We start from the raw sequence: 56,263 nt of genomic DNA, 5'->3' as shown, positions 1-56,263 counted from the left end.
TCCACAGAGGCGCGGGACAGTTGGCCGGGCGTGGCTTCAAGCTTGGCTTCCAGCCGTTCCAGCAGTGTGAAGGCATCGGCAGTCGATCCCGCAAAACCAGCAACCACCTCAAACCCACCAGGCGACAGACGGCGCACCTTGCGGGCGGTGCCTTTGATCACGGTCTGGCCCAGGCTGACCTGCCCGTCCCCGGCGATGACAACCTGCCCACCTTTTTTGACGCCGATAATGGTCGTTCCGTGCCAACCGGGGAAATCGCTGTCTGCCATGAAAGCCTCCGTTCTTGTCGGCGTTATATATGGGCTGGCCGCGGGATCGGCGCAACCCGTTCTAATTCTGCGTAAAAGATATGCAATAGATGCAGATCGGGACTGTCAAACCAGCAATTGTGAGTCCGCATCGCGCATCCTACATGGGGCTTACAACCGACAACGGGTCGGCTGTTTCAAATCCAAGGACTGCGCACATGGCAACTACTGCAAATATTCATGCGCCGCTCGGAGCAGCTACCATTCTGCACGTAGTGGACGCGTTCTCAAACGCTCTTGAAACCGTTGTTGAATGGAACGAGGGCCGTAAAACCCGCAAGCTACTGTCTCAGCTGACCGATGCTCAGCTGGATGACATCGGTCTGGTTCGCGCGGATATCGCAAAGCTCTGATCCTTCGACCGGATCGCCAAATCGGAACAGCCGCCCGGACCCCCGAGCGGCTTTTTCTTTGTCAGCTCTGGACGTATTTCCCAACTTGAGAGGGCACAAAGGCCTCGATCGCGGCGGTGGCAACCACATGTCGCGTACCAGCGACCTTATCCTCTACATCCTGTCCGCCCAGAACCGCGCGCACTTCGGCCCGCCCGCGCGGCAGGTCGGCGGCAACCAGATCGCAATCGACCTGATCGGGGTTCTGTACACCGATGGTCACCTGCACTCGCATCTCAGCGTGGTCGATCCCGAGGGTCGAAAACAACGTGATCGAGGAATGATGCAATGCGTCCTGCACCGCCCGCCGCGCAGCTTTCGTGTAATCTTGACCGTAGAGGTCATTCCCCATTCCTATTTCAAGAATGATACGTTGCTCAGTCATTGCGCGACCTCCATATCAAACGAAACGGCCAATGCGGCATTGGCGATCACTGTTCGGCCCTGCCCGTCGGGCTTTTCGATATCAAGCCCACCCTTGGCGACTGAGACGCTGGGGGTGCCATAGGGGAACACAGCCAACAGCTGGTCGGTATCCACCAGTTCGGGCTGCTGAACTCCGATTTCGACATCGATGATCATCGCCTCTTTGGGAAAGCCAAACAGCTCGGCCATGTTGATCGAGTTGTGCCACAGCGCGTCCTTGATCGCCCGTCGCGCGGCTTCGGTGTAATCCTCCCGGCGCAGGGACGTTCCCATTCCGAATTCCACCAATACCCGTGTTTTGGCCATCTGCCCCCTCCGATCTTTCAACAAAAAAGGCGCCCAGGTACAGGCGCCTTTGGTCTTTCTCTGATCTCAATCGGATCAGATGGATTCGTCGATCCAGCTTTGCAGAGCGGCCTTCGGCGCCGCGCCTGCCCGGTTCGAGACGACCTGGCCGTCCTTGAAGATGAACAGCGCCGGGATGCCACGCACGCCCATGGCGGCGGCGGCGTTCGGGTTGCTATCCACATCGACCTTGGCGATTTTCACCTTGTCGCCATACTCGGCGGCCAGTTCTTCCAGCGCGGGGCCGATCTGTTTACAGGGGCCGCACCATTCGGCCCAAAAGTCCACAACTACGGGAACGGTCGAATTCTTGACTTCGGCGTCAAAGGTGTCGTCGGTAACGGCAACGGTCGACATATTCTGTCTCCTGAATGGGGTAAACTTGGGATCAGAACGTAGGTGCCGCCGTAGGGAAGGTCAAGATATCTGGGTGCGGGCCAGTGCGTCCGTCACAAGATCGTGTGGCAGCCACATCAGTTCTGCGCTGCGCGTCCAAAGGATCGCAGCGCGAATGGTCTTATCAGGATAGATCTGTGTCAGCGCCTGCGCATAAGCCCCCATCTGACGCAGCAGGCCTTCGGGGCAGGCTTCGGCGTTTGTGGGAACCGTAGCATTTGATTTGAAATCAATCACATGCACTTCGGTGTCGGTCACGATCAACCGGTCGATAACCCCATGCATGCGCTGCCCGTTTAGGTTGGCAGACACGGGAACCTCGGCCAGAGCATCGGGGGCGAATATTGGTTCCAGATGTGTGGCCGTCAGAACTGCTGTGGCTTCGGCCAGAAACTCATTTCGTTCCCCGTCCTGCATATCGGGCAGAACGCGGGCGCAAAGCTTGGGCCAGCTATCCTGCGCCATGCCGGGCAAATGCTCCAGCAGCAAGTGCAGCCGGGTGCCGCGCAGCTTTGCGACCTCTTCATCCTGACACGCGTCGCCAGGAAGCGCCTTGGTCCCGCCCAGATCGGATGGGCTGAGGGTTTCAAGGGTCTTAGGCGCATCTTGCGCGGGTGATTTGTAAAACTCGGGCAGATTGACGATTGCTTCCGACGGCTCTGAATGCGCGATAAGGGGCAAGGCATCCCAATCGCCATGCGCCAATCGCTGCGTATTTGATCCGTCCAGTTGTGTTGCCCCTGCCCGCGCCATCGCCGCCTCAACCATCTGATACCAGCTGGATCCATCCTTGCCGACATCGCCCGCAGCCGCCACAATCAACCACTTTTCAGCCCGTGTTAGAGCCACATAGAGCAGCCGCAACCGTTCATTTTCTTCCCGGCTGCGCGCCTCGTCCCGCGCCCGAGAAATCAGTTTGGGTGAGGCATCCGCTGGAACTTTCCAAAGCGGCACCCCATCTGCGACCATGATCTCGGCATCGCGCGGGGCCTGGCGTTTTCCTGTGTCGGGCAGGATCACAATGGGCGCCTCCAACCCTTTTGAGCCATGCACCGTCATGACGCGGATCATGTTGCCCACACCGCTCATCTGCCGTTTGATTTCCAGATCATCGGTCTGCATCCAGACCAGAAAGCCGGTCAGGCTGGGAATATCGGTGCGTTCGTAGGCCAAGGCCTGCGATAGCAGGGCATTGATCCCGTCCTCGGCTTCTGCCCCAAGCCGCCCGAGCAGTTTTCGCCGCCCGTCGTGGCGGGTCAGAATGCGCTCGATCAGGTCGTAAGGGCGCAGAAAGTCGATTTGGCTGCGCAGATCGTTGAGCATGGCGAGCGTTTCGGGGAATTCTTCCGCCCGGTTACGCAGCGCGGCCCAAAGATAGGTTTCCTGCCGTCGATGGGCCAGATCAAACAACGCCTGTTCGGTCCAGCCGAACAACGGGGATTTTAAAACGGTGGCCAGCGCCAGGCTATCCTCAGGCGTGGCGAGAAAGCTCAGCAATGCCGCAAGGTCTTTGACCGCCAGTTCTGCGCCTACTTTCAATCGATCCGCCCCTGCGATGGGCAACCTTTTGGCCTTACACGCGCGTATGATCTCGGCAAACAGGTCTGAGCGGCGCTGAACAAGAATAAGAAAATCACCCGGCTGTATTTTGCGGCGCACGAAAGTGCCGGGCTCCTGACCGTCCTCGGGGATCGTTACATCGCCATCGATCATTTCCTGGATCGATGATGCAATCTGGTCGGCGAGAAGAACGGTGTGATGGCGCGATCCGGGCCGATCTACCGGGTCGGTCCAGTCGCCGTCTTCATCATCCTCAACCCTCTCAATTGCTGGCCAAAGATCGACACGCCCTGGCAGGCTTTCTTTGAAAGCAATGTGAAGCGCCTCGTCCTGAAAACCCGCTTCAGCGTGCTCTTCAAACAGAATATTAACTAAAGAAAGGATCGCGCTTGAGGAACGAAAGGAATAAGCAAGCTTAGATTTCTCCAACTTAGAGCCTGATTCTGCCAATTTCCGTCCAAACTCTGCCCGCATCCGATCGAAGGCTTGCGGGTCAGCGCCCTGGAACGAATAGATCGACTGTTTTTTGTCCCCGACCACGAAAATCGTGCGCTCGACCCCCGACCGGGCCCCTTCCCCGCTGGTGAATTCCTGTGCCAGTTTTTCGATCACATCCCATTGATCCGGGCTGGTGTCCTGCGCCTCGTCGACCAGAATGTGGTCGATGCCACCATCCAGTCGATACAGCACCCATTCCGCCACGGCCGGGTCGTTCAACACTTGTCGCGCGCGCAGGATCAGGTCGTCGAAATCCAGCCAACCGCGCAGCTGTTTGCGGCGTTCGTATTCCGGCAGGAAGGCGGCGGCAAAGCGATGCAGAACCGCTGTTTTCTGCGCGGCAACCAGCGCCAGGCGTTGTTCCCGTGCGGCTTCGACCCGCAACATCAGCGCCTCAAGCTGGGGCATTTGGTCGGCTAGAGCGCCTTCGCGTAGCGCTTTCGTCGGGAAAGCGCCGATCTTGGCAGAAAACGGGTCTTTTGCAGCCCTACCCGTCAGCAAAGCCCCTTCGAGCACCGGAAGTTGCGTCAGCCGCGCCTCGGTGAATCCGGCCAGTTTTTCCGCCGCCTTGGCATTGTTGCCGCCGCTTTCCGTAAGTGCAGGCACGAGGGATTGAATCAGCTCAACTTCATCGCCCATAAACACTTGGGACAGCAGGTTATTTTCATCAAACCCATTCGGCAGACCAAAGCGATCCAAAAGGTCAGGCCATTGCAAAGGCTGATCAAACAAGCTCCGCCTTTGGGTCACTGCCGCTGTCAGCCTGTCAAATCCGGTATCGGTGATGAACCGCGCGACGTCTTCGATCAGAGACGCCTGAGGGCTCCCGGCGAAATCTTCGATGATTTCCTCACGCAACAAGGCTGCGGCGCGGTCTTCCATTTCCGCAAATTGGGGGCTGACGCCCGCTTCCAACGGAAAACGACGTAAAAGTGAGGCGCAAAATGAATGGATCGTCTGAATTTTCAGCCCACCCGGCGTTTCGATCGCACGGGCAAACAGGGTCCGCGCCTGCGCCAGCCGATCCGGATCAATCGCCCCTGTTACTCCCAAATCGACCAGTTCGCCTTCAAGGCTGCGGTTGTCCAGCATTGCCCATTCGCCGAGGCGTTTGAACAACCGGTTTTGCATCTCGCTGGCCGCAGCCTTGGTGTAGGTCAGGCATAGAATATGCTGCGGCTGCACTCCATCCAGCAAAAGCCGTGCCACGCGGTCGGTCAGAACCCGTGTCTTGCCCGAGCCCGCATTGGCGGCCAACCAGGTCGAGGCGTCGGGGCGCGCGGCCTGTACTTGCCGCTCGGTCGCATCGTTGCGCGCGGTCATGTCAGGTCCTCTGGCCGGGTTTCGGCAGAACGGTCCCATTCACCGAACCGCGCCAGATGATCATAGTCGCCAATATCGGTGTCCTTGTGCAGCATCCGGCGAGATGAAAACCCTTGATCAGGCTCTAAATAGGCGGAAATGAGCTGTTTTAGCTCGGTGAGGACCTTCTCGGTCGGTTCTTTGACTAGGGGGGCTGCGACCTCTTTGTAGCTGCCACCCATGCCGATAAAGTTCGCCTGGGCCACGTCTGTTGGGTCGATCCCTTCAATGGCACCTTGTTCGGCCATCGCCGCTTCGATCAGCAATTGCTTGTCGAATTTGGCCTGTTGGCTTTCGCTCGGCGGCACACCGGTTTTGTAGTCGATGATCCGCAACGCACCCCGGCTGTTGCGGTCAATCCGATCGGCGCGTCCGGCAATGGTGAAATCTAGTGGAGTCAGCGCCAGTTTCATTGCCGCTTCAAATGCCACCGGTCCACCATCACCGCGTCGGGCAGTCTCGGCACGCAGAAAATCGTCGGCAATTCGGTCCAACCGCGCTAGCCAAAGCTTGCGGGCGGTGGGCCATGCGACGTGCTTTTCCAGCAAATCATGGGCGCGTTTCAGGAAATTCTCGCGTGTCAGCAAGGCGGTGTCCAACACGCTTTCCTTGACAAAATGCTCAAGGATTTCATGCACAACGATCCCCCGCAGCAGGGCATCTGGCGCTTGCACCAAAGGGTCAAGCGGCCTTAGGCGCAGCACATGTTTGGCGTAGATCGCGTAAGGGTCGCGGATCAGACATTTGATCTCGGTCACCGACAAACGGCGCGGTCGCGCAGCAACCGGAGGGCGCGGCGATGGCCGGTGTGCAGGGTCGATCCTGGGCGCGTGTTCCAATGTCTTGGCCCAACTCAGGTAGGTTTTCCCCCGCCCCTTCATGCCAGACAGTGCCGCTTGTCCTCCCTGATCTGGCAGGCCATTCAGTAGATTGGTCAGGCGGTTCAACCAGCGGGACGGAACGGTTTCCGCATCATCCGAGCGGGTTGCGCGGGTCAGCCAAACTTCGGGCGCGCCGATGGCCTGTTGAAAATCATGTGCCGAAAGACCGATCCGGCGTTCTGGCAGCAACAGGCCTGCCTTATCGCGCATCTGACGGTTCAGCCAGGGGTCCGGCGACGGAGCCTCGGGCCAGTTGCCTTCGTTCAGGCCGCCCAGAATCAGCAGATCAGCCCCTTGCACCCGCGCCTCAAGCGTGCCCCAGATCATGATATGGGGATGCGGTGCGTCGCGGTCGCGCACCTCTTCTCCGGCCAGCAATGCCCCCAAAAGGTCGGCGAAATCATGTGCGGTCATTGGGCCGCCATGTTGGGCCTCATCTTGCAGGGTGTTCAGGACGCCCAGCGCCTTTTGGCCTGCGTTTTTGTCCCAGAGCGTACCTTGTTCTCCGGCAGAACCAGCCGAGATCGCTTGGGCCAGATCTCGTAGCCGTTTAACCCAATCGGAAAGCGGATGCGTGCCCGAAACCTGCTGATCGCAGAAATACTGACCAACCCAGCCAATCCAGTCTGCGGATGCTTCGGTTCGGATGGACGAAGCCGTTAGGCTGACACGATCCGGAAACGGGGTCCCATGGCGCCGCAGGTCTAGTTCCAGATCGCGGGTCTGTAGCAGATGGGCGCCACGCTCTCCACCATCATGGCAGAGGGGGTGTTTCAGAAGGGTCAACAGCGCCTCACCGTCCAGTCGCCGGGCAAACAGGCCCGCAACATGACGCAGGAACCGGCCCGGAGGTGACAGATGCAAGGGCAGACCCGCGCTGTCATCGGGCAAAATGTTCCACCGGTCCAACGCTGCACTGACTTGCCGGGTCAGCATCCTGTCGGGGGTGATCAGCGCTGCTGTCTGGCCAGTTTCGGCGGCCTCACGCAGGCGCAACGCGATGGCCAGTGCTTCGGATCGGGGTGAATCCGCCTCGACCAATGTCAGGTCTTTGGTTGCCTGATCCAGATCTGTCAGTTGCGGCCCTTCGGACATCCACGCATCAGTGATGGGTGCCGGGCGTAACGCCAATGATACCAATCTGTTACGCGCGGGTGAGGGGGGTTCGCATCCTGTCCAAGACTGGACTTGATCTGGGGTCAAGCCCAGCTCTCGCATCAACTTTCGGAACCGGAACTGCGGATGGTCTTCCGAAATCAGCGCCTCATCCAACCGATCCCAGACCGCTCGCGGCTGGTCGAAATCAAACCCCGGCAGAATCAAGGCGCCTTGCGGCAATCGGGCGATGGCCTGCATTAGCATCAAAGTGGTGCCACGCGACCCGGTTGAGCCCGCCAGAATGACCGGGTGCTGAGGAGGGGCCTCTGCCCACCGCGCGATCAGCGCCTCAACCACCCGGCGTTGCCGGGCTTGCGCGTCCATCGCCCGATCGCCCGCATCAACAAAGTGATCCGCGATCCCGATAAAGGCCTGTGCGCGCGCCCAATGCCCGGACAAATCACTGACATCCAGCTGACGGATCGCATCGGGATGCACACCTTCGCCCTGCATCTCATCAATCAATGCGGCCAGGCTGTCGGACAGATCGAACAGCGAAGCCCGCGCTGCCAAATCCGGTTGTTGATCCAGCAGTTTGGCGACCAGCTGTGTCAGTTCCAGCCGCCGTCGCAGCGGCGGGATGGCGGCTGGAATTTGTGCCAGATCAGCGCTTTCGCCCAGGTCTGTGACCAAAGACAGCCGGGGCAGCAGGCAAGGCGGCCCCTGATCGAACAGGTCCCGCACGCGGCGTGCCATCCGGCGGGTATTGACCACCAGTTGCAACCGGGCCAGCGCCTCGGGCGGGCCAGCGCTGCGTTGGCGTAGCCCGTCAACCAGCGCTTTGGGAAAATCCGCGCCGGGTGGAACGCCAAAGACACGGGGCAGGGGGCTGGCGTCAAACATCGGCCAGCAGCCCCTCGGCCAGCGCGATCCCTTCGGGTCGCCCAACGTCGCACCAGCGGCCGGGATACTCGACCGCAAACAGGCGGCCTTGCGCGTGCATCCGGTTCCAAAGCAGGTTCAGCGAAAAGGCAGGTTCAGCGAAATCCTGCAACCCATCGGTCTTGATGATCTGCGCCCCGCCATAGACCAGCCCTGGCCCGCGGGTGATCCGACCGTCTGCATCGGCGGTGAAATCCCCGTCACCGCCGTGACCAATCGTGCGTCCAATCGGGATACACATCAGCAGCGCATCCATGCGCTCGGGATCCCACGCTTGTTGCAGCAATGTCAAAGGGTTCGGACCGGCCCAGATGGCATCTGTGTTCATCGTGAAAACCGGGTTCGAGCGCAGCAGGGGCAAGGCGGCACGTAACCCGCCGCCGGTCTCCAATATCTCGGGCTCTTCCCGCGACAGGAGCACACCCTTGGGTGTCAGGTGCGCGTCCAGTTGATCGGCGCGGTAGTGCAGATTGGTCACAATCCGCTTCGGGCCCAGCGCTTCAACATGATCCAGCGCGTGATCGATCAAGGCGCGGCCAGCCACTTCGATCAGCGGTTTGGGGCGGTCCTTCGTCAGCGCGCCCATCCGGGTGCCAAACCCGGCAGCAAACATCATGACAGCGGTTGGAGTGTCGGTCATGCGGCCCTCAGCTTGGCCAGATTGTCGGGCGTGGGTTCGGGCAAAGCGTCTCGCAGCAATTGGGCCACCGGGATCAGGGCAGGGTGTTCCAGATCGCGCATCAGATGAGACCAGGTGGCCGGGATCAGGTCGATGTATTTCGGCTTGCCGTAATCCACGGCCAGACGAGAGAAACCGCCCAAAATGCGCAGATTTCGCTGTGCTCCAAGCACCGCATAGGCAGTTCTAAAGTCGTGATCGTTTGCACCAGAGGCGGCGATGTAGCGATTGATCATCTGCATTTCGGTTCCTGCGGAAACCGAGCGGCGCACATCCTGCAACAGCGACACCAGATCATAGGCCGGGTGCCCCAGCATCGCGAGTTGAAAGTCCAGCAATCCGACACGTTGCACGCCGTCCCGGTCCGGCAACCAGACCAGATTCTCGGCATGATAATCCCGCTGGATGACAACTTTCTGACCGGAAGTTTCCTGATGCAGCAGGTCCGAAAACCTGGTTTGAAACCGGTCCATCGCTGCGTGATCATAACCGCCCTGAATGCCTTGAGCGTATTTGGTGAACGACAGGGCCGAAAGGTCAGTCATCAGGGCAGGGTCGTATGACGGCAGTGACAGCAGTGGCGCCTGATGCAGGTGCACCAGAACATCGGTTGCGGCCTCATAAAGCTGTCGCTCTTTACCCGGATCATGATCCAGAACACGCGCAAACAGATCGTCGCCAAAATCCTCTAGCAGCAGAAAGCCGAACTCGGAATCTTCCGCGTAGATTTCTGGTGCATTCAACCCGGCCGAGCGCAGATAGTTGGCGACACGCACAAAAGCGTCGACATCCTCACCTTTCTCAGGTGGTGCATCCATCAGAACGGCAGTCCGACCGGTCGCCGGGTCGGTCAGCCGTTCATATTGTCGGTTCGAGGCATCCCCTGCCAGGTGCGCGCGTTGGGCACCAGCCCATGGCGTCTGCGCGATCAGGGCCTCGGCCAATATGGCACGGTTTGTCATGTGATCGCCTCTAGCTTATGCGTCCATTTCGGGTCAGACCACGTAAGTGTCAGATGCCGTGTTTCGGTTTCATTCGGATCTGTCTCAAAGGTCATGGTCAGCGCGGATTGTGGAGTTAAAGGACCTAGCTTATCGGGCCATTCGACAAGGCAGATTGCCCCATCAAAGGCTTCGATCAGGCCCAGTTCTTCAACCTCATCGACCGAGCTGATCCGGTAGAGATCGCAGTGCCAGATTTCGCCTGCTGCAGTGTCATAGGCCTGCACCAGCGTGAATGTAGGTGAAGGCACGTCCTCGGGCACCTGCATCAGAGATTGGATCAGGCTGCGTGCGAAATGGGTCTTGCCGCTGCCAATCGGACCTTCCAGTAGTAGAACATCGCCAGCGGCCAGTTCCGTCCCCAATCGGGCCGCCAAAGCGAGGGTGTCTTCGGGTGAAACCAGGATCATGGAATGGGACGGTGTCGTCATGCCGCCACAATGGCCCCACGCCCGGACGGCTGCAACCCGGTTCAGGCGCTGATTTGTTCGATTGTAGGCTGCCTGCTGATCAGAGCCTCATGGCCAAATCGGACAATGGTCGCACCGTTCTGCATTGGGGTGACGGTACAGTCCAATTTCGTGCCGTCGCGCAAGCCAATCTCGGCCGTCCACTCGGTCCGGTTATCGCGCATTTCGATGAAATCGCGAATCTCACCCAAAACAGGTGTTGCGACACAGTGCTCCTGCCACTTCCGGGTGACATCCATGGCTGTTTCCGCCCGAAACCCCGCATCCGCCGGATCGCCCCATAGCTGTTGATAAGCGTAGTTTGTGAAGGCCAGCGTGCCGTCATCGGCAAACACCGCGATCGCATCCGCCAGCTTGTCAAAGATGGATTGCATCAGGTCCATTTCTGACCGGAAACGGCGGGTCAAGGTGATCTCGGCGGTGATGTCTTCGAACAAAAAGGCCACCGCGCCATCGGGATGTGGCCGTCCGCTGACCGAATAGACCGACCCTGAGGGCAAAGACCAGGTTTCCTGATAGTTTCCGTCCTCTGCCGCTTCGAGCAGATCGTTCATCTGATTGCGCCACGAGCGGTAGTTCTTTGGCTCTGGCATCATGTGTTGTTCGCGCAGCATATCAAAAAAGCTGGAGAGGCTGGGGCGACAGCTGAGAAAGTCAGGCGGTAACGTCGTCAGATCGATCAGTGCCGGGTTGAAAAGGGCCAGTTGGCGGTTGCGGTCGAAGATGGCCAGACCAATTGACAGCTGCGCAAAGGTTTTTGTCATCGTTTGAACGAATTTGCGCTGGGCGGTTTCAGCCTCGACAATGGCGTTGATGTCGACCGCGTAGCACAGGCAGCCTTGTTCGTCCTCAACCTGAGTCAAATCGAACCAAAGCTGACTGTCGCAATCATCAACCTTGACCGCGACACGGGCTTTGCCACTGGGCCCCGGTTTGTCGTCCGCGTTGGAAAACAGGGGCGCGGTCAGGTCCACGTCTGGGCCACGTGCCTTGCGCGCGACAGCAATATAGGCGGTGTTGCACCATCTGACCTGTCCGTTGTGATCCAGCAGCCAAACCGGATAGGGGGCCTGATCCATCGCATGACGGGTCGGGTCGTTGGGGTTGCGCATATGTGTTTCGGTTGGTCGGGTGGGTTCGTGCAGTTGCACCCGGACAATTCCGTCGATCCATTCGCACAAAACCTCACGCTCGACCGTGCAATCAATGGCCGAAACAACCAGATTTCCATGATCGCGCACCAAGTCAGGCGTTTCAGGGAAGGTGGGAAAATCCCGTTGCAACAGGCGGCGCAGACCGCTCCAGTTTTTGACATCGTCAAATCCGGCCAGGGCGATATCCGAATGGCTGATCAACCGAGTCCCGTCGAACAGGAAGACGGCGTCAAACAAGGACGCGTTTGAAAACAGTCCATAGCTTTCATCCCGCCGCGGGCGCCGCGGCAATAGCCATTGAACGGCCAGACAACATGAAACCAAACTGATTGAGGCCAGGATGATCCAGTCAGCCATAGGAAACCCCATGCCAGATTACGTGCTGGGATCAGACTATTGCTCCGATTGGTTAACGCACTATTAACTTACGCCCGAATGCGCTGGTTGCTGCCGGATGGCACTGGCGTGTCACCTTTTTGCGCGTCAATCATTTTGCGCGGCCATGAAACGCGCACGATGGCCCCCCGATGTGCCGGATTGTCCGACAAATGCTGATAGGGGTCTGAGCCATTGGCAAACTCAAGCTCGGCGCCACTGCGTTCTAGAAGGGTTTTGGCGATAAACAGCCCCAACCCCATCCCTTCGTATTCGGGGCGCGCGCGTTGGTCTGTCTCGGCCCGCCTGCGGCGCATGAACGGATCGCCGATCCGGCCAATCAGGTGTGAGGGATATCCACGCCCATCATCCATAATGCTGACGGTGATCTGATCCGTGGTCCAATGCGCCTCGACCCAGACATTGGCGCGCGAAAAATCCACCGCGTTCTGGATCAGGTTGCGCAGCCCGTGAATGATTTCGGGCTTTCGCAGGATCGAGGGCTGTTGCACATCCCCATCCAGCGCCGGGCCTTCGATGAAATGCACCAGCTTGCCGCGTTCGATATGCGGTTCCGCGGCCTCGTGGATAACGGTCGAGATCGGGGCCTGGCGCAAATGCAAATCGTCCTTACCTGCTCGTCCCATATCACGCAGGATATCGCGGCAGCGATCCGCTTGCTCGCGGATCAGGGCGGCGTCATCTTTCAGATCGGGGCGATCTTCAAGTTCTTCGATCAGTTCCGAACTTGTCAGCTTGATCGTGGCCAGCGGTGTCCCCAGCTCATGCGCTGCAGCAGCGACAACACCGCCCAGATCGGTCAACTTTTGCTCACGCGCCAGCGCCATATGTGCGGCTGACAGCGCTTCGGACATGGATTGCACTTCGGAACTGACACGATGCGAATAGGCCCCGATGAAGACGATCGCAATGATGATAGCCGCCCAGTTGCCGAACAGAAGAATATCGGGGATGCGCAGAATGAACCCGATATCGGTGCGCAGGGGCAGATGAAATTCAGCCAGTAAGGTGGCAAGGATGATGGCCACACCGCCAACGATCAGGGTAGAGCGCGTGCTCATAACATTGGCCGATATCGTGACGGGCCCCAACAGCAGCAGGGCGAACGGGTTGTTCAAACCACCGGTCAGATACAGCAGAAACGCCAGTTGCAGCAGGTCAAACAGCACCATCAGGAAGTTTTCGAACTCGGACAGGCGTTTGTTCTGCGGAAACAGGAAGATCGCCGTCAGGTTGCCGAGGACCGAGACTCCAACGGCCAGATAGCACAGCCCGAGCTCAAGCTGCACATGATAGGTTTGCTGGGCTACCGTAATGGCAGTGATCTGACCCACGATGGCCACCCAGCGCAACAGGATCAGTGTGCGTAGCCGGATCCAACTGCTGCGCTCCTGGCCGCGCCAAAACGTCTGATTGGAATCTGCCATGGGTCGATTATGTCCTGTTGCATCAGCTGTTCATCTTGATAGGTGTCCCGGCCGAAACGATCAACAATCCCTTGCGTATGGATATTCGTCATGACCCGCCTCTATGCAATTCTCGCAACTGTTGTCCTGGCTGTTGGCCTTGGGGCGATGTGGCTTTTGACACAAGGATCGGGGTTGGATGACAAATACGCCCAATGCCGGTCCAGCCAGATCGCAGGCGGGACCGCTGCGATTGGTGGACCGTTCGAACTGGTCAACGGTAAGGGCGAGACGGTCACTGACGCGGATGTGATCACCGAGCCGACGCTAGTCTATTTCGGCTATACGTTCTGTCCCGATGTCTGCCCGTTTGACATGTCCCGCAATGCCGATGCGGTGGATATTCTGGCCGAGCGCGGGCAATCGGTGACGCCCGTGTTCATCTCCATCGATCCGGATCGGGATACGCCCGAAGTGGTGGCCGACTATGCATTCAACCTGCACGAGCGGTTGATTGCCCTGACCGGATCGCCCGAACAGGTCAAAGCAGCCAGCCAGGCCTACAAGACTTACTACAAGGCCCACGATAAAAGCGACGAATCCTACCTTGTTGACCATTCGACCTTTACTTATCTGGTCACACCCGAGGATGGATTTCTGGAGTTTTTCAAACGCGACGACACGGCCGAACAAATGGCCGACAAGATTGGTTGCTTTCTCGATCAGGCATCCTGAGGACAAGCCGGTTTGACCTTTAGTGCGGCGCTGCTATTACTCATGTTCAAGCCAAAGGCATGAAATAACCGAAAGACCCAAGAATGGCAGACTCTTCTCAGCTTGATATCGGCCCGGACAAAACCTTGCTTCTGGTGGATGATGATGAGCCGTTTCTGAGGCGTCTGGCAAAGGCCATGGAAAAGCGCGGGTTCGAGGTTGAAACCGCCGGTTCCGTTGCCGCCGGTCGCGCCATTTCCACTGCCCGTCCACCTGCCTATGCGGTTGTCGATCTCAGGCTTGAGGATGGCAATGGGCTCGATGTTGTCGAAGTGCTGCGCGAAAAACGTCCCGATAGTCGGGTAGTGGTTCTGACGGGCTATGGTGCGATTGCCACCGCAGTGGCTGCGGTCAAGATCGGGGCGACAGACTACCTTTCCAAACCCGCGGATGCCACAGACATTACCAACGCGTTGTTGGCCAAGGGCGACGAGCTGCCTCCGCCGCCGGAAAACCCCATGAGCGCAGATCGCGTGCGATGGGAGCATATCCAGAGAGTCTATGAGCTGTGTGATCGCAACGTGTCTGAAACTGCGCGGCGTCTGAACATGCACCGCCGGACATTGCAGCGCATTTTGGCCAAGCGCAGCCCGCGCTGACGGGTTCACATGGCCAGGCTGTCGTCTGGTCGACCCCCTCCTGTCAAACTTTGAACATTGACCGCGCGCCCGTTCTGGTCGCGTTTTTGGCCTAGTTTTGCGACGGATTTACAGCGTCATATTATTCTGAGTATCGTTTTGTTAACCCTATTTATGCTACCGCGAGGACCTATGCATGTTGGTAATCTGCATGCGTACTAAAGGTTCGGAAATGATAAGTGAGAAACCCCAGTGTCCCTATTGCCAAACACGCCGTATGAGGCGCTGAAAATCTCGAATCCCGTTTTGAAAGGGATTGTCGCGCTGGTGACAAAATCGGCTGAAATATTTGGGTTTTGGGCGCGCCCGCGCAAGGGGGCGGCGGGCGACGTCTCGGAGATGAATTTGTTGGATAATCTGTACTGGGTTTATAAAAGTAAAAATCCGGTGCAATTACCCGAACCCGAGCTGCAAACTTCTGAGTTTATGCAAGCAAAGCATGTTCAGCTTGCGCCGCGCGTAGAGGGTGAAAAGGTCGAGAGGCTCGCGCTGAGTTTTGCGGGGGATATCCTGCGCACGCATCGGGCTGAGCCCGTGCAGGATCAGGTTTATGCACAGATCGAAGACTTGTTGTTCAAAACCGATATCGTCATCGCCAACTATGAATCGCCTGTTACAACCCAACCTCTGGTGGATGAAGTAATCGGCGATGCCGGCCCTCCTGTTGAATGTGCGTCAGAAGATCAGTTCGACGCATTGACCAGCCATAAGGGTCGGGCGATTGATGTCTTGAATCTGGCAAACAATCATATCTTCGATATGGGCATCGAAGGCGTGGAAACGACACTGGCCACACTGGCCAAGCGGAACATCCTGCCGATTGGAGTGAGTGAAGCCCCGGCTGACCCTGACGCGGCTAACATCATCGAACGAAACGGGATCAAGATCGGTTTTGCGTCCTGCGCGTTTGGAACCAATGGTCAAACTCTGCCTGATGGACGCGGCTATTATGTCAATCTGGCCAAGCTGACCTCCAAGCATCAGCCGCCCGATATCGAGCTGCTGAAAACGCAGATATCAAACGCAAAGGCTGCCGAATGCGATTTGATCATTGCGGTCCTTCATTGGGGTCACGAATTCGAGCTGTATCCACGACGGGTGCAACAAGAAGCGGCAGAAGAGTTGGCAGAATTTGGAGCAGATATCATTGTTTGCCACCACCCGCATGTGCCTCAGCCAATTCAGCTTTATCGGCTAAAGTCCGACACCGACAAAACAGTGCCTATTGCCTATTCGCTGGGCAGCTTGCTGTGGGGGTTCTCCCATGAAGATATCGCAAGCAGTGTGATATTGCAGGCGGAAGTCCAAAAATCCGGAAGCAAAACGACACTCACAAGTGTGACCGCCACACCTGTTCGATGGTTTGCCCACGAGTCTGAAGGGCGCATCATTCAGAGGGTTGAAAAGCTGGCGGATTAGTTCGAACGCTGCGTTCAAAGATTGCCCAGCAGCTGTTGATGCCGCTGCGTATATGCCAGTCGCACCTCAACCGGTGGCCGCAGCGTGATCTTCAAACCGTCCATAATGGCTTTATCCGGCCTCCCAAAGAACTTCGTCGCTTCAGATTCGGAAAATCCTGCGATCTGGGTCGCTTCCATCCACGCACTGATCTTGTCGGCCTTCTTGATTTGCCGTTTCACCGTCTTCGGAACCTCGGCGGGCAGCCCGAACCGGATGTGGATCGCTGCCATCAGGCGGTCATCCAACGCGCCGTAGCCCGCGCCGACGGCGGATTTAACGGGCGAGATCATATCACCAATCACATATTCCGGCGCGTCGTGCAGCAGTGCGGCGAGCTTCCATTTCGCCGGGGCATTGGGTGCGATCCGGCCATAGAGCTCTTCAACCAAAAGGGAGTGTTCGGCAACGGAATAGGCAAAATCGCCGTGTGTTTGCCCGTTCCATCGCGCAACAAATGCCAGCCCATGGGCGATATCTTCAATCTCGATATCCACCGGGGTCGGATCCAGCAGGTCCAGCCTGCGACCCGATAGCATCCGTTGCCAAGCGCGAGGTTGTGTTGCCATTCTGCCATGCCTTGTGAAGTGGGACACATTAAAATCACGATTTTCTGCTATGATGTACCTGTCAGGATCACCAGCTGCCAACGTTTTCTTGAGCATTCGTGCTTTGAAATGAAACGATGCGATCCCGACATAAAAACCGAGGGGGGCGCACGCTTCTCCCGGTGTGCTCCTCTCACACAGCGAAACGCGAAACGAAAGGAGTTTGTTATGTTTAAGCGTTTATTCGCCCTTGCCCTGACCTTTGGCATGGCCGCCACAGCCCCGCCTGCCTTTGCCCAAACCTGTGCAGAGCGCGCGCATGTGATTGCCAAGCTGCAGAAAAGCTACTCGGAAGAGCTGGCCTTTGGTGGTTTGCAGAAAACACGCGGCGCGCAGTCGGTCATGGAGGTCTGGACCTCAAAGGAAACGGGCAGTTACACCGTTTTGGTGACCCAGGCGAACGGCATTTCCTGTATTGTCGCCGTTGGCACCGATTTTTTCGAAGCGATCCCGAAAGTCAAAGTTGACGGCACGCCAAGCTAGTATCAGTGGCGTAACATCCCGTTTTCGGACATCTACATTGCCACCTGCCCCAAGGGATGCTAGGGGCAGCCACAGTGTGATTGACCGGAAAAATGGAGCGCCAGATGGCCGGGGACTATATCGTTAAAGACATTTCGCTGGCCGGGTTTGGCCGCAAGGAGCTGGATATCGCCGAAACCGAAATGCCAGGCCTGATGGCGCTGCGTTCGGAATACGGTGAAAGCAAGCCTTTGTCAGGCGCGCGCATAGTTGGTTCGCTGCACATGACAATCCAGACGGCCGTTCTGATCGAAACGCTGGTTGCCCTGGGCGCGGATGTGCGCTGGGCGTCGTGCAACATCTTCTCAACCCAGGATCATGCGGCTGCTGCGATTGCCGATGCGGGCATTCCGGTCTTTGCCATCAAAGGCCAGACCTTGGAAGAACACTGGGACTACTTGGACAAGTCCTTCCTGTTCGAAGATGGCCCGAACATGATTCTGGACGATGGTGGCGATGCTACGCTCTACATCCTGCTGGGCGCTCGTGCAGAAGCAGGTGAAGACATCATTCCTGTTCCGGGTTCGGAAGAGGAAGAGGTGATCAAGAAGCAGATCGCCAAGCGCATGGCGGCAAGCCCTGGTTGGTTCACCAAGATGCGCGACCAGATCAAAGGCGTGTCCGAGGAAACCACCACCGGTGTGAACCGCCTGTATCAGCTGGTCAAAGAAGGCCACCTGCCGTTCCCGGCGATCAACGTGAATGACTCGGTGACCAAGTCGAAGTTCGACAACAAATACGGTTGTAAGGAATCGCTGGTCGACGGTATTCGCCGCGCCACCGACACCATGCTGGCCGGTAAGGTTGCGGTGGTTTGCGGGTATGGCGACGTCGGCAAAGGCTCGGCTGCGTCACTGTCCGGCGCGGGTGCGCGTGTGAAAGTGACCGAGGTCGACCCGATCTGCGCGCTGCAGGCTGCGATGGACGGGTATGAAGTCACATTGCTGGAAGACGAAGTCGAAACCGCAGATGTCTTCATCACCACCACTGGCAACAAGGACGTGATCCGCATCGAGCATATGCGTGCGATGAAGGACATGGCCATCGTTGGCAACATAGGTCACTTCGACAACGAAATTCAGGTGGCCAGCCTGAAGAACCACAAATGGACCAACATCAAGGAACAGGTGGATATGATCGAGATGCCGTCGGGCAACCGCATCATTCTGCTGTCCGAAGGTCGTCTGCTGAACCTTGGTAACGCCACCGGCCACCCTTCGTTTGTGATGTCGGCGTCCTTCACCAACCAAGTTCTGGCGCAGATCGAACTATTCACCAAGGGTGATGAGTACGAAAACGATGTCTACATCCTGCCGAAGCATTTGGATGAGAAAGTCGCCCGCCTGCATCTGGATCGCATCGGCGTGAAGCTGACCAAGATGGACAATGAGCAAGCGGCCTATATCGGCGTGAAACCGGAAGGTCCTTACAAGCCGGAACACTACCGCTACTGATTGTCGTCTGACGATGACACAGAATTCTGGACGCCGCCGATACTTGTATCTGGCGGCGTCTTTCGTTTTTAGAATAGCCGTCGTTGCAATCCTTCTGGGTGGCGGTGGCTGGGCTCTGTTGGCGCATCCCAAAACGCCCGTGCCGTCACATTGGAACCCTTTGCGCGATCTTAGCGTAAAGGCTCCGGTCACACCAGTTACCAAATACCAGCTGAACCGCGCCCTTGCGGATGAGATGCAGTGCAGGTCCGCGCTGTCGGATGCAGGCGCCCGATTTGAGGCGATGGATGATCTGGTGGTCGATCAAAACTGCGGGATCACCGTGCGGGGGCTGTTGTCACAGCTGGTGACCTCGCGGATCGACGCGGTCGAGACCAGTTGTAAGACAACCCTGCGATTGGCGATGTGGGAGCACCATGTGGTGCAGCCTGCTGCGCGTGATTTCCTGGGTACGGGTGTAGAAAAGCTGCGCCACGCTGGCAGCTACAACTGTCGCCGTATGCGCACCGCGCAAGGTCAATCCAGCCGATGGAGCAGCCATGCCACCGCCGACTCGATTGATATCGTGGGGGTCGAACTGGCCGATGGGCGGGCGCTTTCGCTGTTGTCAGATTGGAGTTCCGCGGGACCAGAGGCCGCGTTTCTAAGACAGATCGGCCAGGGGGCCTGTGATTGGTTCCGCGTCGTTCTGGGCCCAGAATACAACCGCTTGCATGCGGATCATTTTCATCTGCAGGGCCCCGGCTGGGGGTTTTGCCGATAGCTTGCCGAGGCCTTGCTGGGTTAGAGCGTGATCAGCGCCCACTGACAGCGTCAGCCAACGCTTTGAATCGAACGATCTTGTAGATACCTTGCGAGGCATCTTCGCCCCCGTTCAAGACGGGCGAGCGGTGCAGTTCGTTGATGGTGGCATAGACATAGCCATCCGCTCCGATCGAGAACCCGTCGGGCCAGGGCAATTCGTCGTCTGACTGGTACAGCACCTCATAGCTGCCGTCGGGCTTCGTCACACCCAGCGCGTTGTCGGTCATTGCTGTGATGTAGACATTGCCGCCCGTGTCCACAGTGGACCCATCCGAGATCGGCTTGTCTCCATAGCGTTCCACCCGCGCTTCCAGGTCAGCATCGGACAAGCTTTTATCTAACAGGTCGGTGGTGCGGAGGCGATACATGGCGCTTGCAGTCATCGGGGCGAAATAAACCCATGTATTGGTCGGATCGACCGTGATCGGGTTGATGCCTATTTTTGCAGGGTTGCCGCCCAGCGTGATCTCACGCCCGTCGATCACCATCGGTGTATCTTCTGGGATCGTGTATTTTGATCCTTCAAGCACGCGTCGCGCGCGACCGGTTTCCAGATCGACCACGATAATGGCCGAGTTCTGGCCGTCGCCCGTGTCCGAGATATAGATCGCCTCATGATCCCGATCCACGGCCAGATCGTTCAGGAACGAGGTAGGCCGCGCCACTGGCGCACCGATGTAATGGATCGCATGCAAGGTTTCGGTATTGGTATCCCATCCCACGATTCGACCGGTCTGGTTCTCGCCCTGACCATCCAGCATCCAAAGAATGCCCTCCCGATCTGCCCGCAGACCCAGAACGCCGTTCAGCCCGTCCGCATCATCCTGTGGTGCGCGGGCCCATGTTTCAGTCGGGTAGGGTTTGGTCGACCCATCGGGCATCACTTCGACAATACGCAGTTCAGGCCCGTAGAATTCATGCACCGACATGAACATCCGCCCATCCGGCCCGATGGCCAGGTTTCCGGGTGGGATCGATTTGTCGAATTCCAGATACGTCTCCAACCCGTTCGCGAGGGTCGGAGTTGCCAGCGTCATCGCGCAGACCGCTGCGTAAAGTGATTTCATCGGGACCTCCTCTGATCGTGACAGAGCAGATATCATTTGATTTTTTCTTCGATAACTGCCTGAATTATGAAACCAGCGTTTGGAAATTTCGAATGTACCATGTGAATGATCTGCTGACTTTCGTCTCGGTCGCCAAAACTGGTGGCGTTGGGTCAGCGGCGCAGGCGCTGGGTATCTCAGCGGCGACTGTCAGCCACAGAATTGCGAAGCTGGAGGAGGTTCTGAACCTCAAACTCTTTCACCGCAACAGTCGCAGGGTTCAGCTAACCAACGAGGGGTTGATCTTTCTGGACCGGATCGAACCCCTCCTGTCGGATCTGCGCGAGGCCGAGCTGGAGGCTGGCAGCGGCAAGGGCGCCCTTCGCGGGCACCTGCGTGTAACCCTATCCCCGTGGATTTTATCCCGCTTTATCATGCCTTTGTTAGACGAGTTCCAGACCGAGCATCCCGACCTGACGATCGAGTTTCTGGCAGTGGACCGCTATGTATCATTGGTGGATGAAGGCATAGATTGCGCCATTCGTGTCGGAAAACTATCCGACAGTAACTTGAGGGCGCGCAAGCTATGCGACAATGACCGAATAATCTGCGCTTCCCCGGAGTTTTTTGCCCGTCACGGCACCCCGACATCTGTCGAGGATTTACGGCAAATGCGCTGGGCTTGTTTGCCTTGGCAAACCCGTTTCGACACCTATGAAGGACAGCTATCTGTAGCCCGGCGCATTGCGGTGTCGAATTCAGATATGCTGACCGATGCCGCTGTGCAGGGCTTGGGTCTTGCGGTCAAATCTCGGTTGGCCGTTCAGCGGGAATTGGAAGAGGGTGCGCTGGTTGAAGCGCTGTCGGGGTTACTGAAATCTCCTGCGGCTCCGATTTCATTCGTTCATGCAGGCAGTAACACGCCCGGCCGTAAGGTTCGGGCTTTCTCTGAGTTAGCGGATCAAGCGTTTCGTGCGGCTTCGCGAAAGCGTCTCTCCGCTTAGGGGGAAAGCTTGGAATTTTTCCCTTTGTGTTGAAAACACTTGTGATTAACCTTCCCGCACCTGTTTCAAGGATTTGAGTAACCGCAGCCAGGACTGCTGATAGGGAGACTGTTTAATGGGAAAACGCGACGACTTGATCGCCAAATATGCCGATGACCTGAAGAACAAATGTGGCATGGATCCGGATATGGACCTGCTGACCAAGGTCACAATCGGTTGTGGCCCTGCGATTTATGATGCGGATGCATCGACTGTTGCCGCCAGCCAGGACGGTGAAATTGAGACTGTCAAAAACAACTTCCTGATCAAAAAGCTGGGCCTGTCCGATGGTCCGGAACTGATGGAAGCGATCAACAAAGCCCTGGAAACCTATGGCATGTCCGAACGCAACAAATACCGCGCTGTTGTCTACTACATGCTGACCAAGCATTTCGGAAAAGAATCCGTTTACGGCTGATCCAATCCAACCAAAGATACAAACGCCCGCTTGTCCCCAAGGCGGGCGTTTTGCATTTGAGACAGAGTTTAAGGACTTGCCGTTTGAAACCGGGCCCTTGCCCGGTCTATAGATAGTTCAGTGACCAGGACGGTCAGAACCAGATATTTCCAGATGCGTGTGGTGAGTAGGGAGCACGCGGGGTAGGGAAGGTTCTGTATCGTTCAGGGCCTTCCCTTTTATTTGTTCCTAATCGGCCTGCGTATTCCCCAATGCGCAGATCACATCCCATTCCGCATCGCTGACGGGCTGAACGGACAGGCGTGAGTTTCGCACCAACACCATCTCGGACAGCCGCTCATCGGCTTTGATCTGATCCAGTGTGACCGCCTGCGAAAACGGGCGCACTGCTTTGATGTCTACGCATTCCCAGCGTGGGTCGTCGGTGGTGCTGTCTGGATGGGCCTCGGCGCAGACCTCGACAATCCCAACAATCGCCTTGTCTTTCTGAGAATGATAGAAAAACCCGCGATCGCCGACGGCCATCTGCCGCATGAAATTCCGGGCTTGATAATTGCGCACGCCATCCCATTCTTCGCCTGCATCGCCCTTAGTGACCTGCTGATCCCAGCTCCAGGTCGAAGGTTCGGATTTGAACAGCCAATATGCCATCAGCCAATCACCCGTTTCCAGGGGATCAACTCGACCGAAGCAAACAGCCCGGCTTTGGCATAGGGGTCATTGTCCGCCCAAGCCTGCCCGGCGGCGACGTCTTCGACATCCAGAATGATCAGTGATCCGATCATGGCGTCTCCGTCCAAAAGGGGACCGGCCTGTGAGACGACGCCTGTTTCCTCGATATAGGCCAGATGGGCCGATCGATTGTCCAACCGCGTTTGCAAGGCGCCGTCTTTGTCTTTGGCGATCAGTGCGATGAGCATTCTATTCCTCCTTCAGGGGTCGACCCAGCAATGACTGAATCGCTTGTGCCACACTGTAGGCACCGTCGCTGAGTTCCGCCACCGTTGTGCTGATCGGCATATCAAGCCCTTCGGCTTTGGCAATTGCAGCCACGGCACGTGCAGTAGCGACGCCTTCGACTGTGGTGCCTATGTTGAAAGGCCGATTTAGACCCAAACTTTGACCAAAACGATAGTTTCGGGACAACTCGGACGAGCAGGTCAGGACCAGATCCCCCAGCCCGGACAAGCCCATCAATGTCTCTGCCTGCGCACCGCGCTGGGTGGCAAAGCGCTGCATCTCGGCAAAGCCGCGCGTAATCAGGGCAGCCCGTGCGCTGTCACCCAAACCCGCGCCGATGGCGGCTCCGCATCCAATCGCCATAACGTTTTTCAGTGCTCCACCCAGTTCGGCGCCAGTGGTATCAGTTGTACGATACAGGCGTAGGTTGGTGGTGGTCAGCCGGGCTTGCAGATCTTTGCCCAAATCCGCATCCGCGCAGGCCAGAGTCAGTGCAGTCGGCAAACCGCGTGCGATGTCGTCCGCAAAGCTGGGCCCGGTTAGCAGCGCGGGTTGCGCGTCCGGGATAGTTTCACGGATCACCGCCACGGGGCCAAGGCCGGTGGACAGTTCAATCCCTTTGCAGCAGGCAACCAGCGTTTTGCCTGCCATGGCCGATTTGTACTGCTCCAAGGCCGTACGCAGCTGTTGCATGGGCACCGAGACCAGCAGCACATCGGTTTGACATGCCTGATCGATTTGCGTTGTCACGCTAATCTGGGGCGGCAAAGTCACGCCGGGCAGGCGTTGCGCGTTTTCGGCCGTTTCTTGCATCGCTCTCGCCTGCGCAGCATCGCGAGACCACAAGGTCACTGGCCCGTTACCCGCTAGCGATATGGCCAAGGCGGTTCCAAATGCGCCGGAACCCAGAACAGAAACACTCATGCCTTCGCCCCTTTCTTGCCGCTGCCCAACATGGCCGGGCTAGTTTGATCCAGGGGCCAGCGCGGGCGGGCTGTCAGGTCCAGACCGTCCCGCGCACCGGCGCGAAAGCGTTCCAATCCGGCATAGGCAATCATGGCTGCGTTGTCGGTGCAAAGGGCCAAGGGAGGGGCAGTAAACCTGGCACCCATTTCATCGGAAACAGACTCTAATGCTGCACGAATGGCCGAGTTTGCAGCAACCCCGCCCGCCACAGCGATCACAGGCTCTGTGGGGGTTTGTTCAAGATACAGTCCAATGGCGCGCCGTGTTTTTTCAGCCAGCGTGTCTAGGATGGCTTGTTGGAATCCGGCGCAAAGGTCGGCGCGGTCCTGACGGGTCAGCCCCCCTTTCTCTGCTACGATTTGATCCCGCATGCGCATCAGGGCTGTTTTCAAACCAGAAAAGGACAAATCGCAGCTAGGTCGATCCAGCAGCGGGCGCGGAAACCGGAACCGCTTGGGATCGCCTGACCGAGCCTCGGCCTCAACCGAAGGCCCGCCGGGTTGGGGCAAGCCCAGCAACCGTGCGGTTTTGTCAAAGGCTTCACCTGGCGCGTCATCGATTGTGCCCCCCAGACGTGTGAAATCCTCGGGCCCATGCGCGATCAGGTATTGGCAGTGACCGCCCGAGACCAGCAACATCAGATAGGGAAATGATACCCCGTCAGTCAGGCGCGGTGTCAGGGCGTGGCCCGCCAGATGGTTGACGCCGATCAGCGGCAGCCCGGTCGCGGCGCTGATCCCCTTGGCGCACATCACGCCCGACATGACACCGCCGATCAACCCAGGCCCGGCGGTCACGGCGATGGCATCAATATCGCCAAGGGCCAATGCGGCTTCATCCAACGCCTGCATCACGCAGATATCCAGCTTTTCAGCATGAGCGCGCGCCGCAATCTCGGGCACGACACCGCCATAAGCGCTGTGCAAATCGGTTTGACCATGCACAACCGAAGACAAGATCTTAGCCGGTGTACCATCGGTTTGCCGCACCACGGCCGCGGCTGTATCATCACAGCTGCTTTCTAACCCAAGGATGGTTAGTGTTTGCACCATTGGCCCGTTCCGTTGCATCATGATTGGCATGCGGGGTATCACCCTGCGCGGATGCAAACAATCCCATGGCCAAAGGCGCAGATCGTTGTATTTGTTGATGACCCGCCCGCGTGCTGCCTCGGAGAGGTTTGTGGCGCAGCTGCCAACCCGCACCAGATCACGGGTCGAGGTCATTTATTCCCCTATTCTTGAAATTAAGCCGCTGCCCGTTCAGGTGCAGACCGACGATATCCAGGGGTTGGTTTTTTCCTCGGCCAATGCGGTGAACGCGGCGGCTTCGTTGGGGGTCAGGCGCGATCTGCCGGCCTTCTGCGTGGGCCCTACGACCACCGGCACCGCAAAGGGTGCCGGATGGGACGCGCAGATGATGGGGGCCACCGCCGAGGAGTTGGTGGCGACGCTGTTGCGTGCCCGGCCGACAAGCCCATTGTTACATCTACGTGGGGAACATAGCCGGGGCAACGTGGCCGATCGGTTGACGGCACTGGGCCTGACCACCCAAGAACAGCCCGTCTATCAGCAGCTTCTGTTGCCGCTGAGCGATGAGGCCGCAGCAGCCTCAATCGGTGAAAGGCCGGTCATCGCGCCTTTGTTTTCGCCTCGGACCGCGCGACAATTTGCCGATATTTGGGTCGGAACTGCCCCCTTGTGGCTGGCTGCAATCAGCGAGGCGACTGCAGAGCCCCTTAAAACCTTGGGGTTTCAGCGATTGAAGATTGCCAAAGAACCCACACCCAAGCGCATGCGTAAAGCCGTTAAAAAGCTTGTGAAACACGCGATGCGGGTTGAGGGCGAGCCGGGTGCAGATTAACTTGGACCAGTCTGTAGTTCTGGTGATTTTAGAATCGATAAGGGGAATGTGACGGTGGCGGGCAAAAAGAAAACCGATCAGAAACCGGTGGAAACCCCGATATCGGACGATCTTGTGGACGAGGGTGCCGTAGAAACGGCTGAGCCTTTGGAAGATGCACCGCTTGACCAGGACGCCCCTGGCGAAGACCTGACTTCCGAAGCCGAAGCCGAAGCCGAAGCCGAAGCCGAAGCCGAAGCCGAAGCCGAAGCCGAAGCCGAAGCCGAAGCCGAAGCCGAAGCCGAAGCCGAAGCCGAAGCCGAAGCCGAAGTGCCCGCTGAAGAAACCTCGCCGGTTCCAGAACAAGCCGCCGAGCCAGTTGTCGAAAAGCGCGGTGGGTTTGTGCCCGCACTGATCGGAGGCATCGTCGCCGCAGCCATCGGGTTCATCGCGGGACGCGCCGACCTGATCCCGTCGGGCGAAGCCGACCCTGCCCAGGCTATTGCAGCGCTGGAAGCAAAATTGGCAGATCAATCCGATCAGATTGCGAAACTTGCCCAGGCGTCTGAAACCTCGGGTCTTACGGATCAAATCAAAGCCTTGTCTGACAAGCTAAGCCCGGTCGAAACCGACTTGGGCGCAGTGAAATCCAGCGTTGAAGCGCTGAGTGCACAAGTCGGGCCATTATCGGATCGGTTGAATACGCTCGAAGCGAACCCGGTCACCTCAAACGCGTCGCCCGAAGCAACCGCCGCATTTGAGGCCGAATTGTCCAAGCTGCAAGACTCATTGGCCGCACAACGGGCTGAGGTTGAAAAGATGGTTGCGGATGCGCAAGCGCTTGAGGCCAAAGCCTCGGCCGAGGCGCGCGCGGCGACCAATGCCGCGATCTTGTCGCGCCTGCGTGGTCAGATGCAGACCGGCGAGCCGTATCAAGACCTTGTGACTGAGCTGAAAGCAGGTGGTGTGGACGTTCCGGATGCTCTGTCCGGCCCATCAGAAAGCGGCGTTGAAACACTTTCGTCATTGCGCGCGTCTTTTGATCCGGTTGCGCGGACAGCGTTGGCCGATGCCCGGGACGCGGATAAGGGCACAGGCTTTGTCGCCTTCCTGCAGCGTCAGACCGGTGCGCGGTCGGTGACGCCTCAGGATGGGGACGACCCGGATGCCATTCTGTCGCGTGCGCAAGCCGCTCTTGCCTCGGGCGATCTGAACGGGGCGTTGACGGAACTGAAATCACTGCCCGAAGCGGCGCAGACCGCAGTGGCCGAGTGGGAGCAGGCGGCACAGACGCGGGTCTCTGCCGTAGAGGCCGCGAATACGCTCGCGTCCAGCCTGAATTCGAACTGAGGGACCTTCCATGCTGTGGTCATTGTTTAAAATCCTTGTTTTCGTTGCGATTATCGGACTGTTGGCCCTCGGCGCCCAGTTCTTAATGCAGACCAGCGGAGGCGTGCAGATCACTGTCGCGGGAACTGAATACACGCTGGGCCCGCTGCAATCGGTCATCGCGCTGGGCTTGCTGGTTTTTGCGGTCTGGCTGTTCTTCAAACTGCTCAGCCTTCTGATTGCGACACTGAAATTCCTCAACGGCGACGAAACCGCCTTGTCGCGTTATTTTGATCGCAGTCGCGAACAGCGCGGCTATCAGGCGCTTTCTGACGGTCTGATGGCGTTGGCTTCGGGCGAGGGGCGCGTGGCAATGACCAAGGCGAACAAGGCCGAGAGATTGCTGAGCAAGCCGGAACTGACCAACCTGCTGGTTGCTCAAGCTGCCGAAATGACCGGCGACACCAAGAAAGCCTCAGAGACCTACAAGAAGCTGGTGACCAATAGCGCGACCAGGTTTGTTGGTGTGCGGGGCATCATGAAGCAGAAGCTGGCCGAAGGGGATCAGGACACCGCGCGCAAACTGGCTGAGAAAGCCCTGGCGATCAAACCGCGCCACGAGGAAACGCAGGACGTATTGTTGAACCTTCAGACCAAGGCCCAGGATTGGGCTGGTGCGCGGTCTACTTTGAACGCAAAGCTCAAGGCGGGGTATCTGCCGCGCGATGTGTTTAAGCGGCGCGATGCGGTTCTGGCCCTGTCCGAGGCCAAGGATATCCTGAACGAAGACGCCAGTGTGGAACAGCAGGAACGCGCGATTGAGGCCAACCGTATGTCGCCCGATCTGGTGCCTGCCGCTGCAATGGCCGCGCGGGCCTATATCGAAAAAGGCAAACCCCGCGCCGCAACGAAGATCATCAAAAAGGCGTGGGAGGCTCAGCCGCATCCCGACCTCGCCCATGCGTTTGCCGAGATCGCGCCGGATGAGTCTGCTGAGGACCGAATCAAACGCTTTGCGGCGTTGACCCGCATTCATCCTGAACACCCAGAAACCCGCCTGATCCTGGCCGAGCTGAACATCGTTGCCGAAGACTTCCCCGAGGCGCGCCGCGCACTGGGTGACGTGGTCAAACAGCAGGCAGATGCGCGTGGCTACACCTTGATGGCGGCGATTGAACGGGGCGAAGGTGCGTCGGACTCCGTGGTACAGGGCTGGCTTGCAAAAGCCCTGACTGCGCCGCGCGGGCCGCAATGGGTCTGCGACAATTGCCAGCATATTCAGGCGGAGTGGACCCCGGTCTGCGACAATTGCGGCAGTTTTGACACGCTTAGTTGGAAGGTTCCGCAAACACCCGAGATCACCAGCGCAACCGGTGTTCACATGTTGCCGCTAATCGTCGGCGCACTGGAAGATAACTCCGAGACCGAGGACGAGACCGACGCTGGCGAAGCAGAAACAGCGGATGTGATCGAACTGGATGTCGAACCGGTCGACGAGAAGGTTGAAAAACAGGCCTGACACTGCTTGTGGGCAGATGATTGTCCCAGCCAATTCCGTTTGCTAACGTCGCCCTCGTGTCGGGGAGGGCACCCAAATCTGAATGTTGGACTATTCGCATAACCCCTGGCTGGTGGCTGCGTCACTGGCTGTGGCGTTGATGGCCGGGTTTACCGGGCTGTACCTGACGCATGGCGCATCGAAACTGGATGATCAAAAGCGCAAATTCGTGGTCGCGCTAGCCGCGGTTATTTTGGGCGGCGGTATCTGGTCGATGCATTTTGTTGCGATGCTGGGCCTGCAACTGCCGATCCTGTTTTATTATGACGCGTTGATCACATTGATCTCAGCTCTTGTGGCGATCCTGATGGTGGGACTTGCGTTGCTGCTACTGCATTTCCGACCTCGCACGATGCAGACTATGGTGACGGCAGGTGTGATCGTCGGCCTTGGCATTGTGGTGATGCATTATGTCGGCATGGCCGGGATGGAGCTGTGCCGCCCCGTCTATACCTTCTGGGACATTGCGATTTCGACCGTGGCTTCGGTGGTTCTGTCGGTGCTCGCGATCTGGGTGGCCTATGACAACCGTACCCAGCGCAACATTTTGCTGGGCACTGTGTGTTTTGGTCTCGCCGTCTTCACGATGCATTTCGTAGCCACTGGTCTGACCGATTTTGTAGCCAGCGACAATGCGGGCGGAGCGGGGCCTGCGCTGAACAATCAGGTGCTAGCGATGGGGGTGACCGTTTCGGTTTTCCTGATTTGTGGGGCTTTCCTGTTGACCGGAATCACCTTCATCGGGCCTCAGCCCGCTGATGTAACCCCGATGCCAGACCCCGCGCCTGAACCTCAGCCAACGGCATTGCGCGCAGGTGTTCCGTTCGAGCGCGAAGGACAGACCTTCTTTACAGACGCCGGTAGCGTGGCCGCCATCCGGGCCGAAGGGCATTATACGGTGCTTTATATGGGGGGCGAGAAACTCTTCTGTCCCTGGTCAATTACCGAGGCTGAAACGCGCCTGAAACCCGACGGGTTCTTGCGGGCGCATCGCAGTTATCTGGTGAACCCGAAACATGTGTCGAGTTTTGAGCGGCACAAGGACAACGGAACCTGCTATTTCGACGGTGTTGATGCCTTGCCAAAGGTACCAGTCAGCCGATCCAGACTGACGGCAATCCGCGACGCACTGGGCCTATGATCGCGACTCGTGCAGCTTATTCGCAATTCGTGAAACAACCGGCGCGCCCTGTTTCACGCCACTGGCGGCGATAGCGCCGGGTCCTCTTTTCTTTCCTCAGGTCCCCCAAGGCATACCGCTCGGACCCAGGGAGGAAAACATGATACCAGCCGGTTTTGAGTATCACCGGCCAGGCGACATCGCCTCGGCCATTGGCATTCTGCAAGAACATGGAGACGAGGCGCGCGTGATCGCGGGCGGGCACAGCCTGATCCCGATGATGAAGCTGCGCATGGCAGAGATGGGCCATCTGATCGATCTTCAGGCGATTGATGAGCTGAAGGGCATCGAGGTCGGATCCGACACTGTGGTCTTGGGTGCCATGGTCACGCAGCATGATTTGATCACGCATGACGGCCTGGCCTCGGCGATCCCTCTGATCCGCGAAGCGGCGTTGCAGATCGCCGATCCGCAAGTGCGTTACATGGGCACTGTTGGCGGCAATGTGGCCAATGGCGATCCGGGCAATGACATGCCGGGTCTGATGCAATGCCTGAACGCGACCTTTCATCTATCGGGTCCGGACGGAGCGCGCGACGTCGCTGCGCGCGAGTTTTACGAGGCGGCCTATTTCACAGCGCGCGAAGATGAGGAAATTTTGACCCGCGTCTCCATTCCCGCGCCGGGTGCGGGTGTCGGTCAGGCCTACGAGAAGCAAAAGCGCAAGATCGGCGACTATGCGACTGCGGCTGCAGCGGTGATGGTTGGCAATGGCACAGCCTCGGTCGCAATGACCAATCTGGCCGATACGCCCATCTGGTCAGAAAGCGCAAGCAATGCGCTGGCCGATGGCGATGTAAATGGCTGCGTTGCGGCAATGCTCGATGCGATCGACCCGATGGCCGACAACCGCGGCCCCGTCGAATTCAAGAAACATGTGGCCGCCGTGATGCTGCGCCGCGCCATCGACCGTGCGCAGAATCGCGCGGGTTGAGGGGGGAAACCATGTCTAAAATGCACGTAAAACTCACCGTGAACGGCAAAGAGGTCGAAGGACTGGCCGAGCCGCGCACGCTGCTGATCCACTTCTTGCGGGAAGATTTGAAAATCACCGGTCCTCATATCGGTTGCGAAACCAGCCATTGCGGGGCCTGCACCGTGGATATTGACGGCAAGTCCGTCAAATCCTGCACCACCTTCGTGGCTCAAGTGAATGGGGCCGATGTCACCACCGTCGAAGGCCTCACCAATGATGACGGCAGCCTTGGCGTTCTGCAGGAGATGTTCCGCGAACATCACGGGCTGCAATGTGGTTTCTGCACGCCGGGGATGATTACCCGTGCGCATAGGTTGCTGCAGGAAAACCCGAACCCGACCGAGGAAGACATCCGCTTTGGTATGGCTGGCAACCTCTGCCGTTGCACAGGCTATCAGAACATCGTTAAGGCGATCTCGGCCTCGGCTGACATGCTGAACGCTCAGAAGGAGGCTGCGGAATGAACGACCAAACCCTGACCCCCGAAGAACGCGCCGCCAATCTCAAAGGGATGGGTTGTGCTCGCAAACGCGTGGAAGACGTGCGTTTTACCCAAGGCAAAGGCAATTATGTCGATGACATCAAGTTAGACGGGATGCTGTTTGGCGCTTTCGTCCGCTCGCCTTATGCCCATGCCCGCGTCGTCAGCGTGAATAAAGACGCCGCGCTGGCCGTGCCCGGTGTGGTTGCCGTGTTGACCGCCGAAGATCTGGCGCCGTTGGGTCTGCATTGGATGCCGACGCTGGCGGGTGACAAGCAAATGGTTCTGGCCGACGGAAAGGTTCTATTCCAGGGCCAGGAGGTTGCCTATGTTGTTGCTGAAAACCGGTATATCGCAGCGGACGCGGCAGAGTTGGTCGAGGTTGAGTACGAAGAACTACCCGTCCTGACCGACCCGTTCGAGGCGCTGAAATCAGATGTGGTCTTACGTGAAGACCTGGAAGGACAGACCGAGGGTGCCCATGGGCCGCGCAAGCACCACAATCACATCTTCACCTGGGAACAGGGCGACAAAGACGCGACAGAGGCCGTTTTGAGCGAGGCCGATGTGGTCGCCGAAGAGATGGTTTACTATCATCGCACCCACCCTTGCCCGCTGGAAACCTGCGGTTGTGTTGCCTCAATGGACAAAGTGACGGGCAAGCTGACGTTATACGGTACCTTTCAGGCTCCGCACGCGATCCGCACTGTCGTATCGCTGATTTCTGGTCTGGCCGAGCACAATATCCGGGTGATCAGCCCCGATATTGGTGGTGGATTTGGCAACAAGGTGGGGGCCTATGCGGGCTATGTCTGTTCGGTTGTGGCTTCGATTGTCACCGGCCAGCCGGTGAAGTGGGTCGAAAACCGGATGGAGAACCTAATGTCCACCGCGTTTGCCCGCGACTACTGGATGCAGGGCAAGATCGCGGCCACCAAGGATGGCAAGATCACTGGGCTCTGGTGTCATACCACGGCGGATCACGGTGGCTTTGACGCCTGTGCGGACCCGACTAAATTCCCGGCTGGGTTCATGAATATCTGCACCGGGTCCTATGACATCCCAACTGCCTATCTGGCTGTGGATGGGGTCTATACCAATAAAGCTCCGGGCGGGGTGGCCTATCGCTGTTCGTTCCGCGTGACCGAGGCGGCGTATTTCATCGAACGCATGATCGAGGTTCTGGCGATCAAGCTGAACATGGACGCGGCTGAACTGCGTCGGATCAACTTCATCAAGGCCGATCAGTTCCCTTATCAGTCCGCGCTGGGCTGGGAGTATGACTCGGGCGATTATCACACGGCTTGGGACAAGGCGCTGAAAGCCGTGGACTATGATGGTTTACGGGCGGAACAGGCGCAACGGATCGAGGATTTCAAAGCTGGCAAAACCCGCAAACTGCTGGGTATTGGTCTGACGCATTTCACGGAAATCGTGGGCGCGGGTCCGGTGAAAAACTGCGACATTCTCGGGCTGGGGATGTTCGACAGCTGCGAAATCCGCATTCACCCCACGGGTTCAGCCATCGCGCGGCTGGGGACGATCTCTCAGGGCCAGGGCCATGCCACGACCTTTGCCCAGATCATCGCCAGTGAGATTGGCCTGCCCGCTGATGACATCACGCTGGAGGAGGGTGATACCGATACGGCTCCTTATGGTCTTGGAACCTATGGGTCTCGGTCGACACCTGTGGCCGGGGCTGCAACGGCAATGGCCGCGCGCAAAATCCGAGCAAAGGCGCAGATGATCGCGGCTTATCTGCTTGAGGTCCACGACAATGACGTCGAATGGGATGTGGATCGCTTCGCTGTCAAAGGCGCGCCCGAGCGGTTCAAGACGATGAAAGAAATCGCCTTCGCCGCCTATAATCAGGCCATTCCGGGGCTGGAACCTGGTCTGGAGGCCGTCAGCTACTATGACCCGCCGAATATGACCTATCCGTTCGGGGCCTATATCTGCGTCATGGAGATCGACGTGGATACCGGTGAATGGGACGTCAGACAGTTCTATGCGCTGGATGATTGCGGCACCCGGATCAACCCGATGATTATCGAGGGGCAGGTCCACGGTGGCGTGACTGAAGCGCTGGCCATCGCTATGGGACAGGAAATTGCCTATGATGAGATGGGCAATGTGAAGACCGGCACGTTGATGGATTTTTTCCTGCCGACCGCATGGGAGACGCCGAACTATACGACCGATCATACAGTCACGCCCTCTCCGCACCATCCCATTGGTGCAAAGGGTGTGGGAGAAAGCCCGAATGTTGGCGGTGTACCCGCGTTTTCGAACGCGGTTCATGATGCCTTCCGGCCCTTTGGCCTTGTCCAGAGCCATATGCCGCATGACCATTGGCGGATCTGGAAGATTGCCAACGGGTTGGGGATGCACGGGTGATTGGGTTCGGATCGGCTTGACCGATCCGACCGAACGGAGGGGGCCAGCCCCCTCCGAACCTCCCCCGGGATATTTTTAGCCAGATGAAGAATGGACCCTGGTTTTGACCTTGAAAGATGTACAAAACGGATTGGCCGCGCAAGACTACGTCGCCGATGATCGGTTGGCGATGGCGCTGCATCTGGCGCAAGCCTTGGGACGACCTTTGTTGCTGGAAGGTCCTGCTGGCGTTGGGAAGACCGAGGTGGCCAAGGCAATGGCCGCGTGGCGTGAGGCGCGTTTGATCCGCTTGCAATGCTATGAAGGGCTGGATGCAAGCCACGCCATCTATGAGTGGAACTATCAGCGCCAACTTTTAGCTATCCGAGCGAGTGAAGCAAAAGGTGGGGTTGGTGAGGCAGAGCTATTTTCGGATGCCTACCTGCTCAAAAGGCCTTTGTTAGAGGCTATATCTGAAGAAACGCCCCCGGTTTTGTTGATTGATGAGATTGATCGGGCGGACGAGGAGTTTGAGGCGTATCTGCTGGAGATACTGTCGGATTTTCAGATCACGATTCCGGAGCTAGGAACCGTTACAGCCCGATCACGGCCAACCGTGATCTTGACGGCCAACGGAACGCGGGACTTGTCTGACGCGTTGCGACGACGGTGTCTGTACAGTTTCCTCGACTACCCGTCGAAGGAAACCGAAATGGCGATCCTGCGGGCACGAATGCCAGAGGTTGAAGGGATTCTGGCGCGGCAGATCATTGGGGTCGTGCAAGCGTTGCGCAAAGAAGAACTGGAAAAAACACCAGGTATTGCCGAGATGCTGGACTGGGCGGCGGCCTTGTCTGGTCTTGGGGTCAATGATCTGGCGAAATCCCGGGATGAGGTGCAGGCGACTTTGGTGTGTTTGCTCAAGACAGCTGCTGACTATGATGCTGCCCCGCCAGAAGTGATGGATCGGCTGATTGGGAAGGTGGCGTGATGCAAGTCACTCGGTTCCCCTCGCGCGCCGCAGGGTTTGCAGACCGTATGTCGGGCTTCATTGCACATCTGCGCATGAACGGCCTTCATGTGGGGCCGCGGGAAACCGGTGATGCGATCGCGGCTTTGTCCGCAGTTGAGGCAACGGATTCCGAACAGGCACGTCAGGCTTTGTGCGCGCTTTTGGCGGGCGATGCAGAGGATTGGCGTCGGTTCGACGATCTTTTTGACGCCTACTGGTTCAACGCTGGCAAACAGCGCTCGGGTTCGTCCAAAACCACACATGTCAGGGTACAATCGGCGAAGCCCATGATCTGGCAAAGCCAAAACACAGGGGCAGAAGAGCCTCAGGCTGAAGCGGATGCAGAAGCTGCTGTACCGGAAACGGGCGCGGGTGACGCTGAGGGGATCGATGGGCAGCTGATTGCAACCCAGACGACAAACCTATCCCGCCGCGATCTTCGTGAATTGATGGATGAAAAGAGTCTAAAACAGGCGGAAACGGCTGCTTTGAGGCTTGCGCGAGCCATGCGGGATCGGCGTTCGCGCAGACGAAAACAGGCGCTGAGAGGTCCCGCGCTGGACATGCGACGTATTCAGCGGGCAAGTCTTGCGCGGGGTGGAGAGCCATTGGACCTGTATCGCCGCGCCCGACCACCGCGCCCGACGCGGATCGTTGCGTTGTGTGACGTGAGCGGTTCGATGACCGTGTACTCTCGCGTGTTCCTTGCCTTTCTAAAGGGCCTAATCGGTAGCGGGACTGAAGCCGACGCTTATCTGTTTCATACACGGCTGATGCGGGTCACCGACGCGTTGCGGGATCATGACACACTGCGGGCCGCTGGGCGGTTGTCGCTTATGGCCGAGGGATTTGGTGGCGGCACCGATATCTCTGGCAGCCTTGAAACCTTTCTGAACGGGTATGGCGCGCGCGCCCTGAATGGGCGGACGATCGTGCTGATCCTGTCGGATGGCTATTGCAGCCAGGACCCCGAGGCGCTGGGCCGTGCCCTTGCAAGGATCCGACGCAAGACGCGGCGCATTGTTTGGTTGAACCCGCTCAAAGGGTGGAAAGACTATCAGCCCATCGCGGCTGCCATGCAGGCGGCAGAACCCCATCTGGATGCGCATCTACCCGCCAATACGCTCGACGCTTTGGCGGCACTTGAACCCGAGTTCCGCAAGCTTTGAAAGGCTCTAATATGGCGAATTTCGACATCTTTGACAGAATTGAGCAGTTGCGACAGAGCGGTCAGCCTTTCTGCGTCGCGACAGTTCTGCGAACTGCGGATGCGACCTCGGCCAAGGCGGGGGGCAAGGCTTTGATCAATTGCGATGGAGAGATTTCGGGCCATCTGGGCGGTGCCTGTGTACAGCGGGCTGTTCGCGCATCGGCGCAAGCAGCGCTGGCGAGTGGTGTACCGCAGATGATCCGCGTCAAACCTTCGGAAAAGGTGGTGAGCATGACGGACCCGGATGATGTGCAAACCTTCAAAAGCGGGTGCCCATCTGGCGGCACCGTTGATCTTTTGGTCGAACCCTACCAACAGACCCCGCGATTGGTGATCTTCGGTGACTCGCCCATTGCTTCGGCCTTGGCCGCCCATGGCGCATTGGCAGGGCTGCGTATTTATCTTGAGGATGGCGCTGTTGCCTCGGACGACTATGACCGGTTTTCACTCGATCAGGTAGAAGACTTGGGGATTGAGGGGCGCGACTTTGCTGTTGTCGCCTCTCAAGGTCGCAATGATGGTGCTGCACTTCGGGCTGCGCTGAATAGTTCTGCCGATCGTGTGTCGATGGTCGCCAGCCGCCGCAAGGCTGATACGCTGTTGGCCAAACTTATTAGTCAGGGCATGGACCCAATGCGCGCTGCGCGCCTTAAGTCCCCAGCAGGGTTGGATATTCATGCAATTGACCCGCACGAGATCGCCCTGTCGATCCTGGCTGAGATCGTGCTTTGGCGAAACAGTGATACCGCACAGGAGGTTTCGCATGATGAAAGGCTTGCTTAAGCTATGCCGCGCGACGTGGCCGAAACGCCCAGATCTTAGCCTGAAGGAAAAAGAAGAGCTGGCGCTGATCGTGTTCCCGAGATGCTGTTGAAAAAGGAAAGACTTAAATGGAACTGAGTGACGAAATCCGCATTTCGGCCCCGCGTGACGTGGTGTACAGGGCCCTGAACAATCCGGAGATCTTGCAGGAATGTATCCCCGGCTGTGAAGAGTTGACGCAAACCGCACCCGAGGAGCTTGAGGCGAAGGTGGTTCTGAAGATTGGCCCGGTCAAAGCCAAGTTTGCGGGTCAGGTGACGCTGGATACGGCCAAGGCGCCGGATGGGTTTTCGCTTACTGGCGAAGGCAAAGGCGGGGCTGCCGGGTTTGCCAAGGGCGGCGCCGACGTGACCCTGACCGAGGACGGGGATGAGACCATACTTGCCTATACCGCGAAGGTGGATATCGGCGGTAAAATCGCACAGCTGGGCAGCCGTTTAATCGCCGGAACAGCCAAGAAACTGTCAGGAAAGTTCTTCACACGGTTTAGTGAGATTGTGTCAGAGCAGGGGGTTTCCTGACACGAGCAACACACAGAATTCAACACCGTTCAGCCAACAAGACAGAAATAGCGGCACGCGCCGCTATTGATTTTTTACCGCGCGTAAAGAAAATGAAAAGCTGTGACAAGATACAGGCAGCAAGGGTCCGCAAGCGGTAGGCATGACGAAAATCAAGAACATGGAAGAATTCGCGGCGCTGAGCGGTATCTCAAGGCCGACGGTTTCGAAGTACTTCCACGACCCCGAGAGCGTTCGGGCCTCGACCCGGGCGCGGATCGAAGAAGCGCTGGAACAGTTTGACTATCGCCCCAACATCTATGCGGTGAACCAGAACCGCAAGCTGACCAAGAATATTGGCATCGTAGTGCCCTATCTTGTCGATCCCTTTTTTGCCGAGATTGCGCGATATCTGGAACAGAGCTGTATCGCTGCGGGCTATCGACCGTCCCTGTTCAGTTCACATGGTGAGCAGAAACTGGAGAATGAAATTCTTGACAGTTTGCGCTCGCTGAAACCGGCGGGCGTGCTGTTGGCCCCGTTAGGGCGTGCTTCGGATCGGTCTCAGATCGAAAAGTTCTGCGCCGATGTACCGACGGTTCTGTTTGACAGCAACCTAGAAGGGTTGGGTGCAGCATTTATTGGATCGGACAATTTCAGCTTTGTCTCTCAGACGGTCGAATACATGACTCGGACGGGCGAACCGCCATCGTTCTTTGAAATGAGAACGCCGGCGAATCCCAACGCCAACAAACGGCGCAAGGCCTATGTCGAGGTAATGGAGCGTTTGGGCTTTGAGCCCCATGTCATCAAGATCGATGGTGAAGGCTGGGCCTTTGAAGAGATCGGCCACAAGGGTGCTATGAAAGTTCTGGAACGGGGCCTTCTGCGCACGGACTCAGTCCTTTGCAGCAATGATCGCCTTGCCATTGGCTTTCTGGCGGCCTGCTACGAACAGGGGATTCGGGTGGGAAGGCAACCGGATTGCTCGCTTCGCGTCGCATCAAACGACGGTCATCCCTTTGCGAAATTCACATGCCCATCTCTGACGACCGCTGCGCATGACTATGATAACGTGGCCGGGCGCGGCGCCGAAACCTTGTTCGAACTCATTGAAAGTGGTGGAAAATTCAGCGACCGAACCGAGACACTGTTTCCTGCCAGGCTGATATTACGGGAATCTGCCTGACACTCATATTTAACGCGCGTAAAGTTTTTATTGACGTCGCGACAATTTTGGAACTACCCTCTCTGTACGACATCCAAGCTCAGGGAGGACAGGGATGTATCTGAAGAACGCACTTCGTGCGGCGACTGCACTGACATTCGTCGCTACGGCAGCGGCCCATGCACAAACCATAACGATCGCCACCGTCAACAACGGCGACATGATCCGGATGCAGGGCTATACCGACAATTTCACCGAAGCGACCGGCATTGATGTGGAATGGGTGACGCTGGAAGAAAACGTGCTGCGTCAGCGCGTGACCACTGACATCACCACCAAGGGCGGTCAGTTCGACATCATGACCATCGGCATGTACGAGACCCCGATCTGGGGTGCCAATGGTTGGTTGGTGCCGCTGGATGGTCTGTCGGAAGACTATGATGTTGGCGACATCCTGCCCGCAATGTCAGGCGGTCTGAGCCATGAGGGAACGCTGTACGCGGCCCCGTTCTATGGCGAAAGCTCAATGATCATGTACCGCACCGATCTGATGGAAAAAGCTGGTATGGAAATGCCAGATGCCCCGACATGGGAGTTCATCCGCGAAGCTGCTGCGGCGATGACCGATCGCGACGCTGACATCAACGGCATCTGCCTTCGCGGTAAGGCCGGATGGGGTGAGGGCGGTGCCTTCATCACTGCGATGTCCAATTCCTTTGGTGCGCGCTGGTTCGATGAAGATTGGAAGCCACAGTTTGATCAGCCTGAATGGGCAGACACGCTGAACTTCTACGTGGGAATGATGAACGAATCCGGTCCGGCAGGTTACGCCACTAACGGATTTAACGAGAATCTGTCGTTGTTCCAGCAGGGCAAATGCGGCATGTGGATCGACGCAACAGTTGCGGCATCTTTCGTGACCAATCCGACTGACTCGACAGTCGCGGATAGCGTCGGTTTTGCACTTGCACCAGACACCGGGCTCGGCAAACGTTCGAATTGGTTGTGGGCCTGGGCTCTGGCAATTCCAGCCGGTACTGAACAGGCGGACGCAGCCAAACAGTTTATCGAGTGGGCTACTTCAAAAGACTACATCGAGCTGGTGGCGGAAAACGAAGGTTGGGCCAACGTACCTCCTGGCGCGCGTACCTCGCTGTACGAAAATCCGGATTATCAGGCTGTTCCGTTCGCCAAGATGACGTTGGAATCGATCCTGTCAGCTGATCCGAACAATCCGACTGTAAAGCCAGTGCCTTACGTTGGTATTCAATTTGCCGCGATCCCTGAGTTTGCGGGCATCGCAACACAGGTAAGCCAAGAGTTCTCAGCAGTTTATGCCGGACAGCAGACGGTGGAAGAAGCCCTTGCCAAAGCGCAGGCCTTCACAGCCGAAGAAATGGAAGCCGCAGGTTACTAAGGCTTCCCTCCCGTGGGGGACAGGCGATCTGTCCCCCGCTCCCCACTTTCACAATTCGCGTTTTTCTCGCAGGCTAACCCAGTGCCTGAACAGAGAGGTATTGCATCATGGCGACCCAACATTCCCGATCCGTTGCCCGGCTGATGATGGCACCTGCAGTGGTCTTGCTGCTTGGCTGGATGCTCGTGCCTCTGACGATGACCCTGTATTTTTCCTTCAAGAAATACCTGCCCCTGCGCGGTGGTGATCTGGGCTGGGTCGGCTTCGACAACTACGTTCGGTTCGTATCATCCAGCTCTTTCTGGCCCGCGGTTCAAGCAACGCTGATGATTGTCGGAGGGGTTCTGGTGATCACCGTTGTCCTAGGCATCCTTCTGGCGATGCTTCTGGACCAACCGATGTGGGGCCAAGGAGTTGTCCGCATCCTCGTGATCGCGCCCTTCTTCGTCATGCCCACAGTGTCTGCGTTGGTCTGGAAGAACATGTTCATGGATCCGGTCAACGGCCTGCTGGCGCATCTGTGGCGCTTCTTCGGGGCCGAGCCGGTTTCATGGCTGTCCGAGGCGTCGATGACCTCGATCATCATGATTGTATCTTGGCAGTGGTTGCCCTTTGCAACGCTGATCCTGCTGACCGCGATCCAATCGCTGGACAGTGAGCAGTTGGAAGCGGCCGAGATGGACGGCGCGCCGGTCCTGAAACGCTTTTACCACATCGTCCTGCCGCATCTGAGCCGCGCGATTACCATCGTGATCCTGATCCAGACGATCTTCCTGTTGTCGATCTTCGCCGAGATCTTCGTGACAACCGGCGGCGCATTCGGCACCCGCACCCTCACCTACCTGATCTTCCAGCGCGTGTTGGAAAGCCAGAACGTCGGCCTCGGATCAGCCGGAGGTGTCTACGCAATCATCCTAGCCAACATCGTTGCGATCTTCCTGATGCGCATCGTCGGCAAGAACCTGGACGCGTGAGGAGGTAAGACCATGGCCCGCGCCGTCACGACACAACGCAAAACACTGAACACCGCCATTGCTTGGGGGATCGGCCTGCTGATCTTCTTCCCGATCCTCTGGACCATCCTGACCAGCTTCAAGACCGAGGCAGAAGCCATTGCCAGCCCGCCGCTGTTCCTGAACTTCAACTGGACGCTTGAGAACTATGCCGTCGTGCAGGAACGTTCGGACTATATGCGGTTCCTGTGGAACTCGGTCATCATCGCGGGTGGTTCAACCATTCTGGGCGTGATCATCGCCGTGCCTGCCGCGTGGGCGATGGCCTTTGTACCATCCAAGCGAACCAAGGACATCCTGCTGTGGATGCTGTCTACCAAGATGTTGCCTGCAGTTGGTGTTCTGTATCCGATCTACTTGCTGTTCATTCGGCTTGGGCTGCTGGATACGCGCGGCGGGCTGGTGGTTGTTCTGATGCTGATCAACCTGCCGATCATCGTCTGGATGCTCTACACCTACTTCCGTGAAATTCCCGGCGAAATTCTGGAAGCCGCACGGATGGACGGAGCGACGTTGAAAGAGGAAATCCTCTACGTCCTGACGCCCATGGCCATTCCCGGCATTGCCTCGACCGTGTTGCTGAACTTCATTCTGGCATGGAACGAGGCGTTCTGGACCCTCAACCTGACTGCCGTCGACGCGGCACCTCTGACGGCCTTCATCGCCAGCTACTCCAGCCCGGAGGGCCTGTTCTTTGCCAAGCTCAGCGCGGCCTCGACTATGGCGATTGCGCCAATCCTGATCCTTGGCTGGTTCAGCCAGAAACAACTTGTCCGCGGCCTGACCTTCGGCGCTGTGAAATAAGGAGCACTCCTCATGGGACGCATACAACTCAAGTCCGTGACCAAAAGCTTCGGCGACGTGCAGGTCATTCCACCGTTGGACCTGACCATCGAAGACGGCGAGTTCACCGTCTTCGTCGGCCCCTCGGGTTGCGGTAAGTCCACCCTGCTGCGGCTGATCGCAGGCCTGGAGGATATCACCTCGGGCTCCATCGACATTGACGGCGCGGACGCCACCGATGTCCCGCCTGCGAAGCGAGGGCTGGCGATGGTGTTCCAGTCCTATGCGCTTTATCCGCATATGACAGTGCGTAAGAACATCGCGTTCCCGTTGCGTATGGCCAAGCTGGACCAGGCTGAGATCGACAAGCGCGTCGAAGGGGCCGCCAGCGTTCTGAACCTGACCGATTATCTGGACCGCCGTCCCGGACAGCTCTCCGGCGGACAGCGCCAGCGCGTTGCCATTGGGCGCGCTATCGTGCGCGAACCGGCGGCGTTTCTGTTCGACGAACCTCTGTCGAACCTCGACGCGGCCCTTCGCGTTGGCATGCGGCTAGAGATCAGCGAACTGCACGAACGCCTCGCCACCACTATGATTTACGTGACCCACGATCAGGTCGAGGCGATGACAATGGCCGACAAGATCGTCGTCCTTCAGGCCGGTGTGATCGAACAGGTGGGCTCGCCTCTGGAGCTCTATCGTACCCCGCGAAACTTGTTTGTGGCAGGCTTCATCGGCTCGCCCAAAATGAATTTCATCGAAGGCGAAGAAGCTGCAAAACATGGCGCGCAGACGATTGGTATCCGGCCCGAGCATATCACTGTATCCGAGAGCGGCGGTACGTGGTCCGGTGTTGTCGGCGTGTCCGAACATCTTGGATCGGACACGTTCTTCCACATCCATGAAACCGGGCTGGCCGAAACCATAACCGTCCGCGCGGATGGTGAGGTCGGGTTCCGGCACGGGGATCGTATTCACCTGACCCCGCGCGCGGACGTCATTCACCGATTTGACATCAAAGGATTGCGGATTGAATGAAACGCTTGGCGGGCAAAACGGCGTTGATCACAGGCGCGGCGCGCGGGATTGGGCTGGCTTTTGCCAAAGCCTATGTCTCTGAAGGCGCGCGCGTGGCATTGGCTGATATCGATATCGCCCGCGCTCAAATGGCCGCAAAGGAGATCGGCGAAGCCGCGATTGCGATTGAGATGGATGTCACCAACCAACACAGCATTGATTCTGCGATCGCGCAAACGTTGGATGGTTTTGGTCGGATCGACATCCTGATCAACAACGCCGCGATATTCACTGCCGCGCCGGTCGTTGAGATTGAGCGTACCGACTATCAGCGCGTCTTCGATATCAATGTCTCCGGCACTTTGTTCACCCTGCAGGCTGTCGCACGGCACATGATCGAACAGGGGATCAAAGGCCGCATTATCAACATGGCGTCGCAGGCCGGGCGACGCGGAGAGCCCTTGGTCGCCGTTTATTGCGCCAGCAAGGCGGCCGTTATCTCGTTGACCCAATCCGCCGGGCTGAACCTGATCCAACACGGCATCAATGTGAACGCGATCGCGCCGGGTGTGGTGGATGGCGAGCATTGGGACGGGGTCGATGCATTCTTCGCAAAGCACGAGGGCAAGCCACCGGGACAGAAAAAGCGCGAGGTCGCCGCCGCAGTTCCACATGGCCGTATGGGGCGTGCCGAGGATCTGACCGGGATGGCGGTATTTCTGGCCTCGGATGAAGCAGACTATGTCGTCGCACAGACCTACAACGTGGATGGTGGAAATTGGATGAGCTGATGGATCCATTGGCGCGCACTCATACACCAGTGAAGTTGCGGTTGGACAATCTGTCCCGGCTTCCCGTGGATGTTAAAACGCCCCGCTACCGGCGCGAAGATCTGACGCCCGGTATTGTCCATATTGGTCTTGGCAATTTTCACCGCGCGCATCAGGCCTGGTATATCCACCGGCTGATGCAGCAGGGTCTGGCGATGGACTGGGCCATCATCGGTGCAGGTGTCCGCAGCTATGACGCAGAGTTGCGGGCAAAGCTGATTCAGCAGGATTGCCTGACAACATTGGTTGAACTTGATCCGGCGGCCTTATCCGCCGAAGTGATTGGCCCGATGATCGACTATGTGCCGATTGAGCCCCGCAACGGGCCGCTGATAGAACGGATGTCAGACCCCGCCATCCGCATCGTGTCGCTTACCATTACCGAGGGCGGATATTATCTGGACGCCAAAACGGGGGCGTTCGATACGGAGCATGATGATATTCGCCATGATGCGCAAAACCTGGAACAGCCGCGCACCGTTTTCGGCGCACTTGTTGCTGCGCTGAAGCGTCGGCGCGCTGCCGGTCATGCGCCCTTCACGGCGCTCAGCTGCGATAACCTGCAAGGCAACGGTGCGATCCTGCGTGACTGTGTGGTCGGGCTTGCGCGCTTGTCCGATCCCGGTCTTGCGGAGTGGATCGACCAGGCTGGGGCCTTTCCAAACTCGATGGTGGATTGCATCGTGCCTGCCACGTTGGAAGACCTTCGCAGCCAATGTCAGGCGCTGGGCATCACAGACGCCGCCCCGGTTTCGCACGAGAACTTCCGCCAATGGGTGATCGAGGATGATTTCTGCGCCGGGCGTCCACCTTTGGAAACGCTTGGGGTGGCGATCACCAAAGATGTGCATGCCTATGAGGCGTTGAAGCTGCGCATTCTCAATGGTGGTCACCAGATCTTGGCCAACGCGGGTGAAATTCTGAACCTGCCCACGATTTTGGACTGCCTGCAGGATGCAGACCTCTCGGCCTTTTTTCGCAAGGTCCAGATCGAAGAGATACTGCCTCATATCAAAGGTGTGCCCGAGACCAGCCCAGATGCGTATCTAAAGCAGGTCGAGCGCAGGTTTCTGAACCCGACGATCCGTGATTCCACACGCCGTGTAGCCTTTGATGGATCAGCCCGGCATCCGGGGTTTCTGTTTCCATCGCTTCGCGATGCGATATCCTCGGGTGCGTCCTTGTCAGGGTTGGCCTTGGCCGAAGCCTTCTGGTGCCGCATGTGCGCTGGCGTGCGCGAGGATGGGATCACGATTGCGCCTAATGACCCTATTTGGCCAGACTTGCAGGCCGCTGCACACGCGGCTCGGGCAAATCCCGCACAATGGCTGGATGTGGCCAACCTCTATGGCGAGATAGGGCAGGACCCACGGTTTGTCCAAGCCTTCGCCGATTGGCTGGATTGTATCTGGCAAGAGGGGAGCCGCGCCGCAATTGCCAGATATGTCAGGTCGTAATACCCCGCGCGAAATCGGGGCACCTTCACTTAAGACCACCCTGCCTAGTCGCCGAAGGTGGCCAGATAGGCGGTAATATCTTCCGCGCCTTTTTTGAGCTTAACGCTCATGTTTGGGCGGGCGGACTCGTCGTTCAGATACTCTTTGATGAAACCGATCGGGTCCTGCGAATAGGCGATAATGTTGGCTTCGGTCCAAACCAGACCTTCCTCACCAGCGCGGATCATGTCATCGGTGAACATGCCGATAGGCAGACGTTCACTGCCATTGCGGTAGTCGTTCTCGGTTCCGGCAACACGGCCGACTACGCCATATAGATTGGGGCCGGTGATTCCACCTTTCACCAGAACTTCGCCATCCTTGATAATCGCGTGGCAGGATGAACAACGGTTATAAAGCTGTTCGCCTTTGACAGGATCACCGGAGGCGGCGGCCTGGGAAGACAGGGCAATCGTTAACAGAACGGCAGCCAAGGGGGGTTTTGACATCGTAGTCTCCTGATTGACGTTCGCGCAGGGGTTGATGTCTGATGTATCTGAGCGAAGCGCAACGAAAATCCGCCGGATTTTGCGCCGCCAAAATCATCTATTTCAGGGGTATTATTTGTTGCGAAACAAAGGGATATTCACATACCTGATCGTGCCCGGTTTCGAACCAATCTTACAAAAGCTAAGGACAGTGAAACAGGCAAAGCTGATGCCGGGACGTGCAGAAAGCTGGCCCGAATCAGGCCCATTCGATTCGTTTTGTTGGCAAGCAGAGTGATATAGAATCACCAAAAAACCCGGTGTGTCGTGACAAAATACACAGATGCGGCGTATTGCGCGTTTATGACCGCTGGACGAATACTAATTGCGTCGGTAGACAACGCGGTTAAGACACCGCATTCGTGCGGTGTACGAGCTATTTGCCCGCACGCGGGCGCCAGACAATCGGAGATTACCTCGTGTCCCACGCAGAAGACCACGAAGGCACCCGCAGAGATTTCCTGTACTACGTCGCTGGCGGCGCAGGTGTCGTTGCCACCGGGGCAGCCGTATGGCCCCTGATCAACCAGATGAACCCATCCGCAGATGTTCAGGCCCTGTCCTCGATCCGCGTGGATGTAAGCGGGGTTGAGCCGGGTACGCAATTGACCGTCAAGTGGTTGGGCAAGCCGGTTTTCATTCGTCACCGCACTGGCGCAGAAATCGCCGAAGCGCAAGAGCAGGATGCCGAGGGTGTGGATGCCTTGCCGGATCCGCTGGCGCGTAACTTTAACCTGAACGCCGATGCACCCGCAACTGACGCGAACCGCGTTATGCCCTCGCCCGAAGGCGAAGCGCCGGGCGCATGGATTGTTCAGATGGGTGTGTGCACGCACCTGGGCTGTGTGCCGCTGGGTGATGCTGGGGACTTTGGTGGCTGGTTCTGCCCCTGCCACGGCTCGCACTATGATCTGGCCGGTCGTATCCGCAAGGGTCCCGCGCCTGAAAACCTGCCTGTTCCGCCTGCGGAATGGGTCGACAATTCGACAATCCGACTCGGCTAAGGGAGACCCAACTTATGTCCGGAATTCCCCACGATCACTACGAGCCGAAGACAAATGGCGAAAAGTGGCTGCACAGCCGCCTGCCCATCGTCGGCCTGCTGTATGACACCCTGATGATCCCGACCCCCAAGAACCTGAACTGGTGGTGGATCTGGGGCATCGTTCTGGCGTTCTGCCTGGTGCTGCAAATCGTTACCGGTATCATTCTGGTGATGCACTACACCCCGCATGTTGATCTGGCCTTCGCCAGTGTCGAGCACATTATGCGCAACGTGAATGGTGGTTATTTCATCCGCTATCTGCACATGAATGGCGCGTCGCTGTTCTTTGTCGCGGTCTATATCCACATGTTCCGTGGCCTCTACTACGGTTCGTACAAAGCCCCGCGTGAGATCACGTGGATCATCGGGATGCTCATTTACCTGATGATGATGGGCACGGCCTTCATGGGCTACGTTCTGCCCTGGGGTCAGATGTCCTTCTGGGGTGCGACCGTGATCACCGGGCTGTTTGGCGCGATCCCGTTTGTGGGTGATGCGATCCAGACTTGGCTGCTGGGCGGACCGGCGGTGGACAATGCCACGCTGAACCGCTTCTTCTCGCTGCACTATCTGCTGCCGTTTATCATTGCGGCGCTGGTTATCGTGCATATCTGGGCTTTCCACACCACCGGCAACAACAACCCGACGGGTGTTGAAGTTCGCCGAGGCTCGAAAGCCGAGGCTGAGAAAGACACGCTGCCCTTCTGGCCCTACTTCGTGATCAAGGACCTGTTCGCACTGGCTGTTATCATGGTCGTGTTCTGGGCCATCGTTGGTTACATGCCGAACTACCTGGGTCACCCCGACAACTATATCGAGGCTAACCCGCTGGTTACGCCTGCGCATATCGTTCCCGAATGGTACTTCCTGCCCTTCTACGCGATCCTGCGTGCCTTCACCGGCGAAGTCTGGGTTGTTCAGTTCGCTAGCTTCATCACCGGCGGCATCGTCGATGCCAAGTTCTTTGGTGTGGTTGCCATGTTCGGCGCGATCCTGGCGATGGCGCTGGCCCCGTGGCTGGACACGTCGAACGTGCGTTCGGGTCAGTATCGCCCGATGTTCAAATGGTGGTTCCTGCTGCTGATCGTCGACTTCTTTGCCCTGATGTGGCTGGGTGCGATGCCTGCGGAAGAACCCTATGCGACCTTCTCGTTGATCGCGTCGGCCTACTGGTTTGCCTATTTCTTCGTGATCCTGCCCGTACTTGGTGTGATCGAGAAGCCGCTGCCACAGCCTGAAACGATCGAAGAAGACTTTAACGCGCATTATGGCAAGGCTGACGCCGAAGCCACGCCGGCCGAGTAAGAAGAGGGACCGGAAACATGTTCAAGAAACTTGCAATCGGTGCCGCGTTTGCCCTGGCCCTTGCGCCTGCCTCTACCTTTGCGGCAGGTGGCGGTGAGCAGCATATCGAAGACTATGCGTTCTCGTTCGAAGGGCCGTTTGGTACTTGGGATGAATTCCAGCTGCAGCGCGGTCTTCAGATCTACACCGAGGTTTGCGCGGCCTGTCATGGCCTGCAATATGTGCCTCTGCGTGATCTCGAAGCGCTGGGGTACTCGGAAGAACAGGTGATCGCTTATGCGGCCGCCAACTTTGAGGTGTTCGACCCTGAGCTGGACGATTTCCGCCCGGCGATTCCGACCGATCACTTCCCGGCCAACACAGGGGTTGGTGCACCTGACCTGAGCCTTATGGCCAAGGCGCGTGCAGGGTTCCACGGACCTTATGGTTTGGGGATCAACCAGCTGGTCAAAGGCATGGGTGGCGCAGAATACATCGCGTCCCTGCTGAATGGCTATACGGGAGAAGAGAAAGAAGAGGCGGGAACCATCCTGTACGAGAACAAAGCCTTCCCCGGCGGCTGGATCTCGATGGCACCGCCTCTGTCGGATGAGCAGGTCGAGTTTGCCGATGGTCACGCAAATGACGTTGAGCATATGTCGGAAGACCTGGCTGCGTTCCTGATGTGGACAGCCGAGCCAAAGTTGATCGACCGTAAGAATGCCGGTTTTGTCGGCGTGATCTTCCTGACGGTTCTGTCTGTACTGCTGTATCTGGTGAACAAGCGCCTTTGGGCACCGCATAAGGGCAAAGCGCGTAAGGACTGATCGTTCTTATCGGATTGGAATTGGAAACCCCCGCACCATCAGGTCGCGGGGGTTTTTGCTTTAAGGATGGGCTGAAGGGGCCAGCCCCTTCTTGGCCTTTGGCCAATTCAACCCCGGGATATTTTTGGCCAGATGAAGAGTGGATCAGGCTGTTAGCTGTGTCGCAGTGTGACCGGTGACCGTTGCTGTTACGATCTGGCCTTCGACTTGGGGCGCATCAAAGGTCACTTCGGTAAATTGTTCGGTTCGGCCCATATGCGGATTTTCCATCAGGACTTGATGGGTTTTGCCGATCTGGGAAGCGAGATGTTTAACAACTTGAGTCTCGCCTGCTTTGCGCAGGCGGGCGGCGCGGGATTTGATGATCGTGCCGTTGACCTGCTGCGGGATGCGTGCCGCAGGGGTGCCGTCGCGTTTTGAATACGGAAAGATATGCAGCCAGGTCAGATCACATTCAGTGACCAGTTTCATAGAATTCTCGAAATGAGCTTCGGATTCAGTGGGGAACCCGGCGATGATGTCAGCGCCAAAAGTCATCTCGGGTCGCAGTTTGCGCGCCTCTTCGGTAAAGCGGATGGCGTCGTCACGAAGGTGGCGGCGTTTCATCCGTTTCAGGATCAGGTCGTCGCCGTGTTGCAGGGACAGGTGTAGATGCGGCATCAGGCGCGGCTCGGTCGCGATCGCCTGCATCAGGTTCTCGTCCACTTCGATGGAATCGATCGAGCTGATCCGCAGGCGCGGCAGATCCGGCACCAGCTTCAGAATGCGCATAACCAGATCACCCAGCTTGGGCTGCGCAGGCAGGTCCGCGCCCCAAGAGGTCAAGTCAACGCCGGTTAGCACAACCTCGTTGTATCCGCTATCAACCAAACGCTTGATCTGATCCACTACGACGCCTGCGGGCACACTGCGCGAATTGCCGCGGCCATAGGGGATGATGCAGAAAGTACAGCGATGGTCACATCCGTTCTGCACCTGCACGTAGGCTCGGGATCGTGTGCCGAAGCCATCGATCAGATGACCGGCGGTTTCAGTGACGGACATGATGTCATCAACCTGAAGCGCCTCGGTCTCACCTATGAAATCGGCGGCCATCCCCTTCCAGGTATCGGGCCGCATCTTTTCGGTGTTGCCGATGACCGCGTCGACCTCATCCATTTTAGCAAAGGTCTCAGGTTCGGTTTGTGCCGCGCAGCCGGTGACAATCAGGCGCGCGTCAGGGTTTTCCCGCCGCAGCCTTCGGATTTCCTGGCGGGCTTTGCGGACGGCCTCGGCCGTCACCGCGCATGTGTTCACCACGACCGCGTCGGTCAGGCCAGCTTGCTGCGACAATTCCTTCATCGCCTCGGTTTCATAGGCGTTGAGGCGGCAGCCCAGGGTGGTGAACTTTGGGGCGCTCATCCGAAAGACCTTAGGAATTCTGGTGTCAGGGTGCCGGAAAACACGTGGGCCGTTGGCCCGGTCATCCAGACGCCATCGTCGCGCCAGTCGATCCAGATGGTACCGCCATCCAGTTCGATTTGGACCTTGCGGCCTGTCAGCCCACGGCGCGCGGCCGCGACCGCTGTAGCGCAGGAGGACGAGCCCGAGGCCAGAGTGATGCCAACGCCCCGCTCCCACACCCGCATCCGGATATGGTCTTTACCGATGATCTGCGCCACCTGCACATTTGTGCGCTGGGGGTAGAGCGGGTGGTACTCGTACCGTGACCCGAATTCAGTGAGCGGAATCGCCTCGGCGTCTTCAACAAAAAACGTGCAATGCGGATTGCCCATGCCGGTGGCCGTGGGCGCGCCTTCGATTGGCAGTTCCAGCGTATCCATTTCTTCTGCCAAAGGGATGTCACGCCAATTGAGCTGCGGTTGCCCCATATTGACTGAGGTCAGCCCATCGCCCGCATCTTTGGCCGCGAGAGAGCCCCGTTCGGTGGTCAGTGAGAGCTCGGATTTTCCAGCCTCGTCCATTAGAAACCGGGCAATGCAGCGCGTGGCGTTGCCGCAGGCGGCCGAGGTTGAGCCATCGGCGTTATAGAACACCAGATGCGCATCCTCAGCGCCGTTTTCGATAACAGCCAGCTGATCAAAGCCAACGCCAAACTGGCGATGCCCGATGGCCTTGGCCAGAGCCGGGGTGATCGATGACGCATGTTCGCGCGCATCGACAATGACGAAGTCATTGCCCAGCCCATGCATCTTCATGAAGGGCAAACCGGTATCGAGTCTCTGTTGCATGGCGGGCATATAACGTCGGTGGAATGATGAATCCACCCTGTCGCCACGATTCGTGAAAAAAGGTCTTGACCCCCCGCGCCACCTGCCTAAGTAGGCCGCCTATCGGGTCGCCGGAAACATCTAAAACACAGGCGAAACGAGGTGTGAAATAAGGTCTTGAACCTGATCGGGAAAATACCTTACAGAGCGCCACGGATCATCAAGATCCAACAAAAGAGTGGGCCGTTAGCTCAGTTGGTAGAGCAACTGACTTTTAATCAGTGGGTCGCAGGTTCGAATCCTGCACGGCTCACCACTTTTCATAATTGTGACGACTCGTGATGTTTGATCATTCTGGTCATGTTTTTGGTCATTGTGGTCACTAAGTTTGGCCATTCGCCGGTTTAGGTATGACGGTTCGTGATGTTTGGTCATCCTTGTCATGTTTTGGTCATTTCTTCTTTAAGCAAGTTGCAAGGATTTGCTAACTGAGATGCCAGGCATGAGCCCTTGGATTACGTCTTCAGCCGTCACTAGTCATTCATCGTGTCAAACTACGCCGCAGAGCAGACTCACCCAACCGGTCGTTCGCTGCGCCCGCGAGATCTGGGCATTGTCCGACGTCGGCAACGCGGACGGAGCGGGCGTTCGCTGCGCTTGCGCCAATATCGGCTTATGGTGCAACTCAGCCTGTTGAATCCGGACGATACTGACCTGGTGTCACGCCAAGTTTTTTGCCGAAAACCGTCGTCATGTGCGCCTGGGATGAAAACCCACATGCGTAAGCAATATCAGCCAAGCTGTCAGACTGTGACACCAGCAAATTCGTCGCCCGCGCAATCCGTCGGTCGAGGATGTATTGGTAAACCGAGATACCGGCTGTGTTTCGAAAGGCCTTCGCAAAACGCGTCGTTGCCATGCCACTGTATAAGGCAAGGTCTGTGACACTGATCGGGCCCTCCAGGCGATCCTCGATTGCTGCACGGGCCGCATCAAATTCATGCTTTGAAATGCGTTCGTTCTCTCGCCCAACCGACATTGATCTTCCTGTCATTGATGCTATCAGGCGCAGCTCGATGCAACTGACAAGATGCTCCATATACGCCTCACCCTCGACACGGCCTGACAAGAAGTATCGACGCATTTCTTGTGCTAAGGCACCGATCGCAGGGTCAATAAGGTCAGAGGCAAAACAAAGCTCTCTCAACGAGCCGTTTGAAACCGATTGCGCCTGCGAGAGCATCTTTCCAGGATCATAGGAAATGAACACGGTTTCGCCGGTTTGAGCGCTGGACACTTCGCGACAGTCAGCACCTGCTGGTGCAAAGACACATCCGTTTTTCGGCGTCACCAGTTTTCTCAGCTTGTCGGATGCGTATGCAACCTCGGACTCAGCATACCTAAGATTTATTGCCACAACGTGCTCTTCCAGTCTGTTGAAACAGTCATAGGCAGCGTGAGTCCCGCTCAGGTACTCAACGAACGCTCCTGGCGTCCTTTCGATGAGGCCACCGACATTGAATGAAGGGTTCTCAGGGGTCATCAGGTCAGACAGAGTGTGGATCGCCTCATTAAGGTTTAATTCTCAAGCCGCGCCATTCGTTGCTCGACGCCGCAAACGCACCCTACCACGGCCTTTATGGAAATGATTTCAAATTTCTGCAGTCATGCAATGGGCCGGCCAGACAGGCCATTTTCCGATGGCGGGCTGCGGAGTTTCGCCATGGCCAGATAAGCAGGAAGAGAAGTCGCCGGGTAATCCCTTCAACGGTCACAGCAGGAATGTGAAACGCGCCGACCGCTTGAAATCAACGATGCGGGTCTTTGCTTATCACTCAGCGAACCAGCAAAGTATGTTGAAAGGAACCCATAATGCTAGTCTCAAACAGAATTGCGATCCCGCTTGCAGTGTGCGCAGCGATGTCTTTTTCCGCAACCGCCAGCGCCGACCAAAGGCAAACTGCGTCGATTGCAGCAAACGAAAACATACTGACGATGGTCAACGTCCTCACTCCCGAACCTGGTAAGCAAGACGCCGCGATCCGCCTGCTTCAGGCCGGAATGTCTGACGAGATGAGTGCGCAACCTGGCTTCATTTCGTCGACGATCCATCGAAGCTTGAACAGCGAACACGTTGTTGTTTATGCGCAGTGGCGCGACCAGGCATCGGTCAATGCTGCTGTTGAGGTCATTCAAAGCGGCGGCGCGCCAAACATGGCGGAAGTGTTCGCAATCGCGTCACCAGATTTTCACCCGTACAATGTTGAATCGGTTCATTCTGCAAAAGGCGATTGACTAGCGTAGATGGGTTTGGCTTGCCATATGACGCCAAGCCCATCTACGAGCCTGTTATCCCAATTCTTCGACGTAAACGCTTGGGTTGATGAGGACAGCGAAAGGCAAGTTCCGCGGAAAAAGAAGTTTTGTGCACGTCGTGTAACTGACTGCACTATAGATGCAGGAATGAACATCGACTCCCGTCAGCGGACTTCGGCCACCTTGCGAAGATCTGGGAGGTATGGGCTCTCCGCAGGCCTTAGCCGAAAGGCGTTCGGATGACGGTACGGCGGGACGAAGTTGCCTTCCACCCAAACCACAGGAATGACGGCTTCCAAAAGCTTGCATCGCTTATTTGTCTACAAGGGATGACATGAGGTAAGCCACAATCCTGTCGCGAGCCGCAAGGGTCGGTTCGCCGTCGCGATCAATCAGATGCTGCGTCACAACGCTATGTGGTGACTGGATGTGCTGAGCAAAAAACGGGGATGTGTTCGGGTTTGCGGCACTGTCTGGCAACACAGTGCCGTCGAAGTGATCGCCGAACGCCTGTGCGTAGGTTTCGAACCGCGCGGCCATACAAAACTTGTCACCATCGAAACGGTAGGCCTTTACGGTCAGATCATCTTGTTGAAGGCGCAAAGCGATGGCCTTAGCATCATCGTCAGACATCTCGATTGCGGCCGGATCATCAAGTGGTAGTGAGGGCTGGCACGCCACCGCGGCCTTCAGTGCAGGCTCGATCATCATCGAAATCGCAAAATTGCCGGTAAAGCACATTCCGACAGCCCCCACCCCTGATCCGCCGCACTCCAGATAGGCTTGCCTTGCCAGGGCCTTCAACCATGCGACAACGGGGCTTGTTCCGCCGCCAGCCATCACGCGAAACTCGCGCGATACACAGACGCGTTGGAAAATTTGACCGCCTTCATCGGCCAGCGGGACTGCGCCGTCCCGCCCGAAAAGGGATGGCATGTAGACAGTGAAGCCTGCGTCCCGCACCCAACGAGCGAACCGTGCAACCTGTGGCGAGATGCCGGGCATCTCGTGCATGACGATGACCGCGGGTCCTGACCCAGCGACGTGCACAACCTTTGTGGCATCTAGCAGCTTCACTTGGTGTTGCGCGAAATCAGCGAGAGGATCATCTTTGGTCAAGGAGGTTAGACCGGCGTTGTTGTTGGACATTAGCGAATCCTCAGTCTAAATTGCAAACTCAGCCTTAACCAATCAAACCTAAGTCCATATGTCAAACCCAGATAACAACACCCGCCGAATTCGTGCTCGTGCTCCGGTTCCATTGGACCGGTGCGGAATGGCCAAGGCGTCAGACATACTCGGCGACCGCTGGTCGCTTTTGATCCTGCGCGAGGCTTTCTACGGGGTCATGCGGTTCGCGGATATCCAGGCAGATATTGGAGCTCCACGCTCGGTTTTGACTGATCGGCTTACCAAACTCGTGGACCATCGTTTGCTGGAACGTTTTGAATATCAGGAGGATGGCTCACGCCCGCGACACGCATACAGACTAACAGATCGCGGCAAAGAGCTTGGAGTTGTCTTTCTGGCGATGAAACAGTGGTGGGACAAGAGTGACGATCAGGAGCCAACTGTTAGATTTGTTCCGGACGGTTCCGAGCAGCCAGTGAAAGTGGTATTGCGGGATGATCGCGGACAAGAGGTTGACCTAACCGAAATCCGAGTCCGAATTGATTAAGAATGCGTTCCGTCGGTCGCCTCCTGAACTTTGTCTAAAGTTTCCCTGCTCTGCCTCGTCCGAAATGCAGCCATTGGTGTGGCCCGCAGCATCAGTCGAAATGGGCTCTGTCCGGCCGTTCCCCGCTAAGCGGCAACTCAGCCTCCCGCCCAAGCTACTGGCTGAACGGACGGCCCAAAGCCGACCTCTAGCAGCCGACCTCGATGCTGCGGTTGCGTCCGCTTTCCGGACATTCGCTGCGGCAGCAAAATTGAGATGATGTCGAACTCACAGTTTGCGGGACGAAGCTGACCTTACGGTCAAGTGGGCAGTTATGGTTTTACTGCGAATGAAACTGCTCGCTTAACCTGTTTACGATGCGCATCTTCATCATAATGGGATAGGCCCAATAAACACTTCTGGAAAAGGTCGCCCAACACCAAGGCATCAAACTCTTCTGCCCTTCGCGCCGCAGCTGCTTCAGAAAGATCGAGCTGCGTGCGCAGGAAGTCTGCCACCACCTTTTGGGCGGACGCGCGCCCTCTGTCCTGAAACGCCTTGGCCAATTCCGGAGCGCGTTCGGACGACATGATGATTGCCTTGTAGAGTTGCAGACTCGCGGGCGACATCAGCGCCGCGCCGAACTTCATGCCGAAGTCTTCTAATGTTTCAGTCAGATCCTCCTTTTTCGAGACAGATAGACTGCGAAAATTAAAACCGTCCAGAAGCGAAAGGATGAGCGCCTCCACTAAGGCATCGCCCGATCCAAAATGCCGGTAGATGGTCATCTTTGATACTCCGGAACGGGCCGCGATCGCGTCGACGGTGGTCGCCTCGTATCCCGCCTCACAAAGCTGCCCGCGGGCGGCCGCAAGGATATCCCGCCGCTTTTGATCAATGCGCGCATTGCGGGGGTCGCCGTCCGCAAACCCTCTGAGAGATGGCTCTTTCTTGGACATTGTGCTTCGAGGAATCCTAAATGTTGACTCGATACTTTTCAGTATCGTATGAGGGATTCGATACGCAATAGTATCGCATCAAATGGAGAGTGAAATGCAAACCTATGAAGAACTCTGCGGTCTGGGACATCTCTTTGCGGAGATCGCCAGCTCAGGAGACGCCACCCGTTTCGCTGAGCTTGTCCGGCCCGATTACGTCAACCACAATCCCTACGTTGAACAGGGATTGGACGGCGTGATTGGTTTCTTTGGACACTTCATGCAGGCTGTCCCGGACCTTAAAGTCACAGCCCAAAGCGTTTTGGCAGATGTCGACAACCAAGCAGTGATCGGGCGCTATACGTACTCCGGTGAGCCTCCCCAACTGAGCTGTTCCACCGCTATGTTTAGGAAACGGAGGACCACGAATGGCAAACAAGCGACCGAAGCCCGAAGAGATTGTCTCGAAGTTACGGCAGGTTG

General features: G+C 57.5%; 56 protein-coding genes and 1 tRNA gene (1 of these 57 cut by a window edge). 34 read left to right on the top strand and 23 right to left on the bottom strand.

All coding sequences use genetic code 11. The annotated features are described in order from the left end of the window. Positions 1–269 carry the 5' portion of an ATP-dependent protease subunit HslV gene (gene hslV / locus ABLN87_RS06640; protein ID WP_353008465.1) on the bottom strand. It extends 289 nt beyond the left edge of the window, so 269 of the gene's 558 nt are visible here — the first part of the coding sequence; the start codon lies at positions 267–269; its stop codon lies off the left edge, out of view. Between the two features lie 197 nt (positions 270–466). Between hslV and ABLN87_RS06635 the strand changes: the two genes are divergently transcribed. Continuing rightward, entirely contained in the window at positions 467–661 is a 195-nt protein-coding gene (locus ABLN87_RS06635) for a DUF1127 domain-containing protein (RefSeq protein WP_353008463.1), read from the top strand. Between the two features lie 61 nt (positions 662–722). Here the strand turns inward: ABLN87_RS06635 and ABLN87_RS06630 are convergent, their stop codons facing one another. From ABLN87_RS06630 to regB, 10 genes are all read right to left on the bottom strand, one after another. Next, a complete protein-coding gene (locus ABLN87_RS06630) occupies positions 723–1,085 on the bottom strand; it encodes a Lin0512 family protein (protein WP_353008461.1) in 363 nt (120 codons plus the stop codon). Beyond that, on the bottom strand, positions 1,082–1,432 hold the full coding sequence (locus tag ABLN87_RS06625) for a Lin0512 family protein (protein WP_353008459.1): 351 nt from the start codon (positions 1,430–1,432) through the stop codon (positions 1,082–1,084). Before ABLN87_RS06625 ends, ABLN87_RS06630 begins: the two co-directional genes overlap by 4 nt. Positions 1,433–1,507: 75 nt before the next feature. After that, a complete protein-coding gene (gene trxA, locus ABLN87_RS06620; protein ID WP_050604667.1) occupies positions 1,508–1,828 on the bottom strand; it encodes a thioredoxin in 321 nt (106 codons plus the stop codon). A gap of 60 nt (positions 1,829–1,888) precedes the next feature. Beyond that, positions 1,889–5,248: a double-strand break repair helicase AddA gene (gene addA / locus ABLN87_RS06615; protein WP_353008457.1), complete on the bottom strand. Its 3,360-nt coding sequence runs from the start codon at positions 5,246–5,248 to the stop codon at positions 1,889–1,891. Beyond that, entirely contained in the window at positions 5,245–8,169 is a 2,925-nt protein-coding gene (gene addB / locus ABLN87_RS06610; protein WP_353008455.1) for a double-strand break repair protein AddB, read from the bottom strand. Before addB ends, addA begins: the two co-directional genes overlap by 4 nt. Next, entirely contained in the window at positions 8,162–8,848 is a 687-nt protein-coding gene (locus ABLN87_RS06605; RefSeq protein WP_353008453.1) for a nucleotidyltransferase family protein, read from the bottom strand. Before ABLN87_RS06605 ends, addB begins: the two co-directional genes overlap by 8 nt. Further along, the gene (locus ABLN87_RS06600) at positions 8,845–9,849 is read right to left on the bottom strand and encodes an aminoglycoside phosphotransferase family protein (protein WP_353008451.1); all 1,005 of its coding nucleotides are present in this window, start codon (positions 9,847–9,849) and stop codon (positions 8,845–8,847) included. Before ABLN87_RS06600 ends, ABLN87_RS06605 begins: the two co-directional genes overlap by 4 nt. Further along, the gene (gene tsaE / locus ABLN87_RS06595; RefSeq protein ID WP_353008450.1) at positions 9,846–10,319 is read right to left on the bottom strand and encodes a tRNA (adenosine(37)-N6)-threonylcarbamoyltransferase complex ATPase subunit type 1 TsaE; all 474 of its coding nucleotides are present in this window, start codon (positions 10,317–10,319) and stop codon (positions 9,846–9,848) included. Before tsaE ends, ABLN87_RS06600 begins: the two co-directional genes overlap by 4 nt. 41 nt (positions 10,320–10,360) lie before the next feature. Next, positions 10,361–11,869, bottom strand: a complete 1,509-nt coding sequence (locus ABLN87_RS06590) for a PAS-domain containing protein (RefSeq protein WP_353008448.1) — start codon at positions 11,867–11,869, stop codon at positions 10,361–10,363. 68 nt (positions 11,870–11,937) lie between these two features. Continuing rightward, on the bottom strand, positions 11,938–13,335 hold the full coding sequence (regB, locus tag ABLN87_RS06585) for a sensor histidine kinase RegB (protein ID WP_353008446.1): 1,398 nt from the start codon (positions 13,333–13,335) through the stop codon (positions 11,938–11,940). 90 nt (positions 13,336–13,425) lie between these two features. Between regB and ABLN87_RS06580 the strand changes: the two genes are divergently transcribed. The 3 genes from ABLN87_RS06580 (at position 13,426) to ABLN87_RS06570 (ending at position 16,145) form a co-directional block, all read left to right on the top strand. Further along, complete coding sequence (locus ABLN87_RS06580) at positions 13,426–14,049, top strand: SCO family protein (RefSeq protein WP_353008444.1); 624 nt, start codon at positions 13,426–13,428, stop codon at positions 14,047–14,049. 83 nt (positions 14,050–14,132) lie between these two features. Next, positions 14,133–14,687, top strand: a complete 555-nt coding sequence (locus ABLN87_RS06575) for an ActR/PrrA/RegA family redox response regulator transcription factor (protein ID WP_353008442.1) — start codon at positions 14,133–14,135, stop codon at positions 14,685–14,687. 231 nt (positions 14,688–14,918) lie between these two features. Continuing rightward, on the top strand, positions 14,919–16,145 hold the full coding sequence (locus ABLN87_RS06570) for a CapA family protein (RefSeq protein WP_353008440.1): 1,227 nt from the start codon (positions 14,919–14,921) through the stop codon (positions 16,143–16,145). A 14-nt stretch (positions 16,146–16,159) separates the two neighbouring features. Here the strand turns inward: ABLN87_RS06570 and ABLN87_RS06565 are convergent, their stop codons facing one another. Then, complete coding sequence (locus ABLN87_RS06565; RefSeq protein WP_353008438.1) at positions 16,160–16,753, bottom strand: HD family hydrolase; 594 nt, start codon at positions 16,751–16,753, stop codon at positions 16,160–16,162. 207 nt (positions 16,754–16,960) lie between these two features. Between ABLN87_RS06565 and ABLN87_RS06560 the strand changes: the two genes are divergently transcribed. The 3 genes from ABLN87_RS06560 to ABLN87_RS06550 all read left to right on the top strand — a co-directional run bounded on the left by ABLN87_RS06560 (position 16,961) and on the right by ABLN87_RS06550 (position 19,531). Beyond that, positions 16,961–17,275, top strand: coding sequence for a hypothetical protein (locus tag ABLN87_RS06560; RefSeq protein WP_353008437.1), 315 nt, complete (start codon positions 16,961–16,963; stop codon positions 17,273–17,275). A 104-nt stretch (positions 17,276–17,379) separates the two neighbouring features. Beyond that, positions 17,380–18,768 (top strand): adenosylhomocysteinase, encoded by a 1,389-nt coding sequence (ahcY, locus tag ABLN87_RS06555; RefSeq protein WP_353008435.1) that lies wholly within the window; start codon positions 17,380–17,382, stop codon positions 18,766–18,768. Between the two features lie 13 nt (positions 18,769–18,781). Beyond that, positions 18,782–19,531 carry an extensin family protein gene (locus tag ABLN87_RS06550; RefSeq protein ID WP_353008433.1) on the top strand — a complete coding sequence of 250 codons (750 nt, stop codon included), beginning with the start codon at positions 18,782–18,784 and terminating at the stop codon, positions 19,529–19,531. A gap of 31 nt (positions 19,532–19,562) precedes the next feature. Here ABLN87_RS06550 and ABLN87_RS06545 read toward each other — a convergent pair whose 3' ends face one another. Further along, positions 19,563–20,639 carry an L-dopachrome tautomerase-related protein gene (locus ABLN87_RS06545; RefSeq protein WP_353008432.1) on the bottom strand — a complete coding sequence of 359 codons (1,077 nt, stop codon included), beginning with the start codon at positions 20,637–20,639 and terminating at the stop codon, positions 19,563–19,565. 92 nt (positions 20,640–20,731) lie between these two features. Between ABLN87_RS06545 and ABLN87_RS06540 the strand changes: the two genes are divergently transcribed. After that, entirely contained in the window at positions 20,732–21,622 is an 891-nt protein-coding gene (locus ABLN87_RS06540) for a LysR family transcriptional regulator (RefSeq protein ID WP_353008431.1), read from the top strand. A gap of 115 nt (positions 21,623–21,737) precedes the next feature. Further along, on the top strand, positions 21,738–22,079 hold the full coding sequence (locus ABLN87_RS06535) for a DUF2853 family protein (RefSeq protein WP_170534337.1): 342 nt from the start codon (positions 21,738–21,740) through the stop codon (positions 22,077–22,079). Between the two features lie 228 nt (positions 22,080–22,307). Here the strand turns inward: ABLN87_RS06535 and ABLN87_RS06530 are convergent, their stop codons facing one another. Genes ABLN87_RS06530 through tsaD form a run of 4 tightly spaced genes read right to left on the bottom strand, consistent with a single transcriptional unit; the run spans position 22,308 to position 25,057 of the window. Next, positions 22,308–22,730: an EVE domain-containing protein gene (locus ABLN87_RS06530; RefSeq protein ID WP_353008430.1), complete on the bottom strand. Its 423-nt coding sequence runs from the start codon at positions 22,728–22,730 to the stop codon at positions 22,308–22,310. Next, a complete protein-coding gene (locus tag ABLN87_RS06525) occupies positions 22,730–22,999 on the bottom strand; it encodes a YciI family protein (protein ID WP_353008429.1) in 270 nt (89 codons plus the stop codon). Before ABLN87_RS06525 ends, ABLN87_RS06530 begins: the two co-directional genes overlap by 1 nt. A gap of 1 nt (position 23,000) precedes the next feature. Beyond that, positions 23,001–23,963 (bottom strand): NAD(P)H-dependent glycerol-3-phosphate dehydrogenase, encoded by a 963-nt coding sequence (locus tag ABLN87_RS06520; protein WP_353008428.1) that lies wholly within the window; start codon positions 23,961–23,963, stop codon positions 23,001–23,003. After that, positions 23,960–25,057: a tRNA (adenosine(37)-N6)-threonylcarbamoyltransferase complex transferase subunit TsaD gene (gene tsaD, locus ABLN87_RS06515; RefSeq protein ID WP_353009243.1), complete on the bottom strand. Its 1,098-nt coding sequence runs from the start codon at positions 25,055–25,057 to the stop codon at positions 23,960–23,962. The genes ABLN87_RS06520 and tsaD overlap by 4 nt, the downstream gene beginning before the upstream one ends. Before the next feature lie 130 nt (positions 25,058–25,187). On the opposite strand from tsaD, the gene ABLN87_RS06510 reads away from it, so the two are divergent. The 18 genes from ABLN87_RS06510 to ABLN87_RS06425 all read left to right on the top strand — a co-directional run bounded on the left by ABLN87_RS06510 (position 25,188) and on the right by ABLN87_RS06425 (position 44,976). Continuing rightward, positions 25,188–25,868 (top strand): uroporphyrinogen-III synthase, encoded by a 681-nt coding sequence (locus tag ABLN87_RS06510; protein ID WP_353008427.1) that lies wholly within the window; start codon positions 25,188–25,190, stop codon positions 25,866–25,868. A 54-nt stretch (positions 25,869–25,922) separates the two neighbouring features. After that, complete coding sequence (locus ABLN87_RS06505) at positions 25,923–27,197, top strand: COG4223 family protein (RefSeq protein ID WP_353008426.1); 1,275 nt, start codon at positions 25,923–25,925, stop codon at positions 27,195–27,197. A 10-nt stretch (positions 27,198–27,207) separates the two neighbouring features. After that, positions 27,208–28,695, top strand: coding sequence for a heme biosynthesis protein HemY (locus ABLN87_RS06500; protein ID WP_353008425.1), 1,488 nt, complete (start codon positions 27,208–27,210; stop codon positions 28,693–28,695). 82 nt (positions 28,696–28,777) lie between these two features. Next, the gene (locus ABLN87_RS06495; RefSeq protein ID WP_353008424.1) at positions 28,778–29,875 is read left to right on the top strand and encodes an MHYT domain-containing protein; all 1,098 of its coding nucleotides are present in this window, start codon (positions 28,778–28,780) and stop codon (positions 29,873–29,875) included. A 139-nt stretch (positions 29,876–30,014) separates the two neighbouring features. Beyond that, on the top strand, positions 30,015–30,848 hold the full coding sequence (locus ABLN87_RS06490) for an FAD binding domain-containing protein (RefSeq protein ID WP_353008422.1): 834 nt from the start codon (positions 30,015–30,017) through the stop codon (positions 30,846–30,848). 11 nt (positions 30,849–30,859) lie between these two features. Continuing rightward, positions 30,860–31,354: a (2Fe-2S)-binding protein gene (locus ABLN87_RS06485; RefSeq protein ID WP_353008421.1), complete on the top strand. Its 495-nt coding sequence runs from the start codon at positions 30,860–30,862 to the stop codon at positions 31,352–31,354. Then, positions 31,351–33,768: an aerobic carbon-monoxide dehydrogenase large subunit gene (locus ABLN87_RS06480; protein ID WP_353008420.1), complete on the top strand. Its 2,418-nt coding sequence runs from the start codon at positions 31,351–31,353 to the stop codon at positions 33,766–33,768. The genes ABLN87_RS06485 and ABLN87_RS06480 overlap by 4 nt, the downstream gene beginning before the upstream one ends. Before the next feature lie 103 nt (positions 33,769–33,871). Then, positions 33,872–34,738, top strand: coding sequence for an AAA family ATPase (locus ABLN87_RS06475; protein ID WP_353008419.1), 867 nt, complete (start codon positions 33,872–33,874; stop codon positions 34,736–34,738). Further along, on the top strand, positions 34,738–35,928 hold the full coding sequence (locus tag ABLN87_RS06470; protein ID WP_353009240.1) for a vWA domain-containing protein: 1,191 nt from the start codon (positions 34,738–34,740) through the stop codon (positions 35,926–35,928). The genes ABLN87_RS06475 and ABLN87_RS06470 overlap by 1 nt, the downstream gene beginning before the upstream one ends. An 11-nt stretch (positions 35,929–35,939) precedes the next feature. Beyond that, positions 35,940–36,752 (top strand): XdhC family protein, encoded by an 813-nt coding sequence (locus tag ABLN87_RS06465; RefSeq protein ID WP_353008417.1) that lies wholly within the window; start codon positions 35,940–35,942, stop codon positions 36,750–36,752. Positions 36,753–36,859: 107 nt separating this feature from the next. Next, the gene (locus ABLN87_RS06460; protein ID WP_353008416.1) at positions 36,860–37,312 is read left to right on the top strand and encodes an SRPBCC family protein; all 453 of its coding nucleotides are present in this window, start codon (positions 36,860–36,862) and stop codon (positions 37,310–37,312) included. 142 nt (positions 37,313–37,454) lie between these two features. Next, entirely contained in the window at positions 37,455–38,480 is a 1,026-nt protein-coding gene (locus ABLN87_RS06455) for a LacI family DNA-binding transcriptional regulator (RefSeq protein ID WP_353008415.1), read from the top strand. Positions 38,481–38,574: 94 nt separating this feature from the next. Beyond that, the gene (locus ABLN87_RS06450; protein WP_353008414.1) at positions 38,575–39,876 is read left to right on the top strand and encodes an ABC transporter substrate-binding protein; all 1,302 of its coding nucleotides are present in this window, start codon (positions 38,575–38,577) and stop codon (positions 39,874–39,876) included. A gap of 107 nt (positions 39,877–39,983) precedes the next feature. Continuing rightward, positions 39,984–40,850: a carbohydrate ABC transporter permease gene (locus ABLN87_RS06445; protein ID WP_353008413.1), complete on the top strand. Its 867-nt coding sequence runs from the start codon at positions 39,984–39,986 to the stop codon at positions 40,848–40,850. Between the two features lie 12 nt (positions 40,851–40,862). Next, positions 40,863–41,693 (top strand): carbohydrate ABC transporter permease, encoded by an 831-nt coding sequence (locus ABLN87_RS06440; protein ID WP_353008412.1) that lies wholly within the window; start codon positions 40,863–40,865, stop codon positions 41,691–41,693. Between the two features lie 12 nt (positions 41,694–41,705). Then, positions 41,706–42,710: an ABC transporter ATP-binding protein gene (locus ABLN87_RS06435; RefSeq protein WP_353008411.1), complete on the top strand. Its 1,005-nt coding sequence runs from the start codon at positions 41,706–41,708 to the stop codon at positions 42,708–42,710. Continuing rightward, positions 42,707–43,480: an L-iditol 2-dehydrogenase gene (locus tag ABLN87_RS06430; RefSeq protein ID WP_353008409.1), complete on the top strand. Its 774-nt coding sequence runs from the start codon at positions 42,707–42,709 to the stop codon at positions 43,478–43,480. The genes ABLN87_RS06435 and ABLN87_RS06430 overlap by 4 nt, the downstream gene beginning before the upstream one ends. Continuing rightward, a complete protein-coding gene (locus ABLN87_RS06425) occupies positions 43,480–44,976 on the top strand; it encodes a mannitol dehydrogenase family protein (protein WP_353008407.1) in 1,497 nt (498 codons plus the stop codon). Before ABLN87_RS06430 ends, ABLN87_RS06425 begins: the two co-directional genes overlap by 1 nt. Positions 44,977–45,020: 44 nt before the next feature. Here ABLN87_RS06425 and ABLN87_RS06420 read toward each other — a convergent pair whose 3' ends face one another. Next, complete coding sequence (locus tag ABLN87_RS06420; RefSeq protein ID WP_353008405.1) at positions 45,021–45,464, bottom strand: c-type cytochrome; 444 nt, start codon at positions 45,462–45,464, stop codon at positions 45,021–45,023. A gap of 458 nt (positions 45,465–45,922) precedes the next feature. Between ABLN87_RS06420 and petA the strand changes: the two genes are divergently transcribed. The 3 genes from petA to ABLN87_RS06405 are packed head-to-tail and all read left to right on the top strand — an operon-like array spanning position 45,923 to position 48,659. Beyond that, a complete protein-coding gene (gene petA, locus ABLN87_RS06415) occupies positions 45,923–46,507 on the top strand; it encodes a ubiquinol-cytochrome c reductase iron-sulfur subunit (RefSeq protein ID WP_170534380.1) in 585 nt (194 codons plus the stop codon). Between the two features lie 14 nt (positions 46,508–46,521). Beyond that, positions 46,522–47,853, top strand: coding sequence for a cytochrome b (petB, locus tag ABLN87_RS06410; RefSeq protein WP_170534382.1), 1,332 nt, complete (start codon positions 46,522–46,524; stop codon positions 47,851–47,853). Between the two features lie 17 nt (positions 47,854–47,870). Continuing rightward, a complete protein-coding gene (locus ABLN87_RS06405) occupies positions 47,871–48,659 on the top strand; it encodes a cytochrome c1 (protein ID WP_170534384.1) in 789 nt (262 codons plus the stop codon). A 144-nt stretch (positions 48,660–48,803) separates the two neighbouring features. On the opposite strand, the gene mtaB is transcribed toward ABLN87_RS06405, so the two are convergent. Both mtaB and dapF read right to left on the bottom strand, forming a co-directional pair. Next, a complete protein-coding gene (mtaB, locus tag ABLN87_RS06400) occupies positions 48,804–50,060 on the bottom strand; it encodes a tRNA (N(6)-L-threonylcarbamoyladenosine(37)-C(2))-methylthiotransferase MtaB (protein ID WP_353008403.1) in 1,257 nt (418 codons plus the stop codon). After that, positions 50,057–50,899, bottom strand: a complete 843-nt coding sequence (dapF, locus tag ABLN87_RS06395) for a diaminopimelate epimerase (protein WP_353008402.1) — start codon at positions 50,897–50,899, stop codon at positions 50,057–50,059. Before dapF ends, mtaB begins: the two co-directional genes overlap by 4 nt. Before the next feature lie 210 nt (positions 50,900–51,109). Between dapF and ABLN87_RS06390 the strand changes: the two genes are divergently transcribed. After that, positions 51,110–51,185, top strand: a tRNA-Lys gene (locus ABLN87_RS06390). A gap of 369 nt (positions 51,186–51,554) precedes the next feature. Here ABLN87_RS06390 and ABLN87_RS06385 read toward each other — a convergent pair. Next, a complete protein-coding gene (locus ABLN87_RS06385; RefSeq protein WP_353008401.1) occupies positions 51,555–52,220 on the bottom strand; it encodes a helix-turn-helix transcriptional regulator in 666 nt (221 codons plus the stop codon). Positions 52,221–52,789: 569 nt separating this feature from the next. Here ABLN87_RS06385 and ABLN87_RS06380 point away from each other — a divergent pair. Then, positions 52,790–53,164 carry an antibiotic biosynthesis monooxygenase family protein gene (locus tag ABLN87_RS06380; RefSeq protein WP_353008399.1) on the top strand — a complete coding sequence of 125 codons (375 nt, stop codon included), beginning with the start codon at positions 52,790–52,792 and terminating at the stop codon, positions 53,162–53,164. 333 nt (positions 53,165–53,497) lie between these two features. Here ABLN87_RS06380 and ABLN87_RS06375 read toward each other — a convergent pair whose 3' ends face one another. Beyond that, on the bottom strand, positions 53,498–54,334 hold the full coding sequence (locus ABLN87_RS06375; protein WP_353008398.1) for a dienelactone hydrolase family protein: 837 nt from the start codon (positions 54,332–54,334) through the stop codon (positions 53,498–53,500). Between the two features lie 127 nt (positions 54,335–54,461). On the opposite strand from ABLN87_RS06375, the gene ABLN87_RS06370 reads away from it, so the two are divergent. Further along, positions 54,462–54,863, top strand: coding sequence for a winged helix-turn-helix transcriptional regulator (locus ABLN87_RS06370; RefSeq protein ID WP_353008397.1), 402 nt, complete (start codon positions 54,462–54,464; stop codon positions 54,861–54,863). Between the two features lie 311 nt (positions 54,864–55,174). On the opposite strand, the gene ABLN87_RS06365 is transcribed toward ABLN87_RS06370, so the two are convergent. Then, positions 55,175–55,801, bottom strand: a complete 627-nt coding sequence (locus ABLN87_RS06365) for a TetR/AcrR family transcriptional regulator (RefSeq protein WP_353008396.1) — start codon at positions 55,799–55,801, stop codon at positions 55,175–55,177. 94 nt (positions 55,802–55,895) lie between these two features. On the opposite strand from ABLN87_RS06365, the gene ABLN87_RS06360 reads away from it, so the two are divergent. Next, positions 55,896–56,263, top strand: a 368-nt coding sequence (locus ABLN87_RS06360; protein ID WP_353008395.1) for a nuclear transport factor 2 family protein, incomplete at its 3' end; no start/stop codon positions are given.

It is taken from the genome of Ruegeria sp. SCP10 (assembly GCF_040329495.1).
GTDB lineage: Bacteria > Pseudomonadota > Alphaproteobacteria > Rhodobacterales > Rhodobacteraceae > Ruegeria.
The sequence above is the reverse complement of the archived record's forward strand: the minus strand, read 5'-3'. Positions and strand labels throughout refer to the sequence as shown.

Excerpts from the sequence above, each read along its gene's own strand:
- ABLN87_RS06635 (WP_353008463.1), top strand. The coding sequence starts at position 467 with ATGGCAACTACTGCAAATATTCATGCGCCGCTCGGAGCAGCTACCATT.
- ABLN87_RS06630 (WP_353008461.1), bottom strand. The coding sequence starts at position 1,085 with ATGACTGAGCAACGTATCATTCTTGAAATAGGAATGGGGAATGACCTC.
- ABLN87_RS06625 (WP_353008459.1), bottom strand. The coding sequence starts at position 1,432 with ATGGCCAAAACACGGGTATTGGTGGAATTCGGAATGGGAACGTCCCTG.
- trxA (WP_050604667.1), bottom strand. The coding sequence starts at position 1,828 with ATGTCGACCGTTGCCGTTACCGACGACACCTTTGACGCCGAAGTCAAG.
- addA (WP_353008457.1), bottom strand. The coding sequence starts at position 5,248 with ATGACCGCGCGCAACGATGCGACCGAGCGGCAAGTACAGGCCGCGCGC.
- addB (WP_353008455.1), bottom strand. The coding sequence starts at position 8,169 with ATGTTTGACGCCAGCCCCCTGCCCCGTGTCTTTGGCGTTCCACCCGGC.
- ABLN87_RS06605 (WP_353008453.1), bottom strand. The coding sequence starts at position 8,848 with ATGACCGACACTCCAACCGCTGTCATGATGTTTGCTGCCGGGTTTGGC.
- ABLN87_RS06600 (WP_353008451.1), bottom strand. The coding sequence starts at position 9,849 with ATGACAAACCGTGCCATATTGGCCGAGGCCCTGATCGCGCAGACGCCA.
- tsaE (WP_353008450.1), bottom strand. The coding sequence starts at position 10,319 with ATGACGACACCGTCCCATTCCATGATCCTGGTTTCACCCGAAGACACC.
- ABLN87_RS06590 (WP_353008448.1), bottom strand. The coding sequence starts at position 11,869 with ATGGCTGACTGGATCATCCTGGCCTCAATCAGTTTGGTTTCATGTTGT.
- regB (WP_353008446.1), bottom strand. The coding sequence starts at position 13,335 with ATGGCAGATTCCAATCAGACGTTTTGGCGCGGCCAGGAGCGCAGCAGT.
- ABLN87_RS06580 (WP_353008444.1), top strand. The coding sequence starts at position 13,426 with ATGACCCGCCTCTATGCAATTCTCGCAACTGTTGTCCTGGCTGTTGGC.
- ABLN87_RS06575 (WP_353008442.1), top strand. The coding sequence starts at position 14,133 with ATGGCAGACTCTTCTCAGCTTGATATCGGCCCGGACAAAACCTTGCTT.
- ABLN87_RS06565 (WP_353008438.1), bottom strand. The coding sequence starts at position 16,753 with ATGGCAACACAACCTCGCGCTTGGCAACGGATGCTATCGGGTCGCAGG.
- ABLN87_RS06560 (WP_353008437.1), top strand. The coding sequence starts at position 16,961 with ATGTTTAAGCGTTTATTCGCCCTTGCCCTGACCTTTGGCATGGCCGCC.
- ahcY (WP_353008435.1), top strand. The coding sequence starts at position 17,380 with ATGGCCGGGGACTATATCGTTAAAGACATTTCGCTGGCCGGGTTTGGC.
- ABLN87_RS06550 (WP_353008433.1), top strand. The coding sequence starts at position 18,782 with ATGACACAGAATTCTGGACGCCGCCGATACTTGTATCTGGCGGCGTCT.
- ABLN87_RS06545 (WP_353008432.1), bottom strand. The coding sequence starts at position 20,639 with ATGAAATCACTTTACGCAGCGGTCTGCGCGATGACGCTGGCAACTCCG.
- ABLN87_RS06540 (WP_353008431.1), top strand. The coding sequence starts at position 20,732 with ATGTACCATGTGAATGATCTGCTGACTTTCGTCTCGGTCGCCAAAACT.
- ABLN87_RS06535 (WP_170534337.1), top strand. The coding sequence starts at position 21,738 with ATGGGAAAACGCGACGACTTGATCGCCAAATATGCCGATGACCTGAAG.
- ABLN87_RS06530 (WP_353008430.1), bottom strand. The coding sequence starts at position 22,730 with ATGGCATATTGGCTGTTCAAATCCGAACCTTCGACCTGGAGCTGGGAT.
- ABLN87_RS06525 (WP_353008429.1), bottom strand. The coding sequence starts at position 22,999 with ATGCTCATCGCACTGATCGCCAAAGACAAAGACGGCGCCTTGCAAACG.
- ABLN87_RS06520 (WP_353008428.1), bottom strand. The coding sequence starts at position 23,963 with ATGAGTGTTTCTGTTCTGGGTTCCGGCGCATTTGGAACCGCCTTGGCC.
- tsaD (WP_353009243.1), bottom strand. The coding sequence starts at position 25,057 with ATGGTGCAAACACTAACCATCCTTGGGTTAGAAAGCAGCTGTGATGAT.
- ABLN87_RS06500 (WP_353008425.1), top strand. The coding sequence starts at position 27,208 with ATGCTGTGGTCATTGTTTAAAATCCTTGTTTTCGTTGCGATTATCGGA.
- ABLN87_RS06495 (WP_353008424.1), top strand. The coding sequence starts at position 28,778 with ATGTTGGACTATTCGCATAACCCCTGGCTGGTGGCTGCGTCACTGGCT.
- ABLN87_RS06490 (WP_353008422.1), top strand. The coding sequence starts at position 30,015 with ATGATACCAGCCGGTTTTGAGTATCACCGGCCAGGCGACATCGCCTCG.
- ABLN87_RS06485 (WP_353008421.1), top strand. The coding sequence starts at position 30,860 with ATGTCTAAAATGCACGTAAAACTCACCGTGAACGGCAAAGAGGTCGAA.
- ABLN87_RS06480 (WP_353008420.1), top strand. The coding sequence starts at position 31,351 with ATGAACGACCAAACCCTGACCCCCGAAGAACGCGCCGCCAATCTCAAA.
- ABLN87_RS06470 (WP_353009240.1), top strand. The coding sequence starts at position 34,738 with ATGCAAGTCACTCGGTTCCCCTCGCGCGCCGCAGGGTTTGCAGACCGT.
- ABLN87_RS06465 (WP_353008417.1), top strand. The coding sequence starts at position 35,940 with ATGGCGAATTTCGACATCTTTGACAGAATTGAGCAGTTGCGACAGAGC.
- ABLN87_RS06460 (WP_353008416.1), top strand. The coding sequence starts at position 36,860 with ATGGAACTGAGTGACGAAATCCGCATTTCGGCCCCGCGTGACGTGGTG.
- ABLN87_RS06455 (WP_353008415.1), top strand. The coding sequence starts at position 37,455 with ATGACGAAAATCAAGAACATGGAAGAATTCGCGGCGCTGAGCGGTATC.
- ABLN87_RS06450 (WP_353008414.1), top strand. The coding sequence starts at position 38,575 with ATGTATCTGAAGAACGCACTTCGTGCGGCGACTGCACTGACATTCGTC.
- ABLN87_RS06445 (WP_353008413.1), top strand. The coding sequence starts at position 39,984 with ATGGCGACCCAACATTCCCGATCCGTTGCCCGGCTGATGATGGCACCT.
- ABLN87_RS06440 (WP_353008412.1), top strand. The coding sequence starts at position 40,863 with ATGGCCCGCGCCGTCACGACACAACGCAAAACACTGAACACCGCCATT.
- ABLN87_RS06435 (WP_353008411.1), top strand. The coding sequence starts at position 41,706 with ATGGGACGCATACAACTCAAGTCCGTGACCAAAAGCTTCGGCGACGTG.
- ABLN87_RS06430 (WP_353008409.1), top strand. The coding sequence starts at position 42,707 with ATGAAACGCTTGGCGGGCAAAACGGCGTTGATCACAGGCGCGGCGCGC.
- ABLN87_RS06425 (WP_353008407.1), top strand. The coding sequence starts at position 43,480 with ATGGATCCATTGGCGCGCACTCATACACCAGTGAAGTTGCGGTTGGAC.
- ABLN87_RS06420 (WP_353008405.1), bottom strand. The coding sequence starts at position 45,464 with ATGTCAAAACCCCCCTTGGCTGCCGTTCTGTTAACGATTGCCCTGTCT.
- petB (WP_170534382.1), top strand. The coding sequence starts at position 46,522 with ATGTCCGGAATTCCCCACGATCACTACGAGCCGAAGACAAATGGCGAA.
- ABLN87_RS06405 (WP_170534384.1), top strand. The coding sequence starts at position 47,871 with ATGTTCAAGAAACTTGCAATCGGTGCCGCGTTTGCCCTGGCCCTTGCG.
- mtaB (WP_353008403.1), bottom strand. The coding sequence starts at position 50,060 with ATGAGCGCCCCAAAGTTCACCACCCTGGGCTGCCGCCTCAACGCCTAT.
- dapF (WP_353008402.1), bottom strand. The coding sequence starts at position 50,899 with ATGCCCGCCATGCAACAGAGACTCGATACCGGTTTGCCCTTCATGAAG.
- ABLN87_RS06380 (WP_353008399.1), top strand. The coding sequence starts at position 52,790 with ATGTCTTTTTCCGCAACCGCCAGCGCCGACCAAAGGCAAACTGCGTCG.
- ABLN87_RS06375 (WP_353008398.1), bottom strand. The coding sequence starts at position 54,334 with ATGTCCAACAACAACGCCGGTCTAACCTCCTTGACCAAAGATGATCCT.
- ABLN87_RS06370 (WP_353008397.1), top strand. The coding sequence starts at position 54,462 with ATGGCCAAGGCGTCAGACATACTCGGCGACCGCTGGTCGCTTTTGATC.
- ABLN87_RS06365 (WP_353008396.1), bottom strand. The coding sequence starts at position 55,801 with ATGTCCAAGAAAGAGCCATCTCTCAGAGGGTTTGCGGACGGCGACCCC.